This window comes from Roseateles paludis (assembly GCF_039872745.1).
In the GTDB taxonomy this organism is placed as follows: Bacteria; Pseudomonadota; Gammaproteobacteria; order Burkholderiales; family Burkholderiaceae_C; genus Pelomonas; species Pelomonas paludis.
In genome coordinates this window covers 55,669-106,279 of the sequence record NZ_JBDPZD010000008.1, presented here as the reverse complement: position 1 = coordinate 106,279, position 50,611 = coordinate 55,669, and the positions used below count along the sequence as shown (strand labels likewise).

Sequence of the window (50,611 nt, the reverse complement as noted above, 5' to 3'; positions counted from 1 at the left end):
ATGGCGCCGCTCGGGTACGTCCCGCCAGCTGAGTTTGAAGCCAACTACCATCGTCAACGCGCTGGTCAGGCCGCGCCCGTCTGACTTAAACCAACGGGCCTCCGCAATACCCGGGGCGCTTCACCACAACGACAAGCAGCGCACCTCATATGACGCCGGCATATGGCTGAGCTGGATGTTCTATTTCTATCTATCTACGATTCATGTCGTGCTCAGAAAAATCGAGCACGAGGGTCGGCCGTGAAGCCTTGCTGCTATTGCAGCCGAGTAGGGCGGGTCGCTGACCCGCGCAGATTCCGCCGGCAACCGCCGCTAGCGCGTGCCAGCACCGCGCATCAACGGCGCCTCCACCATCCGGTGCAGCAGCGCCGCCAAGACAAACGTGACAACCACTAGCGCCAGCTTGGGCGCAACCCCGCGCGTGGCGGGCTCGTCCACCATGTCGATGGCGGCCATCAGCACGGGCGTGTGGGCCAGGTAGATGGCATAGGCGTGTCGGCCCAGCCATTGCAACGGGGCACGGGAGAAGAGCCCGCTTGCGCCGGCGCCCCACCACAGCGCGGCGGCGCAGCCAGTGGGGAAGAGCACTGCAGCCCATGGGGCCACGCCGGCCAGCGCCATCATGGCGATGCAGGCCGCCAGGGCCAGCGTCGAGCGCGTGGCGTGGGGGCTGCGGGGGGTGTGCTGCCAGTGCCGGTAGAGCGCTGCGCCCAGCAGCAGGCCAACCGAGGCGCGCAGCAGGTCTGAGCCCGCCCAGGCCTGGCCCATCGCCAAGCCCCACATCACGCTCGCCTGCACGGCCAGCAGCAGCGCAAGCGCGCCTGCGGTGGGCAGCCGGGCCAGCCATGGCAGGCGAGGCCAGGCCCAGAGTGCCAGCACGGGCAGAACGAACTCGTAGCTGATGGACCAGCCGGGCGAGTCGAGTAAAGGCAGGCCCAGCACCGGCGCGATCAAGAGCAGATTGGCCAGCACCGTGGTCCAGGGCCAGGCCTGCGGGGCCAGCGCCCACACGGCCAGCGTGCAGACCGCCAGACTCGGCGCCAGGCGCCACCAGCGCCGCTGCGCGAAGCTCAGCACCGAGGGGTGGCTTTGACGGCCGGTGTGCATCAACACAAAGCCGCTCAGCACAAAGAAGAAGTCCACGCACAGCTGCCACTGGCTGCCTTGCAGCCAGCCGCTGGTTCTGCTGCCCTGCAGCCAGCCGCCGGTCCAGCGCGCCAGCTGGCTGTTGAGGCCCAGGTGGTAGAGCATCACCAGCACGGCCAGCAGGCCGCGCATGCCGTCGAGCTCGGTGAAGCGGCTGCGCTCAAGCCCCGGCCGGGGCGTGGTGTTCAAGCGGCGGGCGCTTCGTCAAAGCCGGCGTCGGCAATTGCCCGCGCCAGCGCCTCGCGCGGCTGGCTGGAGGTGACGGTGACGCGGTGCTGCGGCAGGTCGGCCTGCACGGTGGCAGCCGGGTCCACCGCCTGGGCGGCGCGGGTGATGCTTTGGACGCAGCCGCCGCAGGACATGTCAGGGAGGGTGAAGGTGTGAGTGGTCGTGGACATGCTTGTGCTCCGTGCAATGCATCCAGCTTGCCACGAGTCGCGGCGCGGGGTTTGACCTGTCGCAGAAAGGTCGTTCGTGCTCGCTAGGATTGACCTCCTACGGCAGGCAGGGAGTGTGTCGCGTGGCAGTTTTCAGAACGATACGGTTCAGCCGGCAGTGCGGCCGTCTGGCGTGGATTGCTGCAGCGGTGTTGCTGCTGGCTGCGCTGGGCGGGTGGTGGTGGCTGCGCCCAGTCGCTGAGCCGGTGATGCCGGCCGCAGCACCGGCAATGCCGGCTACCGTGGTGGCAGCTGCCTATGTGGCGGCGGCGCCAGCCGTGCCGCCAAGCTCACCTGCTGCAGTGCGCGCAGTGCCGGCACCCGTTGCAGCCTCCAAACCTCCAGTACAGGCGCTTCCCAAGCTTTCGAGCCAAGGCTTTGCGGACGCGATCCGGCAGACGCAGATCGCGCTGCAAGGGCCGGCGTCACCGAAGCAATTGCTGCAGGCTGCGCAAACGCTGGGCGCTTGTAAGTGGGCGGACGAAGTGGTCAAGGCTTTGTACAACGCGCGCGACCAGGGAGACGCCGGCGTTAAGCGCGTGGCGCAGATCACGGGGCTCTCGGTCGAAAGCCAGATTGAGCTGTTTCAAGGCAATCAGCGCCTCTGCCAAGTTTTCGACCAGGCCACGTTGGCGCGGCAAGGCGAGTTGCTCAAGGCTGCGTATGACAGCGGTGAGAAGGAGGCCGCTGGGCCCTACCTTCTGTGGCTGCAGACCGAGGGAAGGCAGGTAGCCAATCCTGCCTTGCTTGAACGGGTCCAGCGCGGTTTGCTTGCAGTTGCGGAGGGCGGTGATTTCACGGCCTTGATTCAGTTCAGTACCCCCTTCAGCGCCCATGCGCAATCGATGGGCATCACTGAAACCCAGCGACAGGGATTCAATGAAGCTGTGCGACAGATCCAGGTTGAGATCATGGGTGCTGAGGCCGCCAAGGCACTGCTGACTTCCACCGCGGAGCTTGAAGCGAAATACAGGATCTTGGAGGCAACGCCACCCCTCACGCCGGAACAGCGCGCTGAAGCCGAGGCGCTGGCGGCACGGGTGGTGAACGCTTGGCGCAAGCGCCAGGGCAAGGGTGGCTGAACGTTGCCCCTGCGCGTGGCGGCAGCTTGAGCTTGCTCAAGCGCGGCCATCGCGTCCGCGCTAAGGTGGTGGGATGCCCACTGACACCGCCACCCTCGACCTCCCCATCGACGGCATGACCTGTGCCGCCTGTGCCACGCGCCTGGAGAAGGTGCTGGGCAAGGTGCCGGGCGTGGCGGAGGCGGCGGTGAACTTTGCGACCGAGCGGGCCAGTGTGCAGCTGGCGTCGGGGGTCTCGTTGCCGGAGCTGGCGGGTGAGGTGGCGGCTGCGGTGCACCGCGCTGGCTTTGAGGTGGGGCAGGACAAGCCGCCTACCGCAGCCGAGTCGGCCGAGGCGCTGCAAGCGCCCTGGGCCTTGTGGCTGAGCGCCGCTCTCAGCCTGCCGCTGCTGGCGCCCATGCTGGTGATGCCGCTGGGCTTGAACTGGGAGCTGCCTGCGCTGTGGCAATGGCTGCTGGCCACGCCCGTGCAGTTCCTGGCCGGGGCGCGTTTCTACAAGGGCGCGTGGGCGGCGCTGCGGGCCGGCGGCGCCAACATGGACGTGCTGGTGGCGCTGGGTACCTCGGCGGCGTACGGGCTGAGCCTGTGGCTGTGGTCTGAGGGGCATGGCGGGCATCACCTCTACTTCGAGTCGGCGGCGGTGGTGATCACGCTGATCTTGCTTGGCAAGTGGCTGGAGGCGCGCGCCAAGCGGCAGACCAGCGAGGCCATCCGGGCGCTGCAGGCGCTCAAGCCCGCGACGGCGCGGGTGCGGCGCGGGGCTGAAGAGATTGAGCTGCCGCTTGAGCAAGTGCGCCCCGGCGACCTCGTCGTCGTGCGCCCCGGCGAGCGCGTGGCGGTGGACGGCAAGGTCGAGGAGGGCGAGAGCGAGGTGGACGAAGCCTTGCTCACCGGCGAGAGCCTGCCCCAGGTCAAGCACCCGGGCAGCCGCGTGATTGGGGGCTCGGTCAATGGCAGCGGGCTGCTGCTGGTGCGCACCGGCGCGGTGGGCGCGGCGTCCACGCTGTCGCGCATCGTGGCCCTGGTGCAGGCGGCGCAGGGCCGCAAGCCGGCGGTGCAGAAGCGGGTGGACCAGATCAGCGCGGTGTTCGTTCCGGTGGTGGTGGTCATCGCTGCATTGACCTTGCTGGGCTGGGGCCTGGCGCGGGGCGACTGGGCGGCTGCCGTCGTGCATGCGGTCTCGGTGCTCGTCATCGCCTGCCCCTGCGCGCTGGGCCTGGCCACACCGGCCGCCATCATGGTGGGCCTGGGTGCGGCCGCACGGCGCGGCATCCTGATCCGCGACCCCGATGTGCTCGACGTGGCGCCGCGCGTGCGCGTCGTGGCCTTTGACAAGACCGGCACGCTGACCGAAGGCCAGCCCCGGCTGATGGCTTTCACGCCGGCAGCCGGTGTGGCGCGGGATGAAGCCTTGGCGCAAGCTGCGGCCCTGCAACGCGGCAGCGAGCACCCGTTGGCCAAAGCCGTGCTCAGCGCGGCCGAGGGCTTACCTGCCATCTCAGCCGAGGCATTGCAGGCGCATGCCGGGCGCGGCATGGCGGGGCGCATCGCCGGGCAGGAGTGGCGCTTGGGCAGTGCGCGATGGATGCAGGAGCTGGGCGTGGATCTGGCGCCCCTGACCGATGCCTCGCAAGCCGCCGAGCAGCAAGGCCACAGCCAGAGCTGGCTCGCCTGCTTGCAGCCCACGCCGCGCGTGGTGGCGCTGCTGGCCTTTGGAGATGCCCTCAAGCCCGGCAGCAAAGACGCGATCGCGGCGCTGCATGCAGCCGGTGTGCGCACCGTGCTGCTCAGCGGCGACCACCGCGCCGCCGCCGCGCGTGTGGCGGCGCAACTGGGCATCGACGAGGTTGAGGCCGAGGTGCTGCCCGAGCACAAGGCCGCCCGCATCGAAGCGCTACGCGCCAGCCTCAATGCGCAAGGCCAGGCCGTGGCCATGGTGGGCGACGGCATCAACGACGCTCCCGCCCTGGCCGCGGCCGACCTCGGCATCGCCATGGGCAGCGGCACCGACGTGGCCCAGCAAGCGGCAGGCCTCACCCTGATGCGCGGCGACCCACGCGGCGTGCCCCTGGCGCTGCGCGTGGCCCAGCTCACCGAATCCAAGATCCGGCAGAACCTGTTCTGGGCCTTTGCCTACAACGCCGTCGGTCTGCCGCTGGCGGCCTTTGGCCTGGCCAACCCGATGCTGGCCGGCGCCGCGATGGCGGCGAGCAGCGTGAGCGTGGTGACGAGCGCGCTGTGGCTGAAGCGGCGAGTGGCGCGCCTGACCGACTGAAAGGCTGATCCATGACCAAGGAACAAGAACGCGCCATCGCCCAGTTCCTGGCGCAGTACGCGCCCAAGGACGAGTTCCTCGCCATCCTGCTGGCCGGCTCGCTGGCACATGGCTATGCCAAGCCGTCCTCCGACGTTGACATCGTCCTCGTGGCCACGGAGCGCGAGTTCGAGCGGCGCGTGACCGAGCGCAAGCTGACCTTCAGCCTCTGGGACGTGTGCGAGTACGAGGGCGGCTACATCGATTGCAAGGTGGTGTCGCTCGCCACGCTGGCGCAAGTGCGTGACAAGGGCAGCGACCCCGCGCGCTACGCCTTCAAGGACGCGCGCATCCTGCACAGCACCGTCCCGGACCTCGCCGGCCTGCTGGCTGCCGTGACGCGCTACCCCGTGCAGGATCAGGCCGCGCGGCGCCATCGCTTCCTGTGCCAGTTGCTGGCCTGGAAGTGGTACCTGAGCCAGGGCCTGGAAAAGGCCAACCCGTACCTCATCACCCTGGCCGTGCAGAAGTTGGTGCTCTTCGCCTGCCGCGTGGTGCTGAACGAGAACGAGCGCCTCTACCCGTTTCACAAATGGCTGCTCGAAGAAACCCGCCGCGCCCCGCGCCAGCCCGAGGGCTTCATGGCGATGCTGGACGCCTTGATGGCCGAGCCGACCATGGCGGCTGCGCAGGCGCTGTCAGATGAGGTGTTTGCCTTCGCCGGGCAGGTCGAGAAAGAAACCGACTGGCCCAACCAGTTCATGCGCGACAGCGAGCTGAATTGGCTGATGCATGAGGCGCCGGTGGATGACCTTTGAGGGTGTGTCGACAAAGGCCCTAGCTTCCTAAGGCCGTGGCGCCGGCCCCGGGCGCTGCTGCCACTCCAGCAGCGCCTCCTCCAGCAGCCGGCGATCGAGGCCGGACTTGCGGGCGGCAGCGAGGCGGGCGTCCACGGCTTCGAGCAGGGCCACGCAGGGGCTGCGACGAACGAATCCGTGGTGGATGAAACCCTCGTTGACCAAGCGGGGCAGGGGCGCGATGCGATCGGCCAGGCCTTCGCGGATCAACTGGGCGCGGCCGGTGTAGAGCCCGGTCACCACATAGTCCACGCGGTCTGCCAGCAGCTTCTGGAAGTTGTGGCCCAGGCTGAGCCCGTCCTCCAGCTTGAGCGACTGCTCGGCGAAGCGATCGAAGGCCTCGCCGAAGCGGTCGCCGGCCGTGCGCCCCCCGCGCCTGCCGATCAGATCGGAGAAGCTCTCGAACTTGAAGGACTGGGCCTTGACCGTGAAGACAGCCATGGGGTTGGGGAAGGCCGGGCTCTGCGTGAAGGCGAGGAAGGCCTCACGTTCAGGGGTGGGCTTGAGGCTGACGATGAGGTCGATCTGCCCTTGCTCGGCCAGCTTGAGCACCCGAGGCCAGGGCCCAACGAAGCGCGCCTCCCAGGGCACGCCCAGTTCGTCCAGCATGCGCCCGGTGAGCGCGATGCTGGCACCCACGATGCGGTCTCCCTCGGCCCAGTGGTAGGGCGGGTAGTCGGGGTTGGCGGACAGCACGACGCGCTTGCACTGCGCTGCGGCAGGCAGCGCTGGCAGCCCGAGCAGCGCCAAGGCTTGAGCGATGCCAGCGAGAAGGCGCTTGAGCGTCATCGTGTTCTCCCCATGCCGCGACACCTGACGCGGCGTCTCATTCTGCGATGCGCTCCGGCCCGGCGGGCATCCCTCGCCAGGCAAATGCCGCTCGAATGGCGAGCTATGCGAGAAAGTTGGCTTTCCGAGGCGGTTGCCTGCGTGGTGGGATCATCCTGGCTTTGAATGGTCCGACCAGGAGCTTGCCGGTGTCATCGCTACTTCGACATGTCGTTTTCTGCCTGTGCCTAGGGTGCTTCGCGTCGTCGGCAATGGCCGAACAGTTCAGGGTCCTGGTCTTCAGCAAGACCGGCGGCTGGCATCACGAGTCCATCCCGGCCGGGGTGGAGGCCATCCGCAAGCTGGGCCAGATGCATGACTTCGGTGTGTTCTGGACGGAAGACGCCGGGCGGGTGATGAATGACAAGGAGTTGCCCAAGTTCCAGGCAGTGATCTTTCTCTCGACGACGGGCGACATCCTGAACGACGAGCAGAAGGCGGCCTTCCAGCGCTACATCCGGGCCGGCGGCGGCTTTGTGGGTGTGCACAGCGCGGACGACACCGAGAAGAACTGGCCTTGGTACATGAAGCTGCTGGGCCGCATGTTCAAGGCGCATCCGGCCAACCAGACGGCCACGCTGATGGTGAACGAGCGCAACTTCCCGGGCATGGACCGCTTTCCCAAGCGCTTCTTGTTCACCGAGGAGTGGCACGAGTTCGGGCCGGCGCTGAGCGGCGACCTCAAGGTGCTGCTGTGCGTGGATGAGCGCACCTACGACGCCTCGACCAACTGGGGTGGGGTCAAGGGCCAGGGCATGGGCGCACAGCACCCCATCAGCTGGTACCAGCACTTCGAGGGCGGGCGCAGCTTCTACACGGCGCTGGGGCACCTGCCTGGCACCTACATGGACGAGCGCTTCCTGCACCACCTGTTTGGCGGCATCTACTGGGCCGCCACGGGCAAGGGCTTCAGCGCCGACTGACGAAGCCTGAAAGGTCCCGACCATGCTGAGTTCCCTCATCGCCATTGCCGTGCTGCACTGGGCGGTGCTGGTGATCCCGGGCTTCAACTTCGTGCTCGTCGGCCAGCTCGCGGCCAGCGGCAGCCGGGCTGCGGCGGTGGCTGCCGTGGTGGGCATGACGACGGCCACCCTGGTGTGGGCGAGCCTTGCGGTGGCCGGCGTGGGCGTGGTGTTCAGCGCCCACCCGCTGCTGCGCCAGGTGGCGCAGGTGGCAGGGGGCCTTTATCTGCTGCACCTGGCCTGGAAGCTGTGGCGTGCGGGCGGCCAAGCTGGCACCGCGTCGGTGGCGCCGGTGATGGGGCGCGTGGCGGCGTTCCGCGCGGGCTTTGTGACGAGCGCGCTCAACCCCAAGATCGCGCTGTTCTACGGCAGCGTGTTTGCCACGGCCTTGCCAGCGCAGCCGGCGCCCGGCCTGGTGCTGGCGGCCGTGGCCCTGGTGTATGCCAACTCGGTGCTGTGGCACGGCTCGCTGGCCGTGCTGCTCTCGCGGCCGCGCGTGCAGGCCGCCTACCTGCGCCACCACGCGCGGCTCACCCGCATCTCGGGCGCCCTGGTGGGCATCTATGGCGTCAAGCTGCTGGTTGCGGCAGTGGTGGAGTTGCGCGGGCGCGCGGCCTGAGCGTCAGGACCGGTCTGCCGGGTGGTTGACCCCGTCCCGGGTCGGCACGGCGCTCTCCAGGTCGAAGGGGTTGACGCCGTCGAGGCAGCCCAGATTGAAACCGTATTGCGTCGGGTTGGAGCGGCGCTGGTGGTGGGTGTAGATGCCGCAGACGCCGCAGAAGTAGTGCTTGGCGGTGCGGGTGTTGAACTCGTAGACCCGCAGTTGCTCCTGGCCCTGCACGACCTCGATGCCATCGAGCGGAACCGAGGCCACGATGGCGCCTTTGCGGCGGCAGATCGAGCAGTCGCAGCGGCGCGGGTCGACGATGCCATCGGGCAGGTGCAGGCGCAGCACGACGGCGCCGCAGTGGCAGCTGGCGCGGTGCCATTCCTGGATGGCGGTGGGGCCGATCTGCTTGATCACGGGCGGCGTTCAGCTGCGGCGGCGGCCCGCTGCGCCTCCAACTGTTTGCGCATATTGGCCTCGGCGCGGTCGGCATAGGCGGCGCAGCTCAGTGGCTCGGGGTGCGGGCTGGCGGGCTTGTCGAACTGCCAGCCGCTGATGTCGGGGTGGGGCGTGAGCAGCAGGTCGCAGGGCATCTCGCGGATGGCGGCGAGGCCGCGCTGGAACTCTTCGACGATGCGCGGGTAGATGGCGCTTTGCAGCAGGCGGTAGCCCGGCAGGGTGAGGCTGTCCACCAGGGCCATGCGGGTCGTCTTGCCGGCGCGGGTGTCGGTCCAGGTCCAGCTCATGCTGCCGGGCGTGTGGCCGGGCGTGAACCACACCTGCAGGCGCAAAGACCCCAGCTGCACCACCTCACGGTCCTGCAGCAGGCGCGTGGCGGTGACGGGCGGGAAGACGATGCTGTCGCCGTAGTGGAGGTCGTTGTAGCCGCCGCGGGCCATCAGCACGGCGGACTCGGCATTGCTCACCACCACGGCGCCGGTGGCACGCTGCAGCGCGGCGGTACTGCCCACGTGGTCGGCATGCGCGTGGCTGTGCAGCAGCAGCTTGACCTCGCTCGGCGCCACGCCAAGCTGCTTGAGGTGGTCAAGGATCAAGGGCGCCGCCTGCGGCATGCCGCCGTCGATCAGCACCGCCCCGGCCTCGGTCTTGAAGAGCAGGGTGGTGATGCCCGCTACGCCCAACTGCCAGACGTGGTCGCTGATCTGCACCGGCGTGATGGGCGTGAGCCAGGCGGGTGGCACCTGCCAGCCTTGCAGCTGAGGCAGGGGCTCGGCGGCCTGGGCGCTGAGGCAGCCGGCGGAGAGCACGAGGGCGAGAAGCGAGCGGAGGCGGTTTGGCATGGTGGCCGTATTCTGGGCGCCCGGCCCCGACTCCGCCATGCCCATGTGCCGCAACATCAAGACCCTCTTCAACTTCGCGCCGCCCGCCACCGAGCTGGAGGTCCGCGATGCTTCGCTGCAATTCGTGCGCAAGCTCAGCGGTTTTGCCGTGCCGTCCAAGGCCAATGAGGCGGCCTTCAATGCGGCGGTCGAAGAGATTGCCGCCGTGACGCGCCGCCTGATGGCCGAGCTGGTGACGCAAGCCCCGCCGCGCGACCGAGAGGTGGAGGCTGCCAAGGCCAAGGCCCGCTCGGCCCTGCGCTTCCCGGTGGAGCGATAGTCGCGGCTTCGTTGTTTGCTTTGAAAGCCCTGATGTCTTCTCGCCTGTGGCGCCTGGCGCCTGCCCTTGCCCTGCTGGTGGCCTGCCAGTCCAGCCCTCTGCTGCTGTCGCCCTCAGACGTGCGCCCCATGCCCGGCCTCTACGACAGCAAGGTCGACAAGGGCCTGAGCTTCAACGCCCTCAAGGCTCAGGCCGATGCGGGCGACAAGCACGCGCAGAACCAGGTGGGTGCCACCTATGGCGCTGAGCAGCCCGACAAAGCCTTGCCCTACTACCGCCTCGCTGCTGCACAAGGCCTGGCCGTGGCGCAGTGCAACCTCGGCTACATGCACCTCATCGGGCAGGCCACCGCGCGTGACCCGGCACAGGCTGCGCAATGGTTTGGGCGCTGCGCGCAGCAGGGGCACTTCATGGGCCAGTTCGCGTTGGGGCGGATGTACCTGGACGGCATGGGTGTTCCGAAGGACGCGCGGCGGGCCGAGCAATGGTGGTTGCTCTCAGCCGCCCAGGGCCACCTGGACTCGCAGCGCGCACTGCGATTGCTCTACACCCAAGGTGCCGAGGGCTTTGCGCCGCAGCCGCAACAGGCGGCGCTGTGGGCTGAGCGCGTGGCGGCCGGTGTGATGTCGGGCAAGCCCTGGAAAGAGGCTCGTTGATCAGCGTCTAAGTTGGGCCAGCCAGGCCACACCCGCCAGCACCAGCAGCGTCCCCACGCCGATCCAGGCATTCCAGGGCTCGCCCAGGATGAAGATGCCCATGAGCAGCGTGCTCATCGGGCCCACCATGCCGATCTGGCTGGTCATCGGGGCGCCGATGCGCGCGATGGCCAGCATCACCATCAGCACCGGCGCAAAGGTGCAGGCCGTGGCGTTGAGCAGCGAGAGCCACACCACCGGCATCGGCACCAGGGCCTCTGCTGCAGGCCGCAGCACAAAGAACTGCGCTATGCACAGCACGCACGCCACCGTTGTCGCCAGCCCCGTGAGCCGCAGCGCACCCAGGCGCTGCACCACGCTGCCCGAGAGCGTCAGGTAGACGGCGTAGCTGATGGCACTGCCAAACACCAGCACGCTGCCCAGCACCGTGCCCTGGCCTTCAAAGTGCAGCTCGTGCCCGAACACCGCCAGCATGCCCGCGTAGCTCAGCAGCAGCGCCACCACCTGGCGGCCACTGATGCGCTGCCCCATGCGCAGCACCGCGATGAGCAGCACCATGGTTGGGTTGAGGTAGAGGATCAGCCGCTCCAGGCTGGCCGAGATGGTCTGCAGGCCCGCGAAGTCGAGGTAACTCGCCAGGTAGTAGCCCGTGAAGCCCAGCAGCCCGATGTCCCGCCAGTCCCGCGCCGTGAGTTTGGGCTGGCCACGCCCCGCCCACCACGACAGCAGCAAAAACATCGGCAGCGCCAGAAGCATGCGCCACATCAGCAGCGCCACCGCGTCCACCCCATGCCGGTAGGCCAGTTTGATGATGATGGCCTTGCCCGAGAACGCGATGGCACCCAGCAGCGCGAGCGTGAAGCCGGTCCAGGTCAGGGCGGGCGTGTTCTCAGCAGTGGTGTGGGCAGTGGCCATGCGAGGCATGGTGCCAGCGTTGGGGGCTTTGTAGCTTTCTGCGCTGGGCGAGGGTGGGTTTCAGTTGCGGTGCGTGCCTTGCCAGGCCCAAAGCCGCGAGGCTGCTCAACGTTGAGACGGATTCGTAGCGCCTGAAACAAATGCAACTTCGGATGAAGCGGGACTGAGACATGCGCTGCCAACACTGGCGTCACTCCGGAAGCACTGCCCGAGATGGTCTCGATGCAAACGCCCGGCAGCACCAACCAGGAATCGATCATGAGCAGCTTCTACGGCAAGAACATCAAGGACATCATCAAAGGCACCGGTGGCAGCGACACCATCTACGGCTACGACGGAGACGACGAGCTCTCCGGCGGCGACGGCGACGATTGGATCTACGGCGGGAACGGCAATGACCTGATCCGCGGCGAAGACGGCAACGACACCCTCTACGGTGAAGCCGGGGATGACGCGATCTACGGGCATGCGGGCAACGACAAGATTTACGCCGGAGCCGGCAACGACACCGTGAATACCGGGTCTGGCGACGACTGGGTTTCCGCCGCCGATGGCAACGACACGATCGAGGGCTACACCGGCGACGACGTCATCTGGGGTGAGGCCGGCAACGACACGCTCAGTGGCGGCGACGGTGCCGACAAGCTGTATGGCGGCATCGGCGATGACAAGCTCGACGGTGGCTACGGCGACGACACCCTGGACGGTGGCGATGGCAACGACCAGCTGTTTGCTGGCGGCGGCAACAACACGCTGATCGGCGGCGCGGGCAATGACATCCTGGACACCTATGGCCCCGGCGCTTGGCTGGGGGCGACCAAGATGTCCGGTGGCACTGGCGACGACACCTACTACTTCCGGCGTGTCTCCAGCTCGGTGCTGGTGGACGACGCCGTGCCCACGGTCACTGAGAACGCTGGCGAAGGCCACGACAAGATCTACCTCGGGTCCTCGTTCTTCAACGAGATGACCAACTACACGATCCCCGCCAACGTCGAGGACCTGACCGCCCGGCGGACCCCGGCTGCCGCCCTGTAGACGGCCTCTCTGGAGCATGTGAAGGTCACCGGCAACGCACTGGACAACGTCATCGTCGGCACCAACGAAGGCGATCACCTGCTGGGCGGCGACGGCAACGACACGCTTTACTCCCGCGAGACCGCCAACGCGAACCAGGCGCGAATCGCCGGGATGCAAGGCTACGAAGACACCCTCGAAGGTGGCAACGGCAACGACATCCTGATCGAGGTGTCGGGCGACCACGCCACCCTGCAGGGCGGGCAAGGCAACGACAAATACGAACTGCACACCGACAACGGCTACTACGGCTCCGACATCGGCTCCTTCCACGGCTGGGGTGTGGGCGAAGCGGCCGGTGCTGGCACCGACACGGTGTACACCTGGGCCACCAGCACCTTCCTGCAGGACAACGTCGAGAACCTGTACTACTCAGGCTCAGCCGCCAAGGCCCAGGAGTGGGGCAATGAGGGCAACAACACCATCGGCGGCGGTGACAAGACCGACGACAGCATCCTCGGCAAGGGTGGCAATGACACCCTGAGGGGCTTCGGTGGCAACGACCATCTCGACGGCGGCAACGGCGACGACACCCTGGAGGGCGGTGACGGCAACGACGGCCTGTTTGGTGGCAACGGCGTGGACACCCTCATCGGCGGTGCCGGCAACGACAACCTCTACGGTGGCGAGGGCAAGGACAAGCTCTACGGCAATGACGGCGACGACTACCTGAACGGCGGTGGTGATACCAACCAGCTCGACGGTGGCGCCGGCAACGACATCATCCAGGGCGGTCAGTACCAGGACGTCATCGCTGGCGGCACGGGCAACGACTACATCATCGGCGGGGGCGGCAACGACGAACTCACCGGGGGTGCGGGCATGGACCGCTTCGGCTACTACAACGTGCAGGACTCCTCCGGCGCGTATCTCGATCGGATCCTGGACTTCACGCACGGTGAGGACAAACTCGACTTCACCACGATGGATGCGAACAGCACGGTCGCCGGGTACCAGAAGTTCAACTTCCTTGGCGAGGTCTCGTACAACCCAACTCCCAAGGCGGGCGACCTCTGGATTCGGCATGTCGGCGACATGACGGCTGTGTATGGCGACGTCAACGGCGACGGTCAGTACGACTTCCAGATCCAGCTGATCGGCAACATCAATCTGACGGCGAGCGACCTCATGCTCTGACCGCAAAGGCGCAGGGGGCCGCTGGCCCTCTGCGCCCTATCGGCCCAGCATCTCGTGCACGTCGTGCGCCATCACGGCCAGGTAGCCTGCCAGCGCGAGGTAGGCGGTGCCGTACTCCCACTTCACGGCGTCGCGCACCTGGTAGTAGGCCTGGGCTTCCGGGCTGTCTGCCTTGAATCGCCAGGCCTTGATGAGCTGCGGCCAGGCCAGGATGGCCATCAGGATGAGCATCGGGCTGGGGTGCCAGTAGAACAACGCCACCAGCATCGGAGCGCCCAGCAGCCACAAGCGCGGCGACAGCACGGCGGTGATGCGGCCGCCGTCGAAGGGCGACAGCGGGATCAGGTTGAACAGGTTCAGGAAGAAGCCGCTGTAGGCCACGGCCAGCAGCCAATCAACGCCCCAGCTGCGCGCCATCAGGTAGGTGACGCTGGCGCCCACGGTGCCGAGCAGCGGCCCGGCAAGCCCAACGTAGGCCTCGGTCTCGGCATCGTGGGGTTGGTCCTTCAGCTCGACCCAGGCGCCGACGAAGGGGATGAAGGTGGGCGCGCCCACCTTGAGACCCTTTCGCCGAGCGGCCAGGTAGTGCCCCATCTCGTGCACGAACAGCAGCGCGATGAAGCCGACCGCATAACGCCAGCCGTAGATGAAGGCGTAAACCACCACCGAAATGAGCATGCTGCCGCCGGTGGTCAGCAGCTTGCCGAGCTTGGCGCCCGACAGGAGCAGCAGCAGGAGCTTGGTCACTTCGGAGGCTGTTCCTTCGCCTCGGGCACTTTGGGAACTTCGGGCGCCTCGGCGGCCTGGGCGGCTGGAGCGGCCTCGGCGGTCACCGCTGCCTCGGGCTTCTTGCGCTTGAAGAGCTTCATCACGCCGGCCCCAATAGCAAAGGCCGCGATGGCAAACAGCTTGAAGAACTTGGCAATGAAGGCGAAGGCCACGGCCAGCAGGCCCAGCTTCTTGGCACCCACGCCCACCACCAGGGCGGCAAGCCCGTACTCGGCCACATGGTCGGTCGACTCGTTGAAGTCTTCGTAACGCTTGCCGGACGAGAACTCCAGCGACGAGAGCAGTTGCGCGGCTACCGGCTTCTCAGCCGGCAGGTCCTTCAGCGCGGTCACGAAGTTCAGGCTCAGGTAGCCTTCGCGGCCCAGCGCGTAGGTGTTGTAGTTGACGCCCAGCTCGCTGTCGTCCGTGCTGCCCTTGTGGCGCGACTTCATGGCCCAGACGAGCCGATGCGTGGTGGCGTCATAGGCCGGGGGCTGCGCCCAGCCGATGATTTCCAGCGGGCTCACGCCCATCTTTTCGCGCTCGGCGTTGGCGGCCTCGGTACCTTCACGGAAGGACGACAGCAATTCGTCTGCCTTCCATTCCTTGGCATCGCCATCCTTCACATAGCCCGAGGAGATGAAGCGCAGCGTGGCGAACCAATCACCGTTGCCCTGCGGAAAGACCAGCCCCGCCAGGTCGGAGTGGTCGCCGGGATTGCCCATGGCACGCATCAAGGCACCCGCTTGGGGCTGAGGGATGAAGACGCGGTCCGCCGGTAGGTGCAAGGTGGCCTGGCCGGCCAGAGGCACGTCGGTGGGGCCAGCCAAGGCGACCTTCTTGGCCTCGGCCCAGGCGGGGTCTTCGGCTGCCTGCACCGGCGTGATCACCAGGCCCTGCAAAGCCAGCGTGAGGCCCAGCGCCAAAGCGCGCCAGCGACTCGTCGTTGTCATCGTGCTCTCCCCAAAAAGTGGCGCGCAGTCTATGCGCGCGCGCCCATCAGGCTTTCAGGGTTTGCAGCAGGCGATCCCATCCCTCCCTAAGCTGCGCCTCATTCCTCGCCTTCACATGCCCAAACCCGCGCAGTTGCTCGGGCAGGCGGGCCAGCTCCAAAGCTTGCGGCAAGGTCTCGGCATTGAGGCCAGGCAACCGCCCCTCAATGCCACGGCGATAGCGCTCGATCCATTCACGCTCCATGCGCCGCTCGGCCGTGTAGCCAAAGACGTCGAGCGCGGTGCCACGCAAGCTCTTGAGCTTGGCCAGCAGCTTCATCGCCGGGCGGACCCAGGGGCCGAAGGGGCGCTTGACGAGTTCACCCTTGTCGTTATGGCTGGAAAGGCCGGGCGGGGCGAGGTGGTGGACGAGTTTGAAGTCGCCCTCGAACTGCGCGGCGATGCCGGCGAGGAAGGCCGGGTCGGTGTGCAGGCGGGCCACCTCGTACTCGTCCTTGTAGGCCATCAGCCGGTGCAGCTGGATGGCCACTGCCTCGGTGAGCCGGGTACTGCCAAGCGGCGCCTCGGCGGCGCGCACGCGCTCGACAAAGGCGCGGTACTGCGAGGCGTAGGCGGCGTTTTGATACGCAGTGAGCAGCTCGACGCGGCGTTCGATCAAGGCATCTAGGCTGGGCCGCTTGAGGACCTCGATCACCTGCTCGGTGACGAGCAAGGCTTCGACGCTGGCGAGGTCATGCGCGCAGCGGCGGCCCCACTCGAAGGCGGCGCGGTTGCGCTCGACCTGCACGCCGTTGAGCTCGATGGCGCGCAGCAAGGCCTCGCGCGTGAGCGGCACGCGGCCCATCTGCCAGGCCACGCCCAGCATCAGCGGATTGGTGAAGATGGAATCGCCCAGCAGCTGTTGGGCCACGCGCTCGGCGTCGAACGCCAGCAGGTGCTCGGGGCCGACGGCCTGCTTGAGGGCCGACTCACACGCCGCGCCGGGGTACTGCCAGCCGGGGTCGCCCACAAAGGCCGCCGTGGGCGTGCCGTGGGTGTTGAGGGCCACCGCTGTGCGGCCCTCGCGCAGCACAGCAAGCGTGGCCTTGTTGGCGGCCACGATGGCGTCGCAGGCGATGACGAGATCGGCCTCGGCGGTGCCGACCTTGGTGGCGTAGATGTGGTCAGGCGCGTCGGCGATCTGGATGTGGCTCCAGGTGGCGCCGCCCTTTTGCGCGAGGCCGGCGGCGTCTTGCGTGATGACGCCCTTGCCCTCCAGGTGCGCGGCCATGCCGAGCAGCTGGCCGATGGTGATGACGCCCGTGCCGCCCACGCCGGCCACGACGATGCCGAAGGCCTGGGGCGCGGCGGGCACCGCAGGCTCGGGCAGGGGCGGGAGGCTGAAGGGGTCGGGGCTGCGGCGCGTGTCGGGCTTCTTCAGCTGCCCGCCCTCGACGGTCACGAAGCTCGGGCAGAAGCCCTCCAGGCAGGCGTAGTCCTTGTTGCAGGTGCTTTGGTTGATGCGGCGCTTGCGCCCGAGCTCGGTCTCCAGCGGCTCGACGGACAGGCAGTTGGACTGGGTGCTGCAGTCGCCGCAGCCCTCGCACACCGCCGCGTTGATGACGACGCGGCGCGCCGGGTCCTGCAGCTTGCCGCGCTTGCGGCGGCGGCGCTTCTCGGTGGCGCAGGTCTGGTCGTAGAGCAGTACCGTGGTCCCGGAGATCTCGCGGAACTCGCGCTGCAGCGCATCCATCTCGCGGCGGTGGTGAACGGTGACGCCGGGGAGCAAGGCTTGGCCGGTGTACTTCTCGGGCTCGTCCGTCACGATCACGAAACGCCGCACGCCTTCGGCCAAGCAGCTTTGCATGATCTGCAGCACGCTGTGACCCTCGGGCCGCTCACCCACCTGCTGGCCGCCCGTCATGGCGACGGCGTCGTTGTAGAGGATCTTGTAGGTGATGTTGACGCCGGCCGCGATGCTCTGGCGGATGGCGAGCAGGCCGCTGTGGAAGTAGGTGCCGTCGCCCAGGTTGGCAAACACATGCCGCTCGGTCGTAAAGGGCGCCTGGCCCACCCAGGGCACGCCTTCGCCGCCCATCTGGGTGAAGGTGGCGGTGCGGCGCCCGGGCATCCAGTTCACCATGTAGTGGCAGCCAATGCCGGCCAGCGCGCGCGAGCCCTCGGGGACCTTGGTGGAGGTGTTGTGCGGGCAGCCGCTGCAGAACCAGGGCGTGCGCTCGGCGCTGCCGGCGGTGGCCAGCTCCTCGAGCAGCGCGCGCTCTTTGGCCTCGATCAGCGCCACCCGCGCATCGAGCCGCGCGGCGGTGTCGGCGTCCACGCCCAGGCGCTTGAGGCGCTTGGCAATGGCGCGGGCAATGATCGCGGGCGTGAGGTCGGCCTGCGGGCGCAAGAGCCAGTGCTCGCTGGGGTTGGGCACGCTCCACTCGCCGCCGTCAGCGTCACCGGCGTCGAACTTGCCCAGCACATTGGGCCGCACGTCGGGCCGCCAGTTGTAGAGCTCTTCCTTGACCTGGTACTCGATGATCTGGCGCTTCTCCTCGACGACGAGGATCTCCTGCAGCCCTTGCGCAAAGGCGCGCGTGGTCTGCGCCTCCAGCGGCCACACCACATTGACCTTGTGCAGGCGGATGCCAAGCTGGCGGCAGGTGGCGTCGTCCAGCCCCAGGTCATGCAGGGCCTGGCGGGTGTCGTTGTAGGCCTTGCCGCTGGCGATGATGCCGAAGCGATCCTGCGGACTCTCGATGACGTTGTGGTTGAGCCGGTTGGCGCGCACATAGGCCATCGCGGCATACCACTTGAAGTTCATCATCCGCGCTTCCTGCTCCAGCGGCGGGTCGGGCCAGCGGATGTGCAAGCCGCCCGGCGGCGTCTCGAAGTCCTCGGGCAAGACGATGCGCACGCGGTCGGGGTCGACGCTGATGGAGCTGGACGACTCGACGATCTCCTGGATGGTCTTCATGCCCGCCCAGAGCCCCGAGAAGCGGCTGAGCGCAAAGGCGTGCAGGCCCATGTCGAGGATGTCCTGCACGCTGCTCGGGAAGAACACCGGCAGGCCGGCGGCCTTGAAGACGTGGTCGCTCTGGTGGGCGGCGGTGCTGCTCTTGGCGATGTGGTCGTCGCCCGCCACGGCAATCACGCCGCCGTGCCGCGCAGTGCCGGCCATGTTGGCGTGCTTGAAGACGTCGATGCAGCGGTCCACGCCCGGGCCCTTGCCGTACCAGAGGCCGAAGACGCCGTCGAAGCGTTTGACGTCTGGCGTGAGGTCGAGCTGCTGGGTGCCCCAGACGGCGGTGGCGCCGAGCTCTTCGTTGACGCCAGGCTGGAAGACGATGTACTGGCGCTTGAGGTGCTCGCGCGCGGCCATCAGGGCCTGGTCGTAGGTGCCGAGCGGCGAGCCGCGGTAGCCGCTGATGAAGCCGGCCGTGTTGAGCCCGGCGGCGGCATCACGCACGCGCTGCAGCATGGGCAGCCGCACCAGGGCCTGGACCCCGCTCATGAAGGCTCGCCCGGTGTCGAGGGCGTATTTGTCGTCGAGCGTGACGGACTGCAGGGCGCGGAGCACGTGCTCCGGCAAAGGCGCGTTCATGGTGGGGCTCCTTGGGTCTGGCGGCCCGGTCAGCCCTTCTGGAGCGTGCGAGCAGCGAATGGCCTGGTGAGGCCGAGTGCCGGCCAGTGTAGGCAAACGCCGGGCATGATGCGCGCATGAGCGCCGCCGCCCTGCCACCGCGTCACCTTCTGCTCGCGCTGGCGGCGGTGCTGGTCTGGGGCAGCAACTTCGTGGTCATCCAGTTCGCGCTGGCCGAGCTGCCGCCGCTGACCATGGCGGCGCTGCGCTTCACGATGGCCGCCCTGCCGGCCGCCTTGCTGCTGCCGCGCCTGGCAGTGCCCTGGGGGCAGTTGGCGGCCTATGGCTTGTTTGTTGGCGCGGGGCAGTTTGCGCTGCTCTACACGGCCATGGCGCAGGACATCTCGCCCGGCATGGCCTCGCTGGTCATCCAGACCCAGGTCTTCTTCACCCTGCTGCTGGCGGTGGTCTTTGCGGGCGAGCGGGTGCAGCGCTTCCAGGGTGTGGCGCTGGCGCTGGCAGCGGGCGGTATCGGGGTGATCCTCACGCACACCGGGGGCAGCGTCACGCCGCTCGGGCTCTTGCTCACCTTGGCTGCCGCCTTCTCCTGGGCTTGCGGCAACCTCGTGGGCAAGCGCGCGGGGCGCGTCAATATGCTGGCCTACACGGTGTGGAGCAGCTTCTTTGCGGCGGCGGCGCTGTGGGCGTTGGTGGCCTGGCATGACGGGTTGGCGAATGGGCTCGGTGCCATCCGCGCGGCCTCGCCCAAGGCCTGGCTGGCCATGGGCTGGCAGGCCTATGCCAACACGCTGTTTGGCTATGGTGTCTGGAGCTGGCTGCTCTCACGCCACGAGGCATCGCGCGTGGTGCCCTTTGCGCTGGGGGTGCCGGTGGTGGGCATGGTGGTGGCGAGCGTGGTGGTGGCCGAGCCGCTGCCGGGCTGGAAGCTGGCTGCCGCCGGCCTGGTGCTGGCGGGCCTGGCGCTCAATGTGTTCTGGCCGGCGCTGCGGCGCCGCGTACGTGAAGGCGCCTGACTTGAGGCTCAAAGCTCATCCGTCCCGGTGGGTGTCGTGACTTCTGCACGTTCCACCCCGAGGGGGGGGCCAGCAGTCGCGGCGCTTCGGTAATACGCCCGTCGGAGGGGCGCCGCGCCTGCTTACATTCATGGCCTCGGGTTCGCGGTCGTTGTGCGGGCCCCTTCAGACCCAAGCCTTCCCCTCATGAACATCCGCGTCCTGGGTTGCTCCGGTGCGATTGCCGCCGGCTACCAGACCACTGCCTTCCTGCTCGACGACGACGTGCTGCTTGATGCCGGCACGGGCGTGGGCCTGCTCAGCCTGGAGGCGCTGGCGCGCATTGACCACATCTGCCTCAGCCACTCGCACCTGGACCACATCCTGGGCATCCCGCTGCTGGCCGATGCGGTGCTGCGCCTGCGCCACGCCGCTGGCCGCCCACCGGTGCAGGTGCACGCCCTGCCCGAGACCCTGGACGCACTGCGCCAGCATGTCTTCAACGGCGTGATCTGGCCTGACTTCACGCGCCTGCCCAGCAGCAGCCACCCGGTGCTCAGCCTGCACCCGTATGCCATTGGTGACCGCATCGACCTCGGGGGTCGCGTCATCGAGATCCTGCCCGCCGCGCACACGGTGCCGGCCTGCGGCTTTGCCGTGCAGGGCAGCGGCGGCAAGCACTGGGTCTACACCGGCGACACCGGCCCCAACCCGCTGCTGTGGCAGCGACTCAATCAGCTGCAGCTCTCGCACCTCGTGATCGAGACGGCGTTCAGCGACGACGAGAAGGTCGTCGCCCACCTGAGCCAGCACCTCTGCCCCGAGGACCTGGGCAAAGAACTGGCGCAGCTGCAAGGCAGCGTTGAAGTGCGCATCACCCACATCAAGCCCGGCGAGGTGGAGGCCGTGATGGCCGGCATCGGCGCACTGCAAAGCGCACACCGTATTCAGGCCCTGCACTCGGGCGATGTGATGCCGGTTTGAGCCGGCTGAGCCCAGTCAGGCCGGCGTCATCGCCGCGACAAAGCGCGCATCAAGCTGGGCCATCCAGGCCACCTTCTGCTCGGGTGCCACAAAGCTCGCCTGCAGGCTGTTGCGCAGCAGCGCATAGGCCTCGGCCGCGCCCCATTGCGGCAGGGCGTCAAACAGCGCCCGGAAGTTGTCCAGCAAATAGCCGCCAAAGTAGGCCGGGTCGTCCGAGTTGATCGTCACGCGCAGGCCGGCGGCCAGCAGTTGGGGCAGCGGGTGCTCGGCCAGGTCTGGCACCACGCAGAGCTTGAGGTTGGACAGTGGGCACACCGTCAGCGGCACGCCCTCGTGGGCCAGGCGCTGCATCAGGGCCGGGCTGTCGATGCTGCGCACGCCGTGGTCAATGCGCTCGGCGTGCAGCAGGTCCAGCGCCTGCTCCACATAGGCGGCCGGGCCTTCTTCGCCCGCGTGCGCCACCACGTGCAGGCCGAGCGTGCGGGCCCAGGCAAACACGCGCTCAAACTTGGCGGGCGGGTGGTCGCGCTCGGCGCTGTCCAGCCCCACGCCGATGAAGAACTCGCGGTAGGGCAGGGCGGCCTCCAGGGTCTGCAGCGCCTCTTCCTCGCTCAGGTGCCGCAGGAAGCACAGAATCAGGCTACTGCTCAGCCCCAGCTGCCGCCGCGCCTGCTCCGAGGCCCGGTGCAGGCCCAGGATGACGGCGCCCATGGGCACGCCACGGGCGGTGTGCGTCTGCGGGTCGAAAAAGATCTCGGCATGCACGATGCCGTCCGCCGCCGCGCGCTGGAAGTAGGCCCAGCCCAGCTCAAAGAAGTCGTCCTCGGTGCGCAGCACGTCGGCGCAGGCGTAGTAGAGGTTGAGAAAGCTCTGCAGGTCCTCAAAGTCCATCGCCTCGCGCAGCGCCTCGACGCTCGCGTACGGCAAGGTGATGCCATGCCGCGCCGCGAGCTGAAAGCTCAGCTCCGGCTCCAGCGAACCCTCGATGTGCATGTGCAGCTCCGCCTTCGGCGCGCGCGCGAGTAGGCCCGGCAAGGCGGAGCGGGGGATGCGGGAGAAGTCGAGGGTGCTGCTCATGACCGAGTTACTTCGAGCCGGGGACCTTCCCCTCGACGCCCTTCACATAGAACTTCACACCGCCCAGAAAGGCGTCATCCGCCACCACATCCTTGGCCAGCACTTCCTTGCCGGTGTTGTCGACGATGGGGCCCTTCCAGACGCTGAAGCTGCCGTCCTTGAGGCCGGCCTTGACGGTGTCGAGCTTGGCCTTGGCTTCGGCCGGCACGTCGGCGGCGATGGAGACGATGTCGATGGCGCCTTCCTTCACGCCCCACCAGGCCTGGCCGGTGGCCCAGGTGCCTTCCAGCGCATCACGCGTGGCCTTGATGTAGTACGGGGCCCAGTTGATGACGGCGGACGCGAGGTGGGCTTTGGGGCCGTAGGCCGTCATGTCGGAGTCCCAGCCGAAGGCGCGCTTGCCCTTTTCCTCGGCCGTCTTGAGCACGGCGGCGGAGTCGGTGTTCTGCATCAGCACGTCGGCGCCGCCGTTGATCAGCGCTGTCGCGGCCTCGGTCTCCTTGGGCGGGTTGAACCACTCGTTGACCCAGACCACCTTGGTCTTGATCTTGGGGTTCACGCTCTGCGCACCGAGGGTGAAGCTGTTGATGTTGCGGATCACCTCGGGGATGGGGATGGAGCCGACCACGCCCAGCACGTTCGACTTGGTCATGCTGCCCGCGATCACGCCGGCCATGTAGGCGCCCTCGTAGGTGCGGCTGTCATAGGTGCGCAGGTTCTCGGCGGTCTTGTAGCCGGTGGCGTGTTCGAACTTCACGCCCTTGTTCTCGGCGGCGACCTTGAGCATGGGCTCCATGTAGCCGAAGGTGGTGCCGAAGATCAGCTTGTTGCCCTGGCCCACCATGTCGTTGAAGACGCGCTCGGCGTCAGCGGCCTCGGGCACCTTCTCGACGAAGGTGGTGACGATCTTGTCCCCGAACTCCTTCTCCAGCGCCTTGCGGGCGTTGTCGTGCGCAAAGGTCCAGCCGCCATCGCCCACCGGGCCTACGTAGGCAAAGGCCACCTTCAGCGGTTCGGGCTTGGCAGGCGCTGAGGCGGCGGTGGCGGCCGGCGCGGCCTCTTCCTTCTTGCCGCAGGCCGTCAAGGCAAGGAGACCGGCAAGGCAAGCCAGGCCTAAGGTCCGGCGGATCGAATCGTGTGTCTTCATGCGAACTCCTCGGAGGGACAAAGTGCAAGGGTGGGTGAGAGGGCCCTGCCTCAAGCCCCGGGCCGGAACGGTTTGCCCAGGGACGCGGGCATGTTGATGCGGATCCAGGTCGGGTTGCGCGAAATGAGCACCAGCACGACGATGGTGGCGAGATAGGGCAGCATCGAGAGCCACTGGCTCGCGATGTCGATGCCCTCGCTCTGCAGATGAAACTGCAGCATGGTCACGCCGCCAAACAGATAGGCCCCCAGCAATACGCGTGCCGGCCGCCAGGTGGCAAAGGTGGTCAGGGCCAGGGCGATCCAGCCCTTGCCGGCCACCATGCCCTCGACCCAGAGCGGGGTGTAGATGATCGACAGGTAAGCCCCCGCCAGGCCGCACAGCGCGCCGCCCACGGCCATGGCTGCGAGCCGGATGCGCCGCACCGGGTAGCCCAGCGCGTGTGCCGACTCGGGCGACTCGCCCACCGCGCGCAGCACCAGGCCGGCGCGCGTGCGGTAGAGGAAGAGATGCAGGCCCAGCGCCAGCAGCAGCGCGCCGTAGACCAAGGGGTGGTGCTCGAACAAGGCCTTGCCTACAAAGGGCAGGTCGGCCAGCCCGGGGACGGCAAAGTGGCTGCGCTCGCTCAGCCGCTGCTGGGTGTACTCAACGCCCACAAAGGCCGAGAAGCCCGCGCCGAAGAGGCTGAGCGCCAGGCCCGTGGCGTACTGGTTGGTGCCGAGCCAGATCATCAGCACGCCAGAGAGCGCCGCCAGCAGCGCGCCTGCGCCCATGCCCGCCGCAAAACCCAGCAGGTCAGACCCCGAGTGCACGGCTGCCGCAAAGCCCGCGATGGCGGCCACCAGCATCAGGCCCTCGGCCCCCAGGTTGACGACCCCGGCACGCTCGTTGATGAGCAGGCCCAGCGCCGCGATGGCCAGCACCGTGCCCGCGCTCAGCGTGGCGGCGATCAGCAGCGCAATCTCATTCATGCCGCCGTCCCCTTGGTCTGCCAGCGCACCCGGTACAGCAGCGCCTGGTCGCAGGCCAGCAGTGCAAACAGCAGCAGGCCCTGGAAGACGCTGGTGAGCGACTTGGGCAGGCCCATGCGGCTCTGCGCCAGCTCGCCGCCGATGTAGAACATGCTCATCAGCACCGACGAGAACACGATGCCCACCGGGTGCAGCCGCCCCACGAAGGCCACGATGATGGCCCCGAAGCCATAGCCCACCGGCACATAGGGCGTGAGCTGGCCCAGCGGCCCCGCCACCTCCACCGCGCCCGCCAGGCCCGCAAGCCCGCCCGAGAGCAGCAGCGCCGTCCAGACCGCGCCGCGCGACGAGAAGCCTGCATAGCGCGCCGCCGCCGGGGCCAGGCCGCCCACCATCAGCGCATAGCCCCGGTAGGTGCGGAACTGGAAGACCAGCAGCGCCACCACCAGCGCCAGCGCGATCACCAGCCCCAGGTTCATGCGCAGGCCCGGCACCAGGCGGGGCAGGCGCGTGGCGGCGTCAAACAGCACGGTCTGTGGGAAGTTGTAGCCGGCCGGATCCTTCCAGGGCCCATAGATCAGGTAGTTCAGCAGCAGCGTGGCCACATAGACCAGCATCAGGCTGACCAGGATCTCATTGGTGTTGAAGCGGTCACGCAGCAGGGCCACCACGCCCGCCCACAGCATGCCGCCGAGCACGCCGGCCAGCAGCACAGGCACCAGCACCCAGGCCGAGCTGCCCGGCCCCGCGTGCATGGCGACGTAACCCGCGCCCAGCGCCCCGAGCACGAACTGCCCCTCGGCTCCGATGTTCCAGACATTGGCGCGGAAGCACACCGCCAGCCCCAGTGCGATCAAGAGCAGGGGCACGGCCTTGATGCTCAGCTCCGACAGCGCATAGGCGCTCTTGAGCGGCTCGATGAAGAAAAGGCCCAGGGCCTGGATCGGGTCCTTGCCCAAGGCGGTGAAGAGCAGAACGCCGGCCGCCAGCGTCAGCAGCAGCGCGATCAGCGGCGAGGCCAGGGCCTGCACCCAGCCGAGTTGGGCCCGGGGCTCAAGCCGCAGCACGTGGGGTCTCCTCGTCGGCAGGCCACAAGCCCGACATCCAGGTGCCGATCAGCTCACGCGTCGCGGCCTCGATGGGCAACGAGGGCGAGAGCCGGCCTTGGGCAATCACGTGCAGCCGGTCGCACAGCTCGAAGAGCTCGTCCAGCTCCTCGCTGAAGACCAGCACCGCGCAGCCCTGGTTGCGCAACGCCAGCAAGGCCTGGCGGATCTGCGCCGCCGCGCCCACGTCCACACCCCAGGTGGGCTGGCTGATGATCAATAGCTTGGGTGAGGCATCGATCTCGCGGCCGACGATGAACTTCTGTAGGTTGCCGCCCGAGAGCGTGCGCGCCACGGCCTCGGTGCCGCCGGCCTTGACGCGAAAGCGCTCGATCAGGCTGCCCGCCAGCGCGCGCGTGCGCCCCAGGCGCAGCCAGCCCAGCGGGCCGACGGCTTCGGTGCGCGTGAGCAAGGTGTTGGCGGCCAGCGAGAGCGGCGGCACGGCGCCGCGCCCCAGGCGCTCCTCCGGCACAAAGTGCTGCCCCAACCGGCGCCGCTGCTGCGGCGAGGCCTGGGCCACGTCCTGACCGAAGAGGCGGATGCTGCCGGCCGGCGCGCGCGGGTCTTCGCCCGACAGGGCCGCCAGCAGCTCCTGCTGGCCATTGCCCGAGACGCCCGCCACGCCCACGATCTCGCCGGCACGCACATTGAGGCCGATGCCTTGCAGGCTCACGCCAAAGGGGTCGCGCTGCGCCAGCCGCAGCTGCTGCACGGCCAGCACCTCGGCGCCAGGCGTGCCGTCACGGCTGCTGAGCGCCAGGGTCTCGGCGCCCGTCATCAATCGGGCCAGGCTGGCATTGGTTTCCTGGCTGGGGTCCACCTCACCGACCACGCGGCCGCCGCGCAGCACCGTGCAGTGGTGGCAGAGGCTGCGGATCTCGTTCAGCTTGTGCGAGATGTAGAGGATGGCGCAGCCCTCGCTGGCCAGCTGGCGCAGGGTGACGAAGAGCTTCTCGACGGCCTGCGGCGTCAGCACCGAGGTGGGCTCGTCGAGGATCAGGAGCTGGGGTTTGGTCAGCAGCGCCCGCACGATCTCGACGCGCTGGCGCTCGCCGACGCTAAGCGTGTGCACCGGCCGCATGGGGTCCACCGGCAGGCCGTAGGCCTCCGAGACCTGGCGGGTTTGCTGGATGACCTCGGCCAGAGAGCCCGCCTTGTCGAGCCCGAGCCAGATGTTCTCGGCCGCCGTTAGGGTGTCGAACAGCGAGAAGTGCTGGTAGACCATGCTGATGCCAAGCTGGCGTGCCTGCGCGGGGCTGGCCACCTGCACCTCGCGGCCATTCCAGACCATGCGCCCCGCGTCGGGCCGCGTGGCGCCGTAGATGACCTTCATCAGCGTCGATTTGCCTGCACCGTTCTCGCCCAGCACGGCATGGATTTGGCCCGGTGCCACTTGGAGGTGCACACCGTCATTGGCGCGCACGGTGGGGTACTGCTTGGTAATGCCGATCAGCTCAAGTCGAAGCATGTCAGAGGTGCGCCCCCGCCCGTGGAGATGACATCGTCAGGCAGGCCCAGCCATGCCGGAAGACGGCCAACGATAGCGATCAAGGCACAGCAAATCACGTGCCATGTTGGGGCGTCCTGGGGCTGGGGCATGCACCCCGGAGGCTCAGCCCTGAAGCGCTTGCTGGATCTCGGCCGTGGTCGCGCTCCAGCCCACGATGGCGCCCTGCGCCGTCAGCATGGACAGCGTGGCCACCTTGTAGGACGGGAAATAGCTCTCGGTGCCGTCTTCGACGATCAGGCACTCGTAGCCCCGGTCATTGGCTTCGCGCATCGAGGTCTGCACACAGACCTCGGTCGTCACGCCCATGAAGAGCAAATGGGTGATGCCGCGCTCGCGCAGCAGGGCGTCCACCGGTGTGCCGTAGAACATGCCCTTGCCGGGTTTGTCGACCACCAGCTCGCCCGGCAGCGGCGCCAGCTCGGGCACGATTTCCGCGCCCGGCTCGCCGGCAATCAGGATGCGGCCCATGGGCCCGGCGTCGCCAATGCGCATCGAGGGCTTGCCGCGCAGGCGCTTGGCAGGCGGGCAGTCGGAGAGGTCGGGCGCATGCGCCTCGCGGGTGTGCAGCACCGTGCCCCCGACGGCACGCCAAGCATCGAGCATCGCTCGCACGGCGGGGATGATGGCCTGCAGCCGCGTCACGTCGTTGCCGAGGCTGGCGCCAAAGCCACCGGGCTCGACGAAGTCGCGCTGCATGTCGATGACGACCAGCGCGGTGTGCGCAGGATTGAAGCTGTAGGCAAAGGGCTGGGCCGTGGGGACGGTGAGCTGCTTGTTCATCAATGACCCTTCCCGCCCATGTAGGCGCCCAAGGATTGACGCGTCGCCTCGGCGGCAGCGATGTCATGCACGATGCGGCCCTCGCTTATCACCACGATGCGGTCGGCCAGCATCAGCAACTCGTCCAGGTCCTCGCTGACGAGCAGCACGGCGGCGCCACGGTTGCGCGCGGCCATCAGGCGGCTGTGGATCTCGGCCACCGCCGCAAAGTCGAGCCCGAAGACCGGGTTGCTGACCAGCAGCAGCTCCGCCTCGCCAGCCAGCTCGCGGGCCAGCACGGCGCGCTGCACATTGCCGCCTGAGAGGGTGCGGATGGCGGCGCGCTCGCCTTGCGTCTTGACGCCGTACTCGGCAATCCAGGCGCGGGCCCGCTCGCGCAGGGCCGCCCAGCGCACCAGGCCGCCGCGCGCCCACGGGCTTTCATCAAAGCTGCGCAGCGCCATGTTCTGCGCCACGCTCAAGGGCCCGACGCAGGCATTGCCCAGCGGCTCCTCGGGCAGGCTGCGCACCTTGCGGGCGCGGTTCTCGGCCCGGCGGGCGAGGAAGGGCGTGCCATCCACACTGACGCGGCCCGCGAGCCGCGCGCGCTGGCCCACCAGGGCTTGCATCAGCTCGCGCTGGCCGTTGCCGCTGACGCCCGCGATGCCGACGATCTCACCACGCCGCACGCTCAAGGACAGAGCCCGCACAGCCGGCTCGCCGCGGTCGCCCATCACGTCGAGCGACTCGATGGCGAGCTTGACGGTGCCCGGCTCGCGCACCTCGCGCTCACTAGCGGCACTGGACGTGGGGGCAGCATGGCCCTCTCCCACCATGGCGTGCGCCAGGCTCTCGGGCGTGTGGTCGACCACCGCGCCGGTGGCGACAAGGGCGCCCTTGCGCAGCACGCTCACGTCGTCGGCATAGGCCATCACCTCGCGGAACTTGTGCGTGATCATCAGCACCGAGCAGGCGCCCGCATGGGCCTGGTCGCGCAGCGCGCCCAGCACCTCGTCGGCTTCCTGCGGGGTCAGCACCGAGGTCGGCTCGTCGAGGATCAAGAGGCGCGGCTTGAGGAACAGCTGCTTGAGGATTTCGAGCTTTTGCTTCTCGCCAGCGGAGAGGTCGCTCGGGTGCGCATCCAGCGGCAGTTGGAAGGGCGTGGTGGCCATGAAGGCTTCCAGCTCGGCGCGGGCGGCCTTCCAGTCCACCACCATGGGCAGGTGGCCGCGCGCCAGCAGCAGGTTCTCGGCCACGCTCATGCCGGGCACCACGGTGAAGTGCTGGTAGACCATGCCCAGGCCTAAATCGCGCGCGACCACGGGCGAGCTGATGTCGTACTCGCGGCCGTCCACCAGCACCGCGCCGGCATCGGGCCGGTGGTAGCCGACGATGGCCTTCACGAGCGTGCTCTTGCCGGCGCCGTTCTCGCCCAGCAGCGCATGCACGGTGCCGGGCCGCACGGTCAGCGAGACGCTGTCCATGGCGGTGAAGCTGCCGAAGCGCTTGGTGAGCTGGTAGGTCTCAAGCTGGAGCGCGTGCATCGCTTAAAACTCCTTGAGCAGATCCAGCACGGCGTTCGAGTCGGCCACCGCGCCGAACACCCCGCCCTGCATCTGGATCATCTTGAGCGCGGCCTCGTGATTGCCACGGTCTGTGGCGCCGGTGCAGTCGCTCAACATCACGCACTCAAAGCCCCGGTCATTGGCCTCGCGCATGGTGGTGTGCACGCAGACGTCCGTCGTGATGCCGGTGAGGATGAGGTTGCGGATGCCGCGCGTGTGCAGGATCAGCTCCAGGTCCGTCGCGCAGAAGCTGCCTTTGCCGGGCTTGTCGATGATGGGCTCGCCCTCGATGGGGTAGAGCTCGGGAATGATGTCCCAGCCCGGCTCGCCGCGCACGAGGATGCGGCCGCAGGGGCCAGCGTCCCCGATGCCAGCGCCGATTTGCTGCGAGCGCCAGCGCTTGTTGGCCGGCAGGTCGGCCAGGTCGGGCCGGTGGCCCTCACGGGTGTGGATGACGTGCATGCCGACGCGGCGCGCGGCGGCGAGCAGCACCTTCAAGGGCTCGATGGGCGCGCGGGTCAGCGAGAGGTCGTAGCCCATCTTGTCCACATAGCCGCCGACACCGCAGAAGTCGGTCTGCATGTCGATGATCACGAGGGCGGTGTTGGCCGGCGTGAAGTCGCCGTCAAAGGGCCAGGCGTAGGGGGCGGAGGCAAGCGTGGGCATGGCGCGGCTAGTCCTGCTTTTTCTCAAAGGGGTTCACTTCAGCGCCTCGGTAGCTGCGCTCGGGCGGCGCAAAGCCGCAGGGCGTGCCGTCGGTGACCTGCACGGCCCAGGGCAGTTGGTAGCGGCCGGCCACCATGTCCTGCATGAAGGTGTAGGGGCAGTCCTGCGCGCCGCCCTTCACCGCCACGTAGCCGCGGTGCCAGAGCTGGTAGGGGTTGTTCTCGACGCCCCACAGCGCACGCGCTTCGCGCACGAGGTCGGGCCGCAGCTCGGCGGTGATGATCTCGTCCGGCCGCCCGCCGCCAGCCACCATGACGCTGCCGTCAAAGCTGCAGAACATGCCTTCGCCCATGCTGTCGAAGCTGCCATCGCTGCCGCAGAGGCAGACGCTGGCGGTGTAGGCCAGATTCTGAAAGGCGTTGCTCTGGTTGGTGATCTTCCAGGCGTGGCGGATGGGTGCTGTGTAGCCCGCTGTGCGCAGGATGATCTCGGCGCCCTTGTAGGCGGCCTCGCGCGCCATCTCCGGGAACATGCCGTCGTGGCAGATGATCAGCGCGATCTTGCTGCCGTTGGGGCCGGTGCACACGGGGATGCCCATGTTGCCGGGCTCCCAAGCCTCGACGGGCACCCAGGGGTGGAGCTTGCGGTAGTAGAGCTGGATCTGGCCCTGGTCATCGATGATGAGGCCGGTGTTGTAGGGGTTGCCGCCGGGGTTGGCCTCCATGATGGAGAAACAGCCCCAGATGCGATGTTCGATACAGGCCGCCTTGAAGGACGCAACCTCCGGCCCGTCGAGGCTGACCATCAGCTCCGGCGCAGTGCTCATGGAGAGGCCATGCAGCGCGTACTCGGGGAAGACGACGAGGTCCATGGTCCCGAGATTGCGGCGCGCTTTGCCCACCATCCAGCAGATGCGCTCGGCCTGGGCCTTGAGCTGAGCCGGCGTCTCGACCACCGGCAGCTGCAGCTGCACGAGGCCGATGACGACGCCGTTCGGCGACTTGTTCAGGCCGCCCAAGCCGCTCATCGCGACACCCCCAGCTCGGCAGGCGCGCCCTTGAGCGACTGGCTGGTCGAGCAGGTGGCCACGAGGATGATCAGCGTCAGCACATAGGGCATGGCATTGAACAGGTAGTAGCCGCCGCTGACGCCCACGCTTTGCAGCGCCGGCCCGATGGCGCCGGCGCCGCCGAACAGCAGCGCCGCGCCCAGGCAGCGCCAGGGGTGCCAGCGCGCAAAGATGACCAGGGCCACGGCGATCAGGCCCTGGCCGCTGGACAGGCCTTCGTTCCAGCTGCCCGGGTAGTAGAGCGAGAGCGAGGCGCCGCCCAGGCCCGCAATGGCGCCGCCGACCATCGTGGCCGCAATGCGCACGCCGTTGACCGAGTAGCCCAGCGCGCGCGCGGCGTCGCTGCTGTCGCCCGCCATGCGCACCACCAGGCCCCAGCGCGTGTTCTTGAAGCCCCAGGCCATCAAGCCCGCCAGCAGCACGCCGAGGGGGAAGAGCGCATTGACCGACAGCGCCGTCTGCACGGCCGGTGAGCTGCTCCAGGCGCCCAGCGGCAGCGACGGAATCTGCGGCGCCTGCGGCTGAATCAGCGGCTTGCCCAGGTAGAAGGCCAGGCCTGCGCCCAGCAGCATCAGCGCGATGCCGGTGGCGATGTCGCTCACACGTGGCAGCGAGCACAGCAGGCCGTGCAGCATGGCCAGCAGGGCGCCGCACACGCAGGCCGCGAGCACGCCGAGCCACGGCGAGCCCGTCAGATACGCGCCGCCAAACGCCGCCATGGCGCTGAAGACCAGCACGCCTTCGAGGCCGAGGTTGATGCGGCCACTCTTCTCCGTCAGGCATTCGCCCAGGCTCACGAAGAGGAAGGGCGTGCCCACCCGCAGCGCGCCGCCGACGACGGCGAGCAGCAGGTCCGATACGTTGTCCATCGACAAGCTCATACCGCCTCCTTGCGCAGCGGCGTGTCCGGCATCTCGGCGCGCGCCGGCCACTTGATGACCAGCAGGCTGAAGAGCCGCCCACGCAGCGCTTCGGTGGCCAGGATGAAGACGAAGGCAAAGCCCTGCAGCACCAGCACCGAGGCATCGGGCAGCCCGAGCCGGCGCTGCAGCAGGCTGCCCGCCGCCGCAAAGCCACCAAACAGGATGGCCACCGGCGGGATGGCCCACGGGTTGTGCCGCGCCACAAAGCTGACCAGGATGCCCGTGTAGCCCAGCCCCGCGATGACGGCCGCATTGGCGGCGTTGTGCACGGCCGCCACCTCGATAGCGCCCGCCAGCCCCGCCGCCGCACCGCCCAGCAGGCAAGACAGCAGGATCAAGCGGCTGGTGGGCAGGCCCACAAGCCGCGCCGCCCGCGCGTTGCCGCCCACCACGCGCATCGCAAAGCCCGAGGCGCTGAAGCTCAGCCAGGCCCCGCACACCACGCACAGCACGATGCCGATCACGAGGCCCCAGTGCACGTCACCCAGCCAGGACTCCATGGCCGCGTCGCCCATGATGGGCCCGATGCGCAGGCCCTCGGCGAGCGGGTGGGTGGAGGGCTTGTTGAGGCTTGCCGGGTCGCGCATCGGCCCTTCCACAAAGTGCTTGAAAAGCGCGATGGCGATGTAGGCCAGCAGCAGGCTGGAGATGGTCTCGTTAACCCCGCGCCACTGCCGCAACCAGCCCGCCAGCCAGACCCAGGCCGCGCCCATCAAGGCACCGGCCAGCAGCACCATCACGCTGCCGACCGTGTTGGCCGGCGGCCCGAACAAATACGGCAGGCCCGCGCAGCCCAAGGCGCCCAGCACCAGCGCGCCCTCGCCGCCAATCATCATCAGACCGGCTTGCGCCGGCAGCGCCACGGCCAGGGCCGTGAGCATCAGCGGCGCCGCCCGGAGCAGCGTGTTCTGCCACGAGAAGGCATCGCCAAACGCCCCGAGGAAGAGGATCTGCCAGGCCTCCACCGGGCTCGCCCCGCCCAGCCACACGAAGAGCCCGAACAGCAGCAGCGCCGCCCCCAGCGCCAGCAGCGGCAGCAGAACAGCCTCAGCAGCAGGGGTCCAGGGGCGGGTGGCGGTGGCCATGGCGCGGCTCCTTGGCGTCAGGCGTTAAACCTTGCCGATCACGCCTTCAACCAGGTAGGCCATGCCCTCCAGCTCCATGTCGGTCTGTTTGAGCACCTTGCCCGCCGGGATCACGACCTTGCCGGTGTTGTCCTTGAGCTCGCCCTTGAAGATGTCGAACGTGCCCTTCATCATCTGGGCACGGATCGCCTCGGCCTGCTTGCGCGCGCCCTCGGGCACGGCGCTGCCATAGGGGCTGCTCTTGACGAAGCCGTCCTTCAGCCCGCCGCGCACAAAGTTCGGGTGCGGCTTGCCGGTTTGGGCGGCTTCCAGGATCTGCTTGTAGGCGGTGATCCAGTTCCATTCGGCGCCCGTCAGATAGGCCTGCGGGGCCAGCTTGGCCTGGCTCGCGTGGTAGCCGCAGACGAACTTGCCGCGCTTGGCTGCTGTCTCGACGATCACCTTGGGCCCGTCCACGTGCATGGTGAACACGTCCACGCCCTGGTCGGCCAGGCTGTTGGTGGCCTCGGCTTCCTTGACCGGCATGCTCCAGTCGCCGGTGAAGACCACGGTGGTGGTGATCTTGGGGTCCACCGAGCGCGCGCCCATCGTGAAGGCGTTGATGTTGCGCAGCACCTGCGGGATGGGCTTGGCCGCAATGAAGCCGAGCTTCTTGCTCTTGCTCACGTGCGCCGCCACCACGCCGTTCAGGTACTGAGCCTCATCGATGTAGCCGAAGAAGCTGCCCACGCTCTTGGGGTGCTTGGCTTCGTTCCACAGCCCGCCACAGTGCGCAAAGCGCACGTTCGGGTACTTGGGTGCCAGCGCCAGGATGTGCGGGTCAAAGTAGCCGAACGAGGTCGGGAACAGCAGCGAGGCGCCGTCCTGGGCAATCATGCCCTGCATGGCTTTTTGCACCGCGTTCGTCTCGGGGACGTTCTCCTCCTCGACGATCTTGAGGCCCGGCATCTTCTTCAGCAGCGCCACGGCCTCGGCGTGCGACTGGTTGTAGCCGTAGTCGTCCCGCGGCCCCACGTAGATGAAGCCCAGCGTCATCGGCTTTTGCGCCTGCGCCAGCCCACTCCAGCCCGCTGTCATCAAGCCAGCCCCGGCTGCACCCACATTGCCCAGCCATGCCCGGCGGTTCCACTGCGATCGCGTCATCTCGGCTCTCCTGAAGTTGCCCGTCCACAAAGCCCACCGGGGCGAATCCCGCCGGTGTTCAGGCTTGTATACAAGCAGAGGTCGTGCCAGGCTTCACGCCCTGGGCAGGCCCTTCAGGCTGCACGCGGCTGGTGCAGAAATGGGGAAGCCGTGTGGGGAACGGGTGCGTGGGTGCACCGGGAGGGATTGGCCCTAGATCACCGCTTCAACTTCAGGCGTTACCTTGCGCTGGTGCTGTGCGCACAGCAGGGCGGCCAGTTGCTCGGGCACGTCGTTGTCAAAGCTCATCAGCAGGTGGGCCGGCTGATCGGCCGCTGCGGCCGCCAACACCTCGGCCACGCTGGCCTTTTGCGCGTCGTTCGCGGCATGCTTGAGCTTGGTCTCCAGCAGCGCGATCGTCTCGCTACGCATGCGGTCCGAGCCCAGCACATGCCATGCGTAATCGACCTCGTAGCGGTCCACGGCGTCCTTCAGGCTTTCGCCGTCCAGCTGGGACTCTTGCGCAAAGCCCATCAGCGGGCGGGTGCAGAGGGTTTTGGTGACGAGGGCAAGCAGTTCGTCATGCACGGCGGTATTTGCAGCAGCCACGGAGGGTCCTTGGTCCATCAACCCACGGGAATTGGAGCTGTTGCAGGCCCATGGGCGGACCTGCGAACACCGGCGCTACGGCCGACATGCCGTCAAAGCGGAGCCGAGAAAGCAAAAGCCCCTGATTTCGAGCGAAACCAGGGGCCTGCATGCTTGGTGGCCAAGGGCGGAATCGAACCACCGACACGCGGATTTTCAATCCGCTGCTCTACCAACTGAGCTACTTGGCCGGAATCTTGCGCTGAGGGCTTGGGGGCCGGTCAACGGAGTCCGTGACTGTAGCACAAGGGGCTGAGGTTGCTCCAGCCCCGGAGGTGGGCGGGCTCAGCTTGCGCCGCGCTTGTTGCGGGTGAGGTCGACGCCGAGCTGCTTGAGCTTGCGGTAGAGGTGGGTGCGCTCCAGGCCGGTCTTTTCGGCGACGCGGGTCATGGAGCCGTTTTCCTTGGCGAGGTGGAACTCGAAGTAGCTCTTCTCGAAGGCGTCGCGGGCCTCGCGCAGGGGGCGGTCGAGGTCGAAGCTCTGCTCGGACGAGGGGCTGCTGGGGATGTGGTGACTGACGGTGGGGAGCACATGGCCGGGCGCGGGCATGCTGGCCAGGGGCTCGGGGCGCAGGTAGCTGCTGAGGCCGACGGGCGCGGGCGCGGGGCGCGGCGTGGTCTTGACCAGGGCTTGCTCGACGGAGCGCAGCAGCTTTTGCAGGGTGATGGGCTTTTCCAGGAAGGCGCTGGCGCCGTACTTGGTGGCCTCGACGGCGGTGTCGATGGTGCCGTGGCCGCTCATCATGATGACGGGCATGGTCAGCAGGCCGCTGCCGCCCCACTCCTTGAGCAGGGTGACGCCATCGACGTCGGGCATCCAGATGTCGAGCAGGACGAGATCGGGCCGCGCCCGCTCGCGGTAGGCGCGGGCCTGCGTCGCGTTCTCAGCGAGCTCGATGGTGTGTCCCTCGTCGCTGAGGATCTCTGAGAGCAGCGCGCGGATGCCCAGTTCGTCGTCGACAACAAGAATGGTGGCCATGAAACCTCAGTTCACCGCTGCTGCGGCGGGCAAGGCCGGCGCTGCAACAAGATTTGAAAATGATAGCGAAACCTGCGCACCCAGTACCGGGGCCTCCCCGGGCTCGGTGCCTTCGGGCTGCAGGTTGCGCAGGGAAATGCGAGCGCCGTGCTCTTCGGCGATCTTCTTGACGACCGCGAGCCCAAGGCCGGTGCCCTTGCTCTTGGTGGTGACGTAGGGCTCGAAGGCGCGCTTGAGCACCTTCTCGGCAAAGCCGGGGCCGTTGTCGATGATGGCCAGGCGCACGCTGCGGGGCTGACCGTTCTCGGTGACGCTGAGCGTGGTGCGCACGGTGACGACGCCGCCTTCGCGGTCGTGGATGGCGTCGAGCGCGTTCTGCACCAGGTTGTGGATGACCTGGCGGAGCTGGGTCGCGTCGCCCTTGATGAGGGGCAGGGTGGTGGCGAGCTCGCTGCGCAGGCGGCCGGCGTCCTGGGCCTCGGCGTAGAGGCTGAGGACTTCGGTGGTGAGGTCGTTGAGGTCGAGCGGGTCGAGCCGCGCCGAGGGCAAGCGGGCGTAGTCGCGGAACTCGTTGACGAGCTGCTTCATGGCCTGCACCTGGGCCACGATGGTGCCAACCGAGCGGGCGAGCATGCTCTGGTCGGCGCCTTCGAGCTTGGCTTCGAGCTTGTGCTGCAGGCGCTCGGCGCTGAGCTGGATGGGGGTGAGCGGGTTCTTGATCTCGTGGGCCAGGCGGCGGGCGACCTCGCTCCAGGCGGCGCTGCGCTGGGCGGAGACGACCTCGGTGATGTCGTCGAACACGACGAGGCGCTCGTCAGGCGGCAGGTCGGCGCCGCGCACGAGCAGGGTGAGCGGGTCTTGCGCGGGGTCGAGCTGCAGCTCGAAGGACTCCTGCCAGTGGTCGCGCTCGCCGGACTCGTGCTGCTGCTCGAAGCGGCGCGCCAGCTCGGCGGCGAAGCGGGCGAGCGACGGCGGCTCGGTGAGCTCGCGCCCGACATAGGCCGAGAGCGGCAGGCGCAGGATGCGCGTGGCGCCGGGGTTGACGCTCTCCAGCCGGCCTTCGGCGTCGAACACCATGACGCCGGCGGTGAGGTTGTCGAGGATGGTCTGCAAATGGGTGCGGGCGGCGTCCAGCTCGGTCACGCTGCGCTGCACCTGCTCGCGCGCTTCGGAGAGCTGCTCGGTCATGTCGGCGAAGGAGCGCGTCAGGCCGCCGAGTTCGTCGCGCGCCAGCGAGACGGGCTTGGCCGAGAGGTCGCCCGCCGCCACCTGGCGCACGCCATCGGCCAGCAGCAGCATGGGCCGGGCGATCTGGTTGCCCATCACCACGGCCAGCAGCAGGGCGCCGAAGACGCCGAGGATCAGCACCAGGGTGAGCGTGCCCAGGTAGATGCGGCGCAGGCCGTCGCGCTCGAGCGAGCGTTGCTGGTATTCGTTGCTGGCTGCCTGCACGGCCAGTGCATTGCCCAGCACGCTTTGCGGGATGCGCTTGACGACCATCAGGTAGCGCTCGCCCAGGTCGAGCCGGAACTGGGTGTTGGGCAGGCGGGCCAGCGCGCGGATCTGGGCCTGGCCTTGCAGCGCGGCGGCTTCGTCTTCGAGGCCTTCGATCTGGCTGGCGCTGCCCTGGGTGCGGGCCTGGCGCAGCAGGTTGGGGTTGGGGCGGTCGGGCGTGAGGTGGCGGGTGTCGCCGCCACTTTCCAGCAGGATCTGGCCGCCGATGCCGACGAGGGTGACCGAGCGGGCGCCCATCTGCTCGCGCAGGCGCTCCAGCAGCAGCAGCTGAGGGCTGGTGCCTTCAGCCAGCTGGGCGGCGCCGTCGCGCGTCTTTTGACCGAGGTCGGTGACGAGGTTGTCGAGCGTGCCGCGACCGAGGTTGAGGCCGGCTTCGAGCGCGCTGGCCAGCTTGACGTCGAACCAGGTCTCGATGGTGCGGTTGAGGAACTGGTAGGACACCGCGTAGATCAGCACGCCCGGCACCACGCCGACGAGGCCGAACACGGTGGCGAGCTTGAACAGCAACTGGCTGCCGAAGCGCCCGCGCCGCATGCGCAGCACCAGGTTGACCAGGGCGGCGAGGATGACCAGGGCCAGCAGGCTGGCGACGCCGAGATTGACCCAGAAAAGCCAGACGTAGTGCCGGTCAAAGAAGCCACGCTGCCCGCCACCGCCACCCGACAGCAAAAAGGCCACGACCCCCGCCACGCCGGTGGCCGAGACCAGCGCAACCACCCAGGCCAGACGCGTGTTGCGGGTCACGGCGCTTTGAGGCTGAAGTCGGCGTTGAAGCCGCGCTTTTGCTCGATGCTGAGGCCAAAGCCGGGCACCGATCCGAGCCCGATCTGCAGCGGCCGGGGCAGCTGGCTCACGTCGAGCCGGAAGCTGAACTCGAGGTAGTAGCGGCCATCGGTGTCCAGCTCCTTGGCCTCGGCGATGGGCCAGGCCGAGATGCCGCGCAGCGAGGCCAGGGCATCGGTCAGCGTGGCAAAGCTCTGGTGCAGGCCGCCGGTGGAGACACGGTACTGCCGCGTGAGCGGTTGCCAGGACAGGCGCCAGACGCGCTCGGCATGGCCGACGCGCGAGTCGCGCCAGTACCAGCGGTTGCGAAAGACGGTGACGTCGGCCACGAAGTAGAGCGCGGCACCTTTGTGCAGCGCGTCTTCGGCCGGGCGGGAGAGCTCAAAGCGGGTGGAGTAGTTCAGCTCCAGCGCGTCGTCGGTGCGTTCGGTCTGGAACTGCGTCAGCTCGATGCCATCGGCCCGTACGGCGGCCCCGGCCAGGGCGAGCACCAGGGCAACGAGAGCAAGGAGGACGGCGCGGCAACTCAAGGGGGACGCTTCGCGAAGTGGGCGTAGAAGAAGCCGTCGAAGGCCGGCCGGCCATTGTCCGCGACGGGCAGCAGATGCCCGCCCAGTGGGCCCAGGGGCAGCGGCTGGGCGTCAGATTGGCGTTGCAAAAACGCGTCTGCCTGGGCCTGACCCTCGGCGCGGAAGATGGAACAGGTGGCGTAGAGCAGGCGGCCGCCGGGCTGGAGCAGGGGCCAGAGCGCGTCCAGCAGTTCGGCCTGGGTCTGGGCCAGGGCGCGGATGTCGTCGGGCCGGCGCAGCCAGCGCACGTCGGGGTGGCGGCGCACGATGCCAGCGGCGCTGCAGGGGGCGTCGAGCAGGATGGCATCGAAGGGCCGGCCGTCCCACCAGGTGGCGGTCTGGCGGGCGTCGGCGGCCTTGAGCTGGGCGCGCAAGGAGAGGCGCAGCAGGTTCTCCTGCACGCGCTGCAGGCGCTGGCCGTCGGCGTCGAGGGCCAGCAGGTCGAGTTGTTGCAGCTCCAGCAAATGGGCGGTCTTGCCACCGGGGGCGGCGCAGGCGTCCAGCACGCGGGCGCCGGGCGCAAGCCCCTGGGCTAGCCAGTGCGCAGCCAGTTGGGCGGCGGCGTCCTGCACTGAGACATCGCCGGCGGCAAAGCCGGGCAGGTCCTGCACGGGGTGGGGCCGGTCCAGCACGATGGCCTGTGGCACCTCGGGCCCGACCAGGCGGGCGCTGATGCCCACCGTGGCCAGGGCTTCGAGGTAGGCGCTGGCGCTGGTGCGGCGGGCGTTGACGCGCAGCACCATGGGCGGCGGGCGGTTGTTGGCGGCGAGGATGTCCTGCCACTGGGCGGGCCAGTCGCGCTTGACGGCTTCGAGCCACCACAGCGGGTGGTTGAAGGCGCCGAGCGGGTCGCGCCGGGCGGCGGCGCTCAGGGCCTCGCGCTCGCGCAGGAAGCGCCGCAGCACGGCATTGATGAAGCCCTGCGAGGCCGGCGCGCGCTGCTTGGCGGCTTGCACGGCCTGGTCGACCAGGGTGTGCTCGGCATAGGGGGCGTCGTCGGCGTCCCACAGCAGGGCCAGGGCGGTGAGCAGCAGCGCATCGACGCGCGGCGGCGGCGTCTTGGGGGCGAGCTGCTGGCGCAGGGCCTGGGCCGAGCCGAGGCGGCGCAGCGCGGTGAAGCTGAGCGCCTGGGTGCCGGGCCGCAGCTCGGGCGGCACGCGGCCGAGGGCGTCGGTGAGGGAGTGGCCGCCCTGCACGGCCTGGACGCAGTCGGCCGCCTGCAGCAGCAAGCGGTGCAGCGGCGGCGCGCCTGGGCTGGTGGGGGCCGTTGTGGGGACATTCGGCATGCGGCTCAGTGTAGGAGCGGCCTTGCGCACACAATGCCCCGATGGATGCCTCCCGCCCCCTGCCCGCCGCGCCGGCGGACGATGCGCCCGTCTCGGAGCGCATCCGTTACCGCCTCGTCAGCGCCGGCTGCCGCCACCACGCGAATGACAACATTGCCGCCTTCATCGAGCCTGGTGAGCTGGACGCGCTCCAGGCCGAGGTGACCGAGAGGATGCAAGCGGTGTTGCGCAGCCTGGTGATCGACACCGACAGCGACCACAACACCCACGAGACCGCCAAGCGCGTGGCCAAGATGTTTGTGCGCGAGGTGTTTGCCGGGCGCTATGTGGCGGCCCCGTCGGTCACGGAGTTTCCCAACGTCAGTCGGCTCAACGAGCTGATGATCGTCGGCCCGATCAAGGTGCGCAGCGCCTGCTCGCACCACCTCTGCCCGATCATGGGCAAGGTGTGGATCGGGCTGCTGCCCAATGAGCACTCCAACCTGATCGGCCTGTCCAAGTACGCGCGGCTGACCGAATGGATCATGGGCCGCCCGCAGATCCAGGAAGAGGCCGTGACCATGCTGGCCAACGAGCTGCAGGAGCGCGTGCAGCCCGACGGGCTGGCGCTGGTGATGGAGGCCGACCACTTCTGCATGCACTGGCGCGGCGTGAAGGACAGCGAGTCCAAAATGACCAACAGCGTGATGCGCGGTGCCTTCATGAAGGACGCCAACCTGCGTCGCGAGTTCCTGTCTCTGATCGCCAAGGGCTGAAGCCATGCTTGTTCGCCTGATGTATGCCAGCCGCGCCACGTCGGCGCTTGTGGAGGCCGACCTGGCCGCCATCCTGCGCAGCTCGCGCGAGAACAACCCGCAGGAAGGCATCACCGGCCTGCTCTGCTTCACCGAGGGCGTCTTCGTGCAGGTGCTGGAAGGGGGGCGTGATGCGGTCAATGCCCGCTACCGCCGCATCGTGGCGGACCCGCGGCACAGCGACGTGACGCTGCTGTCCTACGAGGAGATCGGGGAGCGCAACTTTGCCGGCTGGACCATGGGCCAGGTGAACCTGCAGCGGCTCAACCCGGCGCTGATGCTGAAGTATTCGGAGTCCGGCCGCCTGGACCCCTACCAGATGAGCGGCGCCGCCATGGCCGCGCTGTTCCGCGAGATGTGCGCCTCGGGCGCCATCGCCGCAGCGGAGCTGTAGGGCTAACAGGCCCTAGAGCGGCCTGGCCGCTGTGAAGCGGTAGAGCCGGGCCAATGCGCGCGTCGGGATCTGCGCGATGGCTTCGTTGTAGCGCTCGACGGTCTGGTTGAACACCTGGCGTGCAAAGGCGCGCTGGCGTTCCACCAGCTTGAGCTCGTCCATCAGGGCGCCCAGCCCGGCGGCGTCGTGAAGCTCGGACGCATGCTCCAACAGCGACATCAGCCGCGCCTGCGCCGCGCCGTGCAGCGAGGTGGCAACGGCCAGCGCGCCCACCGTGTCGGGCGACCAGGGACGGCCGCGTGCGGCCAGTGCGGCGGCCTGAGCTTCGGCCTGGGCATTGGCCAGGGCATCAAAGGTGGCCTGCTCATTGGGCAGCAGGGGTTTGACCTGGGTCACCAGTTGCTCGCACACCTGGGCGCGCTGGCTGAGCTGGCGGTCCAGTTCGGCAAAAGCCTCGCTGATGGCATTGCGTAGGCTCATGAGGCGGTTGTAGGCGCCAACGCTCCAAAAGCCCAGTACGGCCAGCAGGGCCACCAAGGCCCAGGTGAGCGGGGTCATGCGGCGCGCTCTCGGCCAGCCAGGTAGGCCGCGTGCCCCTTGGCGCGCAGCTCGCAGGCCGGGCAGTGGCCGCAGCCATGGCCCCAGGCGTGCAGCGCGCCGCGCTCGCCCAGGTAGCAGGTGTGGGTGTGCTCGACGATCAACTGCACCAGGGCCTGCCCGCCCAGCTGCTCGGCCAGGCGCCAGGTGGCGGCCTTGTCGATGAACATCAGCGGTGTCTCCACCGTCATCGGGCCGCCTAGCCCGAGTGACAGGGCCACCTGCAGCGCCTTGAGGGTGTTGTCGCGGCAGTCGGGGTAGCCGGAATAGTCCGTCTCGCACATGCCGCCCACCAGCACTGTGGCGCTGCGGCGGTAGGCCAGCGTGGCGGCAAAGGTCAGGAAGAGCAGGTTGCGCCCGGGCACAAAGGTGTTGGGCAGGCCATTGGCCTGCAGCTCGATGGCGCGCTCACTGGTCAGCGCGGTGTCGCTGAGGCGGCCGAGCATCGACAGGTCGAGCAAATGGTCCTCACCCAGCCGGCCGGCCCAGGCTGGGAAGCGCCGCACCAGCTCGTCGCGCACGCGGTGGCGGCAGTCCAGCTCGATGCGGTGGCGCTGGCCGTAGTCAAAGGCCAGGGTCTCCACACTGGCGTAGCGCTCCAGCGCCCAGGCCAGGCAGGTGGTGGAGTCCTGCCCGCCGGAAAACAGCACCAGGGCTTTGCGGTCGTCGCTCATGGGCGGGATGCTACCTTTGCGCCTCTCCTCACTTGCCGCCTGCCGTCATGCGCTCATTTGCTCTGCTGTTTGCTCTCGCCGTGCCGGCTCTTGCATCGGCGCAGTCCGGCATTGACGAGGTTCTCGTCTACCCCGGCGGTGCCCAGGTGACGCGCCTGGCCAGCGTGGCGGCGGGCGCGCGTGAGCTGGTGCTGAACTGCCTGACGGCGCGCTTCGACCCCGACAGCCTGCAGATCGAGGCGCCCGCCGGCGTGAACCTGGGGCCGGTGCAGTTGGAGACCCTGCCGCGCGAGCGCCTGCCCGAATGCGCCAACAGCCCGCGCGATGAGCAGATCCGCAAGCTGGAGGGGCAGCGCGACCAATTGGCCGCCGAGTCCAGCGCGCTGGAGGCGAGCCTGAGCTATCTCAAGGCGCTGGGCAGCGGCGAGGCACGCGGCACACCGGCCGCCGGCATCGCGGGCACGGCCGACAGCATCCGCAAGGCAGCGCAGGACGCCCTGCTGCGCCAGGCTCAGCTGCGCCGCCAGCTGGAGGACCTGGACCGCCAGATCACCCCGCTGAAGGGGGAGCGCGACCGCTTGGCTGAGGCCAACCCGCAGTGGCGCAGCCTGCGCCTGCGCCTGTCGGCCCCGCGCGAGGCGGAGCTGCGCATCAGCTACCGCCTGCCCCAGGCCGGCTGGGCGCCGAGCTACCGGGCGTTGCTCGACACCGCGAGCGGTGCGCTGCAGCTGGAGCGCTTGGCCCAGGTGTCGCAGCAAAGCGGCGAGGACTGGCGGCAGGTCAAGCTGCGGCTGTCCACGGCGGCGGTGTCGACCAAGGTGGGCCAGGGCCTGCCGAGGCCCTGGGTGCTGGGGATCGCGCCGCCTCGGCCGATGGCGGCAGCGGCGACGCTGGACTCGGTAGTGGTGGCTGGCGTGCGGGCCGCCCCGAGCCTGCGGCGAGCTGCGGACGCAGAAGAGGAGGCCGAGTCGTTCGACCCCGCCGTCTTCGAGGGCACGCACGCCACCGTGTTTCAACTGCCTGGCCGCGTCACGGTCGAGAGCAGCACCCAGCGTGCCAGCCTGACGCTGGGCGGGGAGCGCTTGCAGGCCACCGTGTTGACGCGCGTGCAGCCGGCCAGCGAGGCAGCGGCCTACCTGGTGGCGGAGGCCGAGTGGCCGGCTGGCGCATGGCCGCAGGGCCCCATGCAACTGGTGCGCGACGGGGCTTATGTGGGCAGCAGCACGCTCAATATGGCGGACGGCGAAGAACGCATGGAGATCCCCTTCGGCCGCGACGAGCGCGTGCGTGTGCAGGTCCTGCCCGAGCAGCGCAACGCCGCCAACACCGGCTTCATCGGCAGCCGTGCCGAGCGTCGCTATGGCCGCGCCTACGTGATCGAGAACCGACACACGGCGGGCAGCCTCAGGCTGCAACTGGTCGAGGTGGCACCCACGGCCCAGCACGAGGACATCAAGGTGCAGGCCACGTTCAACCCCGCACCCACGACCCAGGCCTGGCGCAAACGGGCGGGCCTGGTGCTCTGGGAGCAGCCGCTGGCGGCCGGGCAGAGCCTGCGCTTCTCAGCCGACTACCTGGTCAACGTGCCCAAGGACGCGCCGGTCACCGGTCTGCGCTGAACGAACGCCGCCGCACCAACCCTGGCGGCGCGAGCCTGCGCCTAGGGCCGTGGGCGCAATGTCTTTGCCGCCCTAGCCAACGGAAGGGTCGAGACCTTGCCATCCGGCGATGGCAGCGTTGTCACGCGCGCGATCCGCGCCATGTAATTGGTCATGGTAAACGCTGTCAAGGAGCCTGGACCTGGGACACGGCCGTGACGATTTGTCACCTGGGTTACATGATGAATTTTTAAACTGCAGCAATGCCTTAGCCCTCAAGCCCCACGCTGGGTAGAAGTTTGGGTAGCGCAATCCGAAACAATTCGAGGCCCAAGCCCATGCAATCACCGGACGTCGTTGCCCTATGGCCCCTGCTGCGATTGGTCGCCCTGTATGTGCACGTCGTGGCCTGCTTTGGCGCGGCGGCGGCCATCGTGCTGGGCGACCTGGCCGTGTTCCTGCACCGGCAGGTGGACCGCCGTTTGCTGCGCCGCGCGTCAAGTTGGGTGGCCAAGGCGCTGGGCGTGCTCTGGGTGACCGGGCTGATCATCATTGGCATCGACACCGGCTTAGACCTGGCCGTGCTGCTCACCAAGGGCAAGCTGCTGGCCAAGTTCAGCGTGGTGATCCTGCTCACGCTCAATGGCCTGGCGCTGCACAAGTGGGCGCTGCCGCGCCTGATGGCGCCGACCTATGAGCCCGAGCGCACGGCCCGCATCCCGGCGCTGCTGGGTGCCTTCAGCCTGGCAAGCTGGCTCTTTGCGGCCTTTCTCGGCCTGGCCAAGCCCTTGGCCGGCGTGCTGGGGTATGCCGGCTTCATGCAGTTCTACGGCCTGAGCCTGCTGTTGGCGCTGGCGGTGGCCTGGCATTGGGGCCGGCCGCGTTTGGCTCGCCAACTGGCCGAGTACACGGCCGACAGCGCCCCGATCGCCTTTGACCCGCTGGGCCCGCCGGCCAACCCCTGGCAGCGCAGCTGAGCGCTGGGCTTGGCGCGGCGCTCAGCCGCGCACTTCGCCCTGGCCCAGCACCACCCACTTCATCGAAGTCAGCCCTTCCAGCCCCACCGGCCCGCGGGCGTGGAACTTGTCGGTGCTGATGCCGATCTCGGCCCCCAGGCCGTACTCGAAGCCATCGGCAAAGCGCGTGCTGGCGTTGACCATCACGCTGGCCGAATCCACCTCGCGCAGGAAGCGCATGGCATTGGGGTGGTTGGTCGTCAGGATGGCATCCGTGTGGTGTGAGCCATAGCGGTTGATGTGTGCGATGGCCTCGTCGAGCGAATCCACGACCTTGATGCTGATGATCGGCGCCAGGTACTCGGTGGACCAGTCTTCCTCCGTCGCCGCCACGGCGCCAGGCACCAGGGCCAGGGTGCGCAGGCAGCCACGCATCTCCACGCCCTTGGCGCGGAAGATCTCGGCGATGCGGGGCAGGAAGGCCGGCGCCTGCGCCACGTGCACGAGCAATGACTCGGTGGCATTGCAGGGGCTGTACTTCTGGGTCTTGGCGTTGTCGGTCACCTTGAGCGCCAGGGCCAGGTCGACCTGCTCGTCCACATAGGTGTGGCAGTTGCCGTCCAGGTGCTTGATGACGGGGACCTTGGCCTCGGCACTGATGCGCTCGATCAGCCCCTTGCCACCGCGCGGGATGATCACGTCGACCCACTGGGGCGAGCTGATCAAGAGGCCGACGGCGGCGCGGTCGGTCGTCGGGACGAGCTGCACGGCCTCGCGCGGCAGGCCGGCTTCTTCGAGGCTGTCGGCCACCAGCGTCGCCAGGGCCAGATTGCTGTGGATGGCCTCGGAGCCGCCACGCAGGATGCAGGCATTGCCGCTCTTGATCGCGAGCGACGCGGCCTCGATGGTCACATTGGGGCGGCTCTCGTAGATCATGCCGAACACGCCCAGCGGCACGCGCATCTGGCCGACGCTGATGCCCGTGGGGCGGCGGCGCACGCCGGTGATCTCGCCGATGGGGTCGGGCATGGCGGCGATCTGCTCGCAGCCTTCGGCCACGGTGGCCAGGGTCTTGGCATCGAGCTTGAGGCGGTCGCGCAGCGGGGCAGCAAGGTCGGCGGCCTTGGCCAGGTCCTTGGCATTGGCGGCCTGCAGGGTCGGGCCGGCCTCGCGCAGACGGCGGGCCAGGGCCAGCAGGGCGGTGTTCTTGGCCGCCGTGGAGGCTGCCGCCATCACGGTGGCGGCGGCGCGGGCTTGCTGGCCCATGTGGGCCATCAGGGCGGGCAGGTCCGTGAGCAAAGGGGTCTGGGGCGCGTTCATGGCGGGGATTTTCTCAGGCCCGGGCTTCCAAGGCATTCAAGCGGGCCAATCGGATCGCCCGCCCCACGTCCGGGCCGGTGAGCCCGCGCGCCAAAGCGGCACTGCTCACGGCCGCCTGGTCGATGGCGAGCGTGGCGGCGAGGTCGGCGGCCAGGCGCTCGGCCTGGGGGTAGTCGCGGTCCTCAAAGCCGGTGCGGCCCCGGGCGTCGGCCTCGCAGGCTTGCAGCAGCTGGGCAAAGCGCTCGGGGCGGCGCCAGGCGTCGCAGCGCTCCAGCAGGCGCAGCCGGGCTTCGGGGCCAAAGCCGCCGCTTTGGTGCACGTGGGTGTGCTCACGGGCAACCACCAAGGCCAGTTCGCGGCACTCGGTCGGCACCTTCCAGCGCTCGGCCACCTTGGCGGCCAGCTTCTCGCTGCGGCCTTCGTGGCCGATGTGGCGGGGCCACTCCTCGCGGCGGGTCGTGCCCTTGCCCAGGTCGTGGCACAGCGCGGCAAAGCGCACGGGCAGCGTGTGATTGAAGCGGGCGCACTGCTGCAGCACCAAGAGCAGGTGCACGCCGGTGTCCACCTCGGGGTGGTGGGCTTCAGGCTGGGGCACGCCAAAGAGGGCGTCCACCTCAGGCAGCAGGCGCACCAGCGCCCCGCACTCGCGCAGCACGGTCAGCATGCGGCCCGGGGCGGCTTCCATCAGCCCGCGCGAGAGCTCCTGCCAGACGCGCTCGGGCACCAGGGCATCCACCTCGCCGTCCTGCACCATCTGCTGCATCAGGGCCCCGGTCTCGGGGGCGATGTTGAAGTCGGCAAAGCGGGCGGCAAAGCGCGCCAGGCGCAGGATGCGCACCGGGTCTTCGGCAAAGGCGGGCGAGACGTGGCGCAGCACCTTGTCGGCCAGGTCCTGCCGGCCGCCGTGGGGGTCGATGAGCTGACCGGCCTCGTCCTCGGCCATGGCATTGATGGTCAGGTCGCGGCGGGTCAGGTCTTGCTCCAGCGTCACGTCGGGCGCCGCGTGGAAGGCAAAGCCGTGGTAGCCGCGCGCCGTCTTGCGCTCGGTGCGGGCCAGGGCCACTTCCTCGTGCGTCTCGGGGTGGAGGAAGACCGGAAAGTCCTTGCCCACGGGCTGGTAGCCAGCTTTCAGCAAGGCTTCGGGGCTGGCGCCGACGACGACCCAGTCCCGGTCCTGCACCGGCAGGCCGAGGAGGCGGTCGCGCACCGCGCCGCCGACGAGAAACCTCTGGAACTCCCGCATGACGGCATTGTGGAGGCGTTCACAATCGCGCATCCGCCGCACTGCCTGATCTGTTCGTGCACCCTGATCTGATTTCCAGCCTGCAATCGCTCATGGTGCTGATCCTCGGCGCCGATTCCAAAGCCCGCGCTGCCCTGGTCCAGGAAGTGGATGCCGCCGGCCACCGCGCCAGAGCCGCGGATTCCGCTGGCGCTGCACTCGGTGTGTTTCGCGAGGTCGCCCCAGATGTGGTGCTGATCTGCGTGGACCGGCTCGGCGACGACGACCAGCGGTTTGCCGCCTCGCTGCGCGAGGCCGACGGCAACAGCTGGACGCCCATCATCTTTGTCTCGCCACGCGGTGACGAGCACGAGGTCTGGCTCAGCATCGAGGCCGGCGGTGACGACCACCTCGTCAGCCCCGTGGCGCCCATGATCCTGCAGGCCAAGCTGCGTGCCATGCAGCGCCTGGTGCAGATGCGCGAGCGCCTGGTTGAATTGGCGCAGGCCCTGCACGGTGCCAACGCCCAGCTGCACGCGCTGGCCACGGTGGACGCCCTCACCGGCCTGCTCAACCGCCGCGCGCTGGACACCCGGCTGCGCCAGGAGATGGACCTGGCCCGGCGCTCCAAGCAGCCGCTCAGCATCGTGCTGTGCGACGTGGACTTCTTCAAGCGCTACAACGACAGCCTGGGCCACGGTGCGGGCGACGCCTGCCTGAAGCAGGTGGCCAATGTCTTCCTGCAGGCCTGCCGCCGGCCCAGCGACTGTGCGGCGCGCTACGGCGGTGAGGAGTTCGCCCTCATCCTGCCCAACACGCCCACGCCTGGCGCCTGGGTGGTGGTGGACGCGCTGCGGGCCGCGCTGGACGCCGCCGGCCTGCCCCACCCCAACTCCGAAGTGGCCTCGCAGGTGACGCTCTCGGGCGGCCTGCTCACCATCGTGCCCGACAGCCAGATCACGCCCACCGAGGTGCTGGAGCGCGCCGACCAGGGCCTCTATGAAGCCAAGGCTCTGGGCCGCAACCGCATCGTGATGGTGGGCGGCTACGAGGGCCTGGACGGCGAGCTGTCGGCGGCGTCGGCCGCCTGAGCACTCGATCAGGGCTTGGCTGCAGTGGCGGTCAGGGCCGTGAAGGTCTTCAGGTAGCCAGCCTCGGGCTCGCGCTCGCAGGCCGGGCGAATCTCGCGTGCCGCCGCCTCCACCTGCTTGAGCCAGCGCATGCGCTGGCTGAGGTCGCCCTTGCTGCCCAGGAAGAGCATCCCCGCCGTCAGGTTGATCACCGGCATGCTGCGGGGCGTTTGGTCCGGGAAGGTCTGCGCGTAGTAGCGCGCATCGAGCAGGAACTCGGCACAGGTCTTGTCGCCCAGGGTGGTCAGCGAGTCGCGCCGGTACTCGATGGGCGCCAGAACCTCGGTCAGCGGCGTGGCTGCCGAGGTCTTGTAGCGCAGGCCTTGCACGAGTTGGAGTGCGAGCTGGTCCAGCACTTCGGCGCGCGAGCTGGTGTGCACGGTGGCCGTCTCGACGCCGCCATCCGCCTTGAGCTTGAGATGCAGCACGACCTTGCCCTGGATGCTCTGGGCGGCCAGCTCGGGGCTGTAGCCCCGCTCGCCGGGTGTGAAGCTCATCAGCTTGACCGTGGTGATGCCGCTAGCTGCAGCGCCGGACGCGGCAGAGGCCGCTGATGCCGCCACCTCGGGCTGGGCGAACGCGAGGCTCGGCAAGGTGACGAGCAGCAGAATCAGCAGGGGCAGTTTCATCGTGGGGTGAGAGAGGTGATGGGGTTCAGGGGTTCAGGGGTGCAGCGCCGCATCCAGCACCTCCACCCAGTGCCGCACGGGCGTGGTGGTGCCGGACTGCAGATGCTGGATGCAGCCGATGTTGGCCGAGACGATCTCGTCGGCCGCAAGCGGCGCCAGCGCGGCCAGCTTGCGGTCGCGCAGTTGCTTGGACAGCGTCGGTTGCAACACCGAGTAGGTGCCTGCCGAGCCGCAGCACAAATGGCTCTCGGTGGCTGCGCAGCCGATCTCGAAGCCCAGCTCCTTGAAGGCCGCCTCGACACCGCCACGCAACTGCTGGCCGTGCTGCAGCGTGCACGGGGGGTGATAGGCGAGCTTCGGCATCGAGCCCTGCAGCTTTTCTCTGAGCACCGGCACCAGCTCAGGCAGCCACTCGCTCAGGTCGCGCGTGGCCTCGCTGACGCGTTTGGCCTTGTCGGCATAGGCCGGGTCATGGGCCAGCGCGCGGCCGTACTCCTTGACCGTCACGCCGCAGCCCGAGGCGTTCATCACCAGGCCCTCGATCTCGCCCCGCTCCAGCAGCGGCCACCAGGCGTCGACGTTGCGGCGCATGTCCGCAAGGCCGCCTTCGTGGTCGTTCAGGTGCGCGCGGATGGCACCGCAGCAGCCGCTGCCTTTGGCGACCACGCAGCTGATACCCGCCGCATCCAGCACCCGCGCGGTGGCGCTGTTGATGTTGGGCGCCAGCGTCGGCTGCACGCAGCCGGCCAGCAGGCCCAGCTTGCGCCGGTGCGTGACCAGCGGCCAGTCGTGGCTGCCTGCCGGCGCTGGCGGCGGCACCTTGTCTTTGAGACTCGCCGGCACCAGGGGCCGCAGCGCCTGCCCGAGCTTGATGGCCGGCCCAAACAGCGACGAAGTCAAACCCGACTTCAGCAGCCCACGCGCCACGCGCTCGCCCACCGGGCGCGGCACTTGCCGCTCCACCACCTCGCGCCCGATCTCCACCAGCCGCCCGTACTCCACGCCCGATGGGCAGGTGGTCTCGCAGTTGCGGCAGGTCAGGCAGCGGTCCAGATGCAGCTGCGTTTCACGCGTCGCCGGCTGGCCTTCCAGCACCTGCTTGATCTGATAGATGCGGCCGCGCGGACCATCCAGCTCATCGCCCAGCAACTGGTAGGTCGGGCAGGTGGCGGTGCAAAACCCGCAGTGCACACAACGCCGCAGGATGGCCTCGGCCTCGCTGCCTTCGGGCGTGCCGGCAAAGGGGGGGGCGAGGGTGGTTTGCATCAGAGGTCGGGATAGAGCCGGCCCGGGTTGAACAGGCCCTTGGGATCAAAGCTCGCCTTGAGCCGCCGGTGGATGGCCATCAGCGGTGCTGACAGCGGCGTGAAGGCGCCGGGGGCTTTGTCTTGCGCAAAGTAGAGCGTGGCGTGGCCGCCGACGCTGGCGGCGGCTTCGCGCACTTGGTGCGAGGCCAGTGGGGTGCAGACCCAGCGCTGCGCGCCGCCCCATTCGATGAGCTGCTCGCCATGCAGCTTGAGCTCGGGCGCGGTGGCGGGCACGGAGAGGCGCCAGAAGCGCACCAGGCCGGCCTCGTTGGCGAACACGGCGTTGGCGCCGCTGGCAAAGAACTCGTCGCGCTGGTCGCGCAGGCCCAGCCAGAAGGCGCTGGCGGCGG

The 50,611-nt window shown here is 68.6% G+C and carries 49 protein-coding genes, 1 tRNA gene and 1 pseudogene (1 of these 51 cut by a window edge); 17 read left to right on the top strand and 34 right to left on the bottom strand.

Features of this window, described 5'->3' with window-relative positions:
- Positions 1 to 244: pseudogene (locus ABDJ85_RS19270) on the top strand (hypothetical protein); the annotation flags it as partial.
- Between the two features lie 68 nt (positions 245 to 312).
- Here ABDJ85_RS19270 and ABDJ85_RS19265 read toward each other — a convergent pair.
- Both ABDJ85_RS19265 and ABDJ85_RS19260 read right to left on the bottom strand, forming a co-directional pair.
- Positions 313 to 1,335 (bottom strand): acyltransferase family protein, encoded by a 1,023-nt coding sequence (locus tag ABDJ85_RS19265; RefSeq protein ID WP_347706431.1) that lies wholly within the window; start codon positions 1,333 to 1,335, stop codon positions 313 to 315.
- Entirely contained in the window at positions 1,332 to 1,544 is a 213-nt protein-coding gene (locus ABDJ85_RS19260) for a heavy-metal-associated domain-containing protein (protein WP_347706430.1), read from the bottom strand. The genes ABDJ85_RS19265 and ABDJ85_RS19260 overlap by 4 nt, the downstream gene beginning before the upstream one ends.
- A gap of 122 nt (positions 1,545 to 1,666) precedes the next feature.
- Here ABDJ85_RS19260 and ABDJ85_RS19255 point away from each other — a divergent pair, with 122 nt between their 5' ends.
- From ABDJ85_RS19255 to ABDJ85_RS19245, 3 genes are all read left to right on the top strand, one after another.
- The gene (locus ABDJ85_RS19255) at positions 1,667 to 2,665 is read left to right on the top strand and encodes a hypothetical protein (RefSeq protein WP_347706429.1); all 999 of its coding nucleotides are present in this window, start codon (positions 1,667 to 1,669) and stop codon (positions 2,663 to 2,665) included.
- A 73-nt stretch (positions 2,666 to 2,738) separates the two neighbouring features.
- On the top strand, positions 2,739 to 4,940 hold the full coding sequence (locus tag ABDJ85_RS19250; RefSeq protein ID WP_347706428.1) for a heavy metal translocating P-type ATPase: 2,202 nt from the start codon (positions 2,739 to 2,741) through the stop codon (positions 4,938 to 4,940).
- Between the two features lie 11 nt (positions 4,941 to 4,951).
- Entirely contained in the window at positions 4,952 to 5,737 is a 786-nt protein-coding gene (locus tag ABDJ85_RS19245; RefSeq protein WP_347706427.1) for a nucleotidyltransferase domain-containing protein, read from the top strand.
- Positions 5,738 to 5,764: 27 nt separating this feature from the next.
- Here ABDJ85_RS19245 and ABDJ85_RS19240 read toward each other — a convergent pair whose 3' ends face one another.
- Positions 5,765 to 6,565: a substrate-binding periplasmic protein gene (locus ABDJ85_RS19240; protein WP_347706426.1), complete on the bottom strand. Its 801-nt coding sequence runs from the start codon at positions 6,563 to 6,565 to the stop codon at positions 5,765 to 5,767.
- A gap of 251 nt (positions 6,566 to 6,816) precedes the next feature.
- On the opposite strand from ABDJ85_RS19240, the gene ABDJ85_RS19235 reads away from it, so the two are divergent.
- Both ABDJ85_RS19235 and ABDJ85_RS19230 read left to right on the top strand, forming a co-directional pair.
- Positions 6,817 to 7,527, top strand: coding sequence for a ThuA domain-containing protein (locus ABDJ85_RS19235; RefSeq protein ID WP_347706425.1), 711 nt, complete (start codon positions 6,817 to 6,819; stop codon positions 7,525 to 7,527).
- Positions 7,528 to 7,549: 22 nt separating this feature from the next.
- On the top strand, positions 7,550 to 8,185 hold the full coding sequence (locus ABDJ85_RS19230) for a LysE family translocator (RefSeq protein ID WP_347706424.1): 636 nt from the start codon (positions 7,550 to 7,552) through the stop codon (positions 8,183 to 8,185).
- Between the two features lie 3 nt (positions 8,186 to 8,188).
- On the opposite strand, the gene ABDJ85_RS19225 is transcribed toward ABDJ85_RS19230, so the two are convergent.
- The gene (locus tag ABDJ85_RS19225) at positions 8,189 to 8,590 is read right to left on the bottom strand and encodes a GFA family protein (RefSeq protein ID WP_347706423.1); all 402 of its coding nucleotides are present in this window, start codon (positions 8,588 to 8,590) and stop codon (positions 8,189 to 8,191) included.
- The gene (gene bla, locus ABDJ85_RS19220) at positions 8,587 to 9,474 is read right to left on the bottom strand and encodes a subclass B3 metallo-beta-lactamase (protein WP_347706422.1); all 888 of its coding nucleotides are present in this window, start codon (positions 9,472 to 9,474) and stop codon (positions 8,587 to 8,589) included. Before bla ends, ABDJ85_RS19225 begins: the two co-directional genes overlap by 4 nt.
- Before the next feature lie 43 nt (positions 9,475 to 9,517).
- Here bla and ABDJ85_RS19215 point away from each other — a divergent pair, with 43 nt between their 5' ends.
- Both ABDJ85_RS19215 and ABDJ85_RS19210 read left to right on the top strand, forming a co-directional pair.
- A complete protein-coding gene (locus ABDJ85_RS19215; RefSeq protein WP_347706434.1) occupies positions 9,518 to 9,793 on the top strand; it encodes a DUF2277 domain-containing protein in 276 nt (91 codons plus the stop codon).
- Positions 9,794 to 9,825: 32 nt separating this feature from the next.
- A complete protein-coding gene (locus ABDJ85_RS19210; protein ID WP_347706421.1) occupies positions 9,826 to 10,449 on the top strand; it encodes a tetratricopeptide repeat protein in 624 nt (207 codons plus the stop codon).
- On the opposite strand, the gene ABDJ85_RS19205 is transcribed toward ABDJ85_RS19210, so the two are convergent.
- On the bottom strand, positions 10,450 to 11,364 hold the full coding sequence (locus tag ABDJ85_RS19205) for a DMT family transporter (RefSeq protein ID WP_347706420.1): 915 nt from the start codon (positions 11,362 to 11,364) through the stop codon (positions 10,450 to 10,452). It abuts the gene before it with no gap.
- A gap of 213 nt (positions 11,365 to 11,577) precedes the next feature.
- Between ABDJ85_RS19205 and ABDJ85_RS19200 the strand changes: the two genes are divergently transcribed.
- Positions 11,578 to 12,402, top strand: coding sequence for a calcium-binding protein (locus tag ABDJ85_RS19200; RefSeq protein WP_347706419.1), 825 nt, complete (start codon positions 11,578 to 11,580; stop codon positions 12,400 to 12,402).
- A gap of 18 nt (positions 12,403 to 12,420) precedes the next feature.
- The gene (locus ABDJ85_RS19195) at positions 12,421 to 13,578 is read left to right on the top strand and encodes a calcium-binding protein (protein WP_347706418.1); all 1,158 of its coding nucleotides are present in this window, start codon (positions 12,421 to 12,423) and stop codon (positions 13,576 to 13,578) included.
- A gap of 36 nt (positions 13,579 to 13,614) precedes the next feature.
- On the opposite strand, the gene ABDJ85_RS19190 is transcribed toward ABDJ85_RS19195, so the two are convergent.
- Genes ABDJ85_RS19190 through ABDJ85_RS19180 form a run of 3 tightly spaced genes read right to left on the bottom strand, consistent with a single transcriptional unit; the run spans position 13,615 to position 18,885 of the window.
- Entirely contained in the window at positions 13,615 to 14,325 is a 711-nt protein-coding gene (locus ABDJ85_RS19190) for a site-2 protease family protein (protein ID WP_347706417.1), read from the bottom strand.
- Positions 14,322 to 15,299: a DUF2167 domain-containing protein gene (locus ABDJ85_RS19185; RefSeq protein ID WP_347706416.1), complete on the bottom strand. Its 978-nt coding sequence runs from the start codon at positions 15,297 to 15,299 to the stop codon at positions 14,322 to 14,324. Before ABDJ85_RS19185 ends, ABDJ85_RS19190 begins: the two co-directional genes overlap by 4 nt.
- Positions 15,300 to 15,345: 46 nt before the next feature.
- Entirely contained in the window at positions 15,346 to 18,885 is a 3,540-nt protein-coding gene (locus ABDJ85_RS19180) for an indolepyruvate ferredoxin oxidoreductase family protein (protein WP_347706415.1), read from the bottom strand.
- Positions 18,886 to 19,016: 131 nt separating this feature from the next.
- On the opposite strand from ABDJ85_RS19180, the gene ABDJ85_RS19175 reads away from it, so the two are divergent.
- Positions 19,017 to 19,898, top strand: coding sequence for an EamA family transporter (locus ABDJ85_RS19175; RefSeq protein ID WP_347706433.1), 882 nt, complete (start codon positions 19,017 to 19,019; stop codon positions 19,896 to 19,898).
- Positions 19,899 to 20,084: 186 nt separating this feature from the next.
- Positions 20,085 to 20,861, top strand: a complete 777-nt coding sequence (locus ABDJ85_RS19170; protein ID WP_347706414.1) for an MBL fold metallo-hydrolase — start codon at positions 20,085 to 20,087, stop codon at positions 20,859 to 20,861.
- Between the two features lie 15 nt (positions 20,862 to 20,876).
- Here ABDJ85_RS19170 and ABDJ85_RS19165 read toward each other — a convergent pair whose 3' ends face one another.
- The 18 genes from ABDJ85_RS19165 to rsmB all read right to left on the bottom strand — a co-directional run bounded on the left by ABDJ85_RS19165 (position 20,877) and on the right by rsmB (position 39,640).
- The gene (locus tag ABDJ85_RS19165; RefSeq protein ID WP_347706413.1) at positions 20,877 to 21,938 is read right to left on the bottom strand and encodes an adenosine deaminase; all 1,062 of its coding nucleotides are present in this window, start codon (positions 21,936 to 21,938) and stop codon (positions 20,877 to 20,879) included.
- A gap of 7 nt (positions 21,939 to 21,945) precedes the next feature.
- Positions 21,946 to 23,085, bottom strand: coding sequence for a BMP family ABC transporter substrate-binding protein (locus ABDJ85_RS19160; protein WP_347706412.1), 1,140 nt, complete (start codon positions 23,083 to 23,085; stop codon positions 21,946 to 21,948).
- Between the two features lie 50 nt (positions 23,086 to 23,135).
- Positions 23,136 to 24,056 (bottom strand): ABC transporter permease, encoded by a 921-nt coding sequence (locus ABDJ85_RS19155; protein ID WP_347706411.1) that lies wholly within the window; start codon positions 24,054 to 24,056, stop codon positions 23,136 to 23,138.
- Positions 24,053 to 25,123: an ABC transporter permease gene (locus tag ABDJ85_RS19150; protein WP_347706410.1), complete on the bottom strand. Its 1,071-nt coding sequence runs from the start codon at positions 25,121 to 25,123 to the stop codon at positions 24,053 to 24,055. Before ABDJ85_RS19150 ends, ABDJ85_RS19155 begins: the two co-directional genes overlap by 4 nt.
- Positions 25,110 to 26,630, bottom strand: coding sequence for an ABC transporter ATP-binding protein (locus tag ABDJ85_RS19145; RefSeq protein WP_347706409.1), 1,521 nt, complete (start codon positions 26,628 to 26,630; stop codon positions 25,110 to 25,112). The genes ABDJ85_RS19150 and ABDJ85_RS19145 overlap by 14 nt, the downstream gene beginning before the upstream one ends.
- A gap of 144 nt (positions 26,631 to 26,774) precedes the next feature.
- Entirely contained in the window at positions 26,775 to 27,452 is a 678-nt protein-coding gene (locus tag ABDJ85_RS19140) for a cysteine hydrolase family protein (RefSeq protein ID WP_347706408.1), read from the bottom strand.
- On the bottom strand, positions 27,452 to 28,975 hold the full coding sequence (locus ABDJ85_RS19135; RefSeq protein ID WP_347706407.1) for an ABC transporter ATP-binding protein: 1,524 nt from the start codon (positions 28,973 to 28,975) through the stop codon (positions 27,452 to 27,454). The genes ABDJ85_RS19140 and ABDJ85_RS19135 overlap by 1 nt, the downstream gene beginning before the upstream one ends.
- A 3-nt stretch (positions 28,976 to 28,978) precedes the next feature.
- Positions 28,979 to 29,662: a biuret amidohydrolase gene (gene biuH, locus ABDJ85_RS19130; RefSeq protein WP_347706406.1), complete on the bottom strand. Its 684-nt coding sequence runs from the start codon at positions 29,660 to 29,662 to the stop codon at positions 28,979 to 28,981.
- 7 nt (positions 29,663 to 29,669) lie between these two features.
- Entirely contained in the window at positions 29,670 to 30,689 is a 1,020-nt protein-coding gene (locus tag ABDJ85_RS19125; RefSeq protein WP_347706405.1) for a formamidase, read from the bottom strand.
- The gene (locus ABDJ85_RS19120; protein WP_347706404.1) at positions 30,686 to 31,600 is read right to left on the bottom strand and encodes an ABC transporter permease; all 915 of its coding nucleotides are present in this window, start codon (positions 31,598 to 31,600) and stop codon (positions 30,686 to 30,688) included. Before ABDJ85_RS19120 ends, ABDJ85_RS19125 begins: the two co-directional genes overlap by 4 nt.
- Before the next feature lie 8 nt (positions 31,601 to 31,608).
- A complete protein-coding gene (locus tag ABDJ85_RS19115) occupies positions 31,609 to 32,739 on the bottom strand; it encodes an ABC transporter permease (protein ID WP_347706403.1) in 1,131 nt (376 codons plus the stop codon).
- Between the two features lie 24 nt (positions 32,740 to 32,763).
- On the bottom strand, positions 32,764 to 33,882 hold the full coding sequence (locus ABDJ85_RS19110) for a BMP family ABC transporter substrate-binding protein (RefSeq protein WP_347706402.1): 1,119 nt from the start codon (positions 33,880 to 33,882) through the stop codon (positions 32,764 to 32,766).
- Positions 33,883 to 34,074: 192 nt separating this feature from the next.
- On the bottom strand, positions 34,075 to 34,470 hold the full coding sequence (locus ABDJ85_RS19105) for a hypothetical protein (protein WP_347706401.1): 396 nt from the start codon (positions 34,468 to 34,470) through the stop codon (positions 34,075 to 34,077).
- Between the two features lie 154 nt (positions 34,471 to 34,624).
- Positions 34,625 to 34,700: transfer RNA gene (locus tag ABDJ85_RS19100), tRNA-Phe, on the bottom strand.
- A 94-nt stretch (positions 34,701 to 34,794) separates the two neighbouring features.
- The gene (locus ABDJ85_RS19095) at positions 34,795 to 35,487 is read right to left on the bottom strand and encodes a response regulator (RefSeq protein WP_347706400.1); all 693 of its coding nucleotides are present in this window, start codon (positions 35,485 to 35,487) and stop codon (positions 34,795 to 34,797) included.
- A gap of 6 nt (positions 35,488 to 35,493) precedes the next feature.
- Positions 35,494 to 37,746, bottom strand: coding sequence for a sensor histidine kinase (locus tag ABDJ85_RS19090; protein ID WP_347706399.1), 2,253 nt, complete (start codon positions 37,744 to 37,746; stop codon positions 35,494 to 35,496).
- Positions 37,743 to 38,315 carry a DUF4390 domain-containing protein gene (locus ABDJ85_RS19085; RefSeq protein WP_347706398.1) on the bottom strand — a complete coding sequence of 191 codons (573 nt, stop codon included), beginning with the start codon at positions 38,313 to 38,315 and terminating at the stop codon, positions 37,743 to 37,745. Before ABDJ85_RS19085 ends, ABDJ85_RS19090 begins: the two co-directional genes overlap by 4 nt.
- On the bottom strand, positions 38,312 to 39,640 hold the full coding sequence (rsmB, locus tag ABDJ85_RS19080) for a 16S rRNA (cytosine(967)-C(5))-methyltransferase RsmB (RefSeq protein ID WP_347706397.1): 1,329 nt from the start codon (positions 39,638 to 39,640) through the stop codon (positions 38,312 to 38,314). The genes ABDJ85_RS19085 and rsmB overlap by 4 nt, the downstream gene beginning before the upstream one ends.
- 41 nt (positions 39,641 to 39,681) lie before the next feature.
- Here rsmB and folE point away from each other — a divergent pair, with 41 nt between their 5' ends.
- Complete coding sequence (folE, locus tag ABDJ85_RS19075; RefSeq protein ID WP_347706396.1) at positions 39,682 to 40,395, top strand: GTP cyclohydrolase I; 714 nt, start codon at positions 39,682 to 39,684, stop codon at positions 40,393 to 40,395.
- Between the two features lie 4 nt (positions 40,396 to 40,399).
- Positions 40,400 to 40,828: a BLUF domain-containing protein gene (locus ABDJ85_RS19070; RefSeq protein ID WP_347706395.1), complete on the top strand. Its 429-nt coding sequence runs from the start codon at positions 40,400 to 40,402 to the stop codon at positions 40,826 to 40,828.
- A 12-nt stretch (positions 40,829 to 40,840) separates the two neighbouring features.
- Here ABDJ85_RS19070 and ABDJ85_RS19065 read toward each other — a convergent pair whose 3' ends face one another.
- Together ABDJ85_RS19065 and queC are read right to left on the bottom strand one after the other, a co-directional pair.
- Entirely contained in the window at positions 40,841 to 41,386 is a 546-nt protein-coding gene (locus ABDJ85_RS19065; RefSeq protein ID WP_347706394.1) for a LemA family protein, read from the bottom strand.
- Positions 41,383 to 42,099, bottom strand: coding sequence for a 7-cyano-7-deazaguanine synthase QueC (gene queC, locus ABDJ85_RS19060; protein WP_347706393.1), 717 nt, complete (start codon positions 42,097 to 42,099; stop codon positions 41,383 to 41,385). Before queC ends, ABDJ85_RS19065 begins: the two co-directional genes overlap by 4 nt.
- A gap of 47 nt (positions 42,100 to 42,146) precedes the next feature.
- Between queC and ABDJ85_RS19055 the strand changes: the two genes are divergently transcribed.
- Positions 42,147 to 43,718, top strand: coding sequence for a DUF4139 domain-containing protein (locus ABDJ85_RS19055; protein WP_347706392.1), 1,572 nt, complete (start codon positions 42,147 to 42,149; stop codon positions 43,716 to 43,718).
- 317 nt (positions 43,719 to 44,035) lie between these two features.
- Complete coding sequence (locus tag ABDJ85_RS19050; RefSeq protein ID WP_347706391.1) at positions 44,036 to 44,674, top strand: hypothetical protein; 639 nt, start codon at positions 44,036 to 44,038, stop codon at positions 44,672 to 44,674.
- A gap of 21 nt (positions 44,675 to 44,695) precedes the next feature.
- Here the strand turns inward: ABDJ85_RS19050 and ABDJ85_RS19045 are convergent, their stop codons facing one another.
- Both ABDJ85_RS19045 and ABDJ85_RS19040 read right to left on the bottom strand, forming a co-directional pair.
- Complete coding sequence (locus ABDJ85_RS19045) at positions 44,696 to 45,973, bottom strand: glutamate-5-semialdehyde dehydrogenase (protein WP_347706390.1); 1,278 nt, start codon at positions 45,971 to 45,973, stop codon at positions 44,696 to 44,698.
- A 13-nt stretch (positions 45,974 to 45,986) separates the two neighbouring features.
- Positions 45,987 to 47,216, bottom strand: coding sequence for a multifunctional CCA addition/repair protein (locus ABDJ85_RS19040; protein ID WP_347706389.1), 1,230 nt, complete (start codon positions 47,214 to 47,216; stop codon positions 45,987 to 45,989).
- A gap of 56 nt (positions 47,217 to 47,272) precedes the next feature.
- Between ABDJ85_RS19040 and ABDJ85_RS19035 the strand changes: the two genes are divergently transcribed.
- The gene (locus tag ABDJ85_RS19035; RefSeq protein WP_347706388.1) at positions 47,273 to 48,286 is read left to right on the top strand and encodes a GGDEF domain-containing response regulator; all 1,014 of its coding nucleotides are present in this window, start codon (positions 47,273 to 47,275) and stop codon (positions 48,284 to 48,286) included.
- Between the two features lie 8 nt (positions 48,287 to 48,294).
- On the opposite strand, the gene ABDJ85_RS19030 is transcribed toward ABDJ85_RS19035, so the two are convergent.
- The 3 genes in view from ABDJ85_RS19030 to glcE are tightly spaced (at most 33 nt apart) and all read right to left on the bottom strand, a layout consistent with a single transcriptional unit that may run on beyond the window.
- Complete coding sequence (locus ABDJ85_RS19030) at positions 48,295 to 48,954, bottom strand: TonB family protein (protein WP_347706387.1); 660 nt, start codon at positions 48,952 to 48,954, stop codon at positions 48,295 to 48,297.
- Between the two features lie 33 nt (positions 48,955 to 48,987).
- Positions 48,988 to 50,220, bottom strand: coding sequence for a glycolate oxidase subunit GlcF (gene glcF / locus ABDJ85_RS19025; protein ID WP_347706386.1), 1,233 nt, complete (start codon positions 50,218 to 50,220; stop codon positions 48,988 to 48,990).
- On the bottom strand, positions 50,220 to 50,611 hold the 3' portion of the coding sequence (glcE, locus tag ABDJ85_RS19020; protein WP_347706385.1) for a glycolate oxidase subunit GlcE. 709 nt of this gene lie beyond the right edge of the window; only the last 392 of its 1,101 coding nucleotides appear in the window; its start codon lies off the right edge, out of view — the gene reads right to left on this strand; the stop codon is at positions 50,220 to 50,222. The genes glcF and glcE overlap by 1 nt, the downstream gene beginning before the upstream one ends.

Bases quoted from the DNA above. Each gene is read 5' to 3' on its own strand.
- ABDJ85_RS19140 (WP_347706408.1), bottom strand. From the start codon at position 27,452: ATGAACAAGCAGCTCACCGTCCCCACGGCCCAGCCCTTTGCCTACAGC.
- ABDJ85_RS19050 (WP_347706391.1), top strand. From the start codon at position 44,036: ATGCAATCACCGGACGTCGTTGCCCTATGGCCCCTGCTGCGATTGGTC.
- folE (WP_347706396.1), top strand. From the start codon at position 39,682: ATGGATGCCTCCCGCCCCCTGCCCGCCGCGCCGGCGGACGATGCGCCC.
- bla (WP_347706422.1), bottom strand. From the start codon at position 9,474: ATGCCAAACCGCCTCCGCTCGCTTCTCGCCCTCGTGCTCTCCGCCGGC.
- ABDJ85_RS19165 (WP_347706413.1), bottom strand. From the start codon at position 21,938: ATGAGCAGCACCCTCGACTTCTCCCGCATCCCCCGCTCCGCCTTGCCG.
- ABDJ85_RS19135 (WP_347706407.1), bottom strand. From the start codon at position 28,975: ATGCACGCGCTCCAGCTTGAGACCTACCAGCTCACCAAGCGCTTCGGC.
- ABDJ85_RS19215 (WP_347706434.1), top strand. From the start codon at position 9,518: ATGTGCCGCAACATCAAGACCCTCTTCAACTTCGCGCCGCCCGCCACC.
- ABDJ85_RS19160 (WP_347706412.1), bottom strand. From the start codon at position 23,085: ATGAAGACACACGATTCGATCCGCCGGACCTTAGGCCTGGCTTGCCTT.
- ABDJ85_RS19045 (WP_347706390.1), bottom strand. From the start codon at position 45,973: ATGAACGCGCCCCAGACCCCTTTGCTCACGGACCTGCCCGCCCTGATG.
- ABDJ85_RS19250 (WP_347706428.1), top strand. From the start codon at position 2,739: ATGCCCACTGACACCGCCACCCTCGACCTCCCCATCGACGGCATGACC.
- ABDJ85_RS19180 (WP_347706415.1), bottom strand. From the start codon at position 18,885: ATGAACGCGCCTTTGCCGGAGCACGTGCTCCGCGCCCTGCAGTCCGTC.
- ABDJ85_RS19205 (WP_347706420.1), bottom strand. From the start codon at position 11,364: ATGGCCACTGCCCACACCACTGCTGAGAACACGCCCGCCCTGACCTGG.
- biuH (WP_347706406.1), bottom strand. From the start codon at position 29,662: ATGCCCACGCTTGCCTCCGCCCCCTACGCCTGGCCCTTTGACGGCGAC.
- ABDJ85_RS19155 (WP_347706411.1), bottom strand. From the start codon at position 24,056: ATGAATGAGATTGCGCTGCTGATCGCCGCCACGCTGAGCGCGGGCACG.
- queC (WP_347706393.1), bottom strand. From the start codon at position 42,099: ATGAGCGACGACCGCAAAGCCCTGGTGCTGTTTTCCGGCGGGCAGGAC.
- ABDJ85_RS19040 (WP_347706389.1), bottom strand. From the start codon at position 47,216: ATGCGGGAGTTCCAGAGGTTTCTCGTCGGCGGCGCGGTGCGCGACCGC.
- ABDJ85_RS19235 (WP_347706425.1), top strand. From the start codon at position 6,817: ATGGCCGAACAGTTCAGGGTCCTGGTCTTCAGCAAGACCGGCGGCTGG.
- glcF (WP_347706386.1), bottom strand. From the start codon at position 50,220: ATGCAAACCACCCTCGCCCCCCCCTTTGCCGGCACGCCCGAAGGCAGC.
- ABDJ85_RS19030 (WP_347706387.1), bottom strand. From the start codon at position 48,954: ATGAAACTGCCCCTGCTGATTCTGCTGCTCGTCACCTTGCCGAGCCTC.
- ABDJ85_RS19230 (WP_347706424.1), top strand. From the start codon at position 7,550: ATGCTGAGTTCCCTCATCGCCATTGCCGTGCTGCACTGGGCGGTGCTG.
- ABDJ85_RS19055 (WP_347706392.1), top strand. From the start codon at position 42,147: ATGCGCTCATTTGCTCTGCTGTTTGCTCTCGCCGTGCCGGCTCTTGCA.
- ABDJ85_RS19240 (WP_347706426.1), bottom strand. From the start codon at position 6,565: ATGACGCTCAAGCGCCTTCTCGCTGGCATCGCTCAAGCCTTGGCGCTG.
- ABDJ85_RS19095 (WP_347706400.1), bottom strand. From the start codon at position 35,487: ATGGCCACCATTCTTGTTGTCGACGACGAACTGGGCATCCGCGCGCTG.
- rsmB (WP_347706397.1), bottom strand. From the start codon at position 39,640: ATGCCGAATGTCCCCACAACGGCCCCCACCAGCCCAGGCGCGCCGCCG.
- ABDJ85_RS19210 (WP_347706421.1), top strand. From the start codon at position 9,826: ATGTCTTCTCGCCTGTGGCGCCTGGCGCCTGCCCTTGCCCTGCTGGTG.
- ABDJ85_RS19200 (WP_347706419.1), top strand. From the start codon at position 11,578: ATGGTCTCGATGCAAACGCCCGGCAGCACCAACCAGGAATCGATCATG.
- ABDJ85_RS19115 (WP_347706403.1), bottom strand. From the start codon at position 32,739: ATGGCCACCGCCACCCGCCCCTGGACCCCTGCTGCTGAGGCTGTTCTG.
- ABDJ85_RS19170 (WP_347706414.1), top strand. From the start codon at position 20,085: ATGAACATCCGCGTCCTGGGTTGCTCCGGTGCGATTGCCGCCGGCTAC.
- ABDJ85_RS19070 (WP_347706395.1), top strand. From the start codon at position 40,400: ATGCTTGTTCGCCTGATGTATGCCAGCCGCGCCACGTCGGCGCTTGTG.
- ABDJ85_RS19120 (WP_347706404.1), bottom strand. From the start codon at position 31,600: ATGGACAACGTATCGGACCTGCTGCTCGCCGTCGTCGGCGGCGCGCTG.
- ABDJ85_RS19185 (WP_347706416.1), bottom strand. From the start codon at position 15,299: ATGACAACGACGAGTCGCTGGCGCGCTTTGGCGCTGGGCCTCACGCTG.
- ABDJ85_RS19110 (WP_347706402.1), bottom strand. From the start codon at position 33,882: ATGACGCGATCGCAGTGGAACCGCCGGGCATGGCTGGGCAATGTGGGT.
- ABDJ85_RS19065 (WP_347706394.1), bottom strand. From the start codon at position 41,386: ATGACCCCGCTCACCTGGGCCTTGGTGGCCCTGCTGGCCGTACTGGGC.
- ABDJ85_RS19125 (WP_347706405.1), bottom strand. From the start codon at position 30,689: ATGAGCGGCTTGGGCGGCCTGAACAAGTCGCCGAACGGCGTCGTCATC.
- ABDJ85_RS19245 (WP_347706427.1), top strand. From the start codon at position 4,952: ATGACCAAGGAACAAGAACGCGCCATCGCCCAGTTCCTGGCGCAGTAC.
- ABDJ85_RS19145 (WP_347706409.1), bottom strand. From the start codon at position 26,630: ATGCTTCGACTTGAGCTGATCGGCATTACCAAGCAGTACCCCACCGTG.
- ABDJ85_RS19260 (WP_347706430.1), bottom strand. From the start codon at position 1,544: ATGTCCACGACCACTCACACCTTCACCCTCCCTGACATGTCCTGCGGC.